Here is a 54,779-nt window from a genome sequence, read left to right on the forward strand (position 1 = left end):
TAGAGGGGGATCAGGCGGTGGGGTAGGGCCGCTTTGCACCCCGGGGGGGGTGGCCTCCCCCTCCCCCCCCCCCCCCCCCCCCGCACAAGGCCATGGCAGCAGACAGGCCTGCCGCTCAGGGCCAGCTTTGTAGTCATGTATACTAGCAGATCGCTAAACTTGGTAGAATGTAGCAGTGTGCTTGCATCATACCGTAGGAGAATGCCTTAATGAAAATATTGTCTGGAAAAGAAATTCAGAAGGCAGTGCATTCGTGCAAACCGTCTAGAGTGGCCGTTGCATTTATAGGCAGAGACTGGAACACATTTATTCCTGACGCGCAAAATCTTCAGACGGTGATAGTTTCGCCTACGCTAGGCAGTAATCCTGATGCCATTACAGATATTGCAAAGCAGCTGGGCTGGAATAAGATTTATTTTCTCAATGAGTTGCACGCCAAAATATATATTGGAGAAGAATCGGCTGTTGTTGGCAGCGCCAATCTCACACAAAATGGGCTCAGTGGTGAGGGCTTGGTTGAGTTGTGCGTTGAGTTAAGCTGTGAAAAAAATTTGCATGAACTCTGCAGATTTTTTGATGGGTTAAAAGCGCAAGCACAAGAGCAATACCCTACCGAAATTTCTAAGCTGGCACAGCTGAAAAAACTTAAAACAGCCTGGAATTCCGCGTTTGTCAACAACATCACCTCAGATAAACACAGCACTGTCTGCTCTTTTGCAGATTTTGAACTGCTTGGAGATGATGATTTTTATGTGGTTTGGTATCAGCCTGAACCCGCGACGTATTCTGAAGAGGTAGAGAGCATTAGGGCTGATATGAATAATGATATGCACTTTGCATCTGACGACAGGGTTGAGAAGGATCATTGGGCGCTTATCTGGCGGTACAGTGATAATAGTGGTGCGCCGAGAGCCATGAAACCTGAGTGGATGTATATTCATGAAATTTTTGAAAATGGCGTGATCGACGAGGAATACGAATACACAAAATGCGCCATTGAAAGGAAAATTAAAAAGCCAATCCCACCTTTTGAACTGACAAGTGACGTAAAAGCGGCTTTTAAAAAGGCTGTAGTTGATAAAGATATTGCAAAATATATGATTCAAAAGGGTGTATTTCGTCTGGAAACCGCAAAAAAAGGTCTGCCGCTGCTCATAAGCAGGATGAAAAAATATTTGGAGCAGGACAAAGATTCAGCCACAAGCTAGGTATAAGTAGAACTGCTACGTCCAGTTTTGCAGTATAAGGCAGATATGATCTGCTGTGTGGGTGGGCAGCGCAATCAGTCCACAGAGAGATTGCAAAAAAGAACAGACAGCTCTCCACCGATGTGGTAAGGCTGCATCTAAAAAAAGTACTAGTTTAGAAGATAGCTGGCAGATGCCCCTTGGCCCAGCCAAACAGCTCGCGCTGTTTGCCAATATTTCCCTGGTTTCATGGTCGTTGGTAAGAGCCAGGGAAATATTGTACGGGCGGCAGATTGTCACTCATTGTTTTGAAGCAAAATCACTTAATCAAAACATAGCCTTGTATATAGTTGAAATTTTTATCCTGCACTTCAAGCAACTCTCCATTATAAACTGTATAATACACGTCAGCCTTAATATACACCCCATCAACTTCTGCGCATTTAACACATTCAATAGATCCGTCACTACGGTATCCAGCCACTACAATCCACGACCCCAGTCCCCCCTTGGCTATAGCATGCATCCCGGTGGATATAGCAACACACGATCTCCCCAGCGCAATTGCTTTGCCTCCTACTCCAGTTGCTATCGCGAATCCATTTTCCCCAGCAACAAGGGCCTTACCCATTTGCCCAGTCGCAAGAACGGTTTGACAGGCTTCATCATACGCTGAAAATGCGGCTCCCTCCGGGCCAGTGGACACTGCAACTCCGCATTTGCTTCCAATTGAAGCTGTTCCGTTATAACCTGTAGATATTGCAATACTGTTAAAACTTGCAGCCTCAGCTTCTCCATTATCTCCTGTAGCCAGCACGACACCCCTTTCCCCACTAGTTGTTGCATGACTACAATCCCCAACAGAAACTGCTATAGAACAAAATCCATTTGTCCGCACTGAATAAAATTTATTACTTATCACAACACAACAACATCTTCCAGACTTTTTGACTATTTTTCTGAACAACATCACAGATGAATCATGTATAATTCGCTTTTTATTTTGATTTATTACTTGATAAGTTGACCACTCATACAGCAAACTATACACATTACAATCACCCATTTGAATGTATGGGATTCCAATCTCACAGCCCACTAAATCACTTCCATTTAATTCGCGAATCCATCTCCGCTTCCGCGGTGCATCCAACGATACCTTTCGTTTCATGCCCCCCCCCTGTCTCACAGCAACAGCCTAGAAAGTAACTACTTCTTGCTTTTGTACATCCGCGCGTCAGCAACCCTGATCAGATCATTTACACTTTCACCATCAACCCTTGCGAGTGCATGTCCTAAACTGGCACTTATCTTGATTTCTTTTCCATCTACAGTGATTGTTTTTGATGTTTCTTGCTGAAGCTTATGGCAAAAATTTTCTATGTCAGCATTTGAGCGCATTCCAGACACCAATACTATAAATTCGTCCCCGCCCCATCTTCCTGCATAATCGCTGAACCGGATTGAGTGTGACAAACCTTGCGCAAATACTTTCAGCACACAGTCACCCACAAGGTGCCCACAGTTGTCATTAATCGACTTCAACCCATTTATATCAATAAATATAACGCTCCAGAATGGGGCATCTACACCTTGAATGCACTGCCCTTCCTGAAGTTTGCGGTTTATGGCGTGCCGGTTCCAAAGCCCGGTCAGATCATCCGTATCTGCCTGCGTACGCGCCCAGCGACAATCAGCTATTGCTCGCTTGCAATTCCTTATTGCCATGAATAGAAAGACAACCAAGCACAATACAAACACCCCAATCAGCAGGATTCCCCATACAGGCACATCACAAGTGCAACTCATCAAGCCAAGTACTGGCTTTTGCAAATCAGAACTGTCTGAAATCATCATGCACTCCTTACATCACCAGATGCCGCATCACGCAGCTAAACCAAACAAATGCCTTGATATGAGTTGAATACAAGGCAGTCGTTTCAGATTCTGGAGAGTATTAGGAGCTAAATATCAAGGGTAGAGAAAATCGGGGATGGTAAAGTATGGAGCAACCTCACCTAAGTGGGGTCAAAGCATGGGGTCAAAGTGCGGGGGCATAGACAAAATCTCAGAAAAATTTTATCAACAATATCAGGTTGTTTTTGACTCGATGGTGTCGCGGTGCCTATTCTCCCCTTCGGCACCATCTTGAACTCCAAGAGAGTTCAAAGAAGCCCGCTAAGCTAACAGCTTGGCGGGTTTTCTGCTTTTTAAGGCTCCAGCGAAGTCCAGCTACGTCTTTTGACATACCCCAGTATTGGGGGTAGTTCTGGGGGTACGAAGCCTAAAGAGGTGGTTGGAAGCCATTTCAATACCCCCAGAGCGCAAAGCTTTGCTGGCCGCCTGTTTCTCAACATTTCCCGTCTTCCACCTCTCCGCAGACCGCACCGATACCCCCACGGGGGAAGCGCATACCCCCAAATTGCAGGTTCGATACCCCCACCGTGAGGAATACCCCCACAAAGCGGAGGCGATACCCCCATGCCCCTTTCTGACATCAGCGTTCGCAATGCCAAGCCACAACAAAAACCCGCCAAGCTGTTCGATGGCGGCGGCCTCTTCCTCTTTATCGCCCCAACTGGCGGCAAGATGTGGCGGCTAAAATACCGCTTCCAAGGAAAAGAAAAGCTCTTGGCCTTGGGGGTGTACCCAGACGTGGGTTTAAAAGAGGCCCGCAAAAGGCGGGACGAAGCCAGAGAACAGCTTGCCATGGGCAATGACCCCGGCGAAGTAAAAAAAGAAATCAGGGCCACTGCACGAGCGGTAGAAAGAGAACGGCAAAACACGTTTGAAGTTGCCGCGCGCGAATGGTTCGCCTCATACTCTCCAGCGCTTACCCCAAAGCATGCGGCCAAACTTCAGCGCTACCTTGACACAATCCTATTCCCTTACCTGGGCAATAAATCCGTAACTGATTTAGAGCCGTCCGACTTTCTGGGGGTTATCCGCCCCACTGAAAACAAAGGGCATATCACCACCGCACACAAGCTCATGCAACTTTGTGGGCAGGTAATGAAGTATGCCCACCCAACAGGAAGAATCCGTTACAACCCGGCAGCAGGCTTAAGCGCAGCATTACAGCCGCTGCGCCACGAAAACCTTGCAGCGGTTACTGACCCTGGGGACATTGGCCGACTGCTGAGGGATTTGGATGCTTATGCGGGCTTCCCTTCTATAACTGCCTTTTTGCGAATACTGCCCTACGTCTTCACGCGACCATCTGAATTACGCCGCGCTGAATGGAGCGAGTTCAATTTTACTGAGGCTCTTTGGCGTATTCCTGCAAGCAGAATGAAAATGCGCCGACAGCACACTGTCCCCTTATCGCTCCAGGTCATAGGCAAGCTTGAAGAGTTGCAGGCGTTTTCTGGATCAGGGCAATATCTTTTCCCCAGCGTTCGGGCCAGGACGGCAATTATTTCAGACGCTGGCCCTTTGGCTGCACTTCGGCGCTTGGGGTATGAATCTGGCGAAATGTGCCTTCATGGCTTCAGGGCCATGGCCAGTACCCGGCTTAATGAGCTGGGCTACCGCGCGGACGTGATAGAAGCGCAGTTGGCCCACAAGGAGCCTGATGCAGTGCGCTTGGCATACAACCGGGCGGAGTACACTGAAGAACGTCGGAAGCTTATGCAGGAATGGGCGGATTACTTGGACAGCTTAAAGGCCAGCCGCGCAGGAATGTAGAATGAACACAGAATTATTCAACCGTGCATTGGGCCTAGTAGAACCGTGGACGGTATCCGGCTATGACATAGATGAGAGCGAAGAAAAAATAACATTCTTTGTTGAACCTGAAGAAAACTCTTTATTGACTTGCCCACATTGTGAAAACAGCTATGCGACGCGAACCGACTATAAATTTTTTGATTTTGATTACTTAAATTTTTTTAAATATAAATGCAGCATATCAGTAAAGGTGCCACTAATTCTATGCGCTGCTCATGGTGAAGAACTCGCAGATTTTCACTTGAAGCCGAATGAACATACAATTTTTTACCCCATATCATCTGAATGCATTGGCTAAGATAGATGGCTGTTCACAAGACGGAACACACCGAGGAACGCCAAAAGCCAACACCGGAATGAGCGGAGTACTTGGACAATTTAAAGGCCAAGATTGAACGACCCCAAAGGGGATAAAAATGTCACAACTGACCGATAAAGATGAAATTAAAGCTGACCATTATTTTTTTTGGCTTTCAGAATATCGCACTAGAAAGTTTTATCTGACGAATACAATCGATGAATTTAAAAATATGGTTAAAAATTTTATCCATATTTTTTCAGTTCGCTACCATATCCCTTCAGACGTAATAGAAAAATATTCTTTTGAAGATATTGTTGGCGAAATCAATATGAGTCAATACAGCACAAATAAAGACGAAAATGGCAAAATAAAAATCAGTCGTCTTAATATGCACGATGAAGAAAACTCTAAAAACAATAAAGATATTGTACAAATAGAATATAAAAACGTATTAGCATTCATGGAACATATAAGTGATTTAACATTTAAAACCCCACCATGGAAAATTAACAAATCAGAATCCATTATTGATGATATATACAACAATCAAAACTTTCAGTTTCTACACGTCGGCACTGCATTTAATAAATTTAAAGCCAACATCCGCCCCAAAGCGAGTGGACAAAGAATTGAATGGAAAAAGCAAGAAGATGGATCAATTCTTCTTTCAGAATTAAATATAAATATTAATAACGACTTAGACCTTATTGTTAAAGAGTTTCAACTTTTGCTATCGTCAATTATTTTCACTCAATCAGATAAAAAAGACGGGCCAGCAGCAAACAATATCATAAAAATGTATAAAGATTACGCTGTTATGTTCATAAAAAAATCCACAGAAATCTCCTATACGCATAAGAGTGATACACCAAGAGCTATCGGAATATGGTTATGGGATTACGTCAATGACAATAAATGCTCCGTACTTTCTGCTATAAGAGAAATGCGTAACTGCTCGTTTTTAAAAACTATCGGCTATTACAACACCCCTGATAGAGTTTTTTCCAGAATGTATTCACAAACGAATGAATGCATAAAAAATGGTGAAGTATTACCTATGAGCCAGTGCTAACACGCTGATATTTTACTGCATAAATTTGGACAGTTTTTCCATTTCAATATCTGTCTGACAGTTTCAGCATATGCATTAAAGTCCTAGAATGCTCCGATAACGTCCATTACTCTCTAAGAAAATCTTATTTTTTCTACATGGAGAGTAACATGACAAATACCATTCTCCCTACCACTGGCTTCATGCGCCTGAGCCAAGTTCTCCAGTTTATCCCCATCAGCCAAAGCACTTGGTATTCTGGAATAAAGACGGGCCGATTTCCTCAGCCCGTCAAGCTTGGGCCAAGAACAACGGTATACCGCGCTGAAGACATTCGCAAACTGATTGACGAATTTGGTGTTCAAAGCCCCGCTCAATAGGCCGATGTCATGAACACTGACATTCGGCTTTCCGTCAATTTCTTCACCCACCCCAAGACGGTGAAATTAGAACGCCAGTTAGGGCTAGAGGGCGTTGTTTCGCTTCTTCGCCTATGGCTGTGGGCTGTGCAAAACAGGGCAAGCGGCGCGCTCACAGGCATGGACGATGAAGATATTGAAATCGTATCCGGCTGGCCTGGGGACTCTGGCGCATTTATCAGAGCCATTGTTGCATTAAGGCTTCTTGACCTCGCAGAGGCCACATACCACTTGCACGATTGGCAAGAGCACAATCCATGGCAGGCAGAAGCTGAAGACCGCGCGGACAAGGCACGCTTTTCACGCCTGCGGCAGGTATGCCCTGAAGCATTTGAACGCCTTAAAAATTCAGGCACTACCGCCATTTCAAAGGCTGAATACGTCAAATTAACTTCACGGCGAAGTGCTGGCGACCGCCAAGCGACCGCCGAAGAAATGCCGAGCGATACCCCGGCGACCGCTGGCGCATCGCTGACCTCGCGCCAGCTCCTTTCCTCTCCTTGCCTTTCCTCTCCCTACCATGCCGAAGAAGGAAGAGAGTCTTCACTACGTTCAGACTCTTTGTCAGGGCTAAGCGTCCCTGACGTGACGGCGGGGTCGCCATCTGAAGCCGCACAAGAAGGGACTCTTCGCAAAAAGCAGGCAAAGAAACAGCCCGCAGAGTTCCCCGAAACTTCAGATGCCTACCAACTCGCGGTTGTCATGCGGAACACGCTCAAGGCCAATGTACCAACGCTCAAAGAACCAGACCTGCAAAAGTGGGCACAATGCTTCGATGTTGCCATGAGAAACGATGATCGTATGAAGGACGCGAGCTTTGTCACACAGGTAATAGCATGGGCCTGTTCAGATTCCTTCTGGCGGGCAAACATTCAAAGCCCCGGCAAACTGCGCGAAAAATTCGACCAACTCACGGCAAAAATGGAAACAGAGGCTGCAAAAAGGCGAAATTCTCCACAGGCAACACCGTGGAAATCACCGGCACAGCGCAGGTTTGAAGCCAACCAGCAAGCGGGAAGAGAAGCAAAACGCCTACTCTTCGGCGAACAGGAAGTCAGGGAGTACCAGCAATGAGGGCTGAGGACTTTGACCGATTTGACGCGCTTATTCAGGGTGTAGCCGATTGCTACGGGCAAACGCTGACTGCACAGGGGATTGCCTTGCGGTTCAAGATGCTAACCCCGTTTGACTATGCCGCAGTTGAAAGAGCCGCGCTTGCGATCATGGCCACACGCAAGTTTACCACAATGCCCACGCCCGCAGACTTTATTGACCATTTGAACGGCGGGAATGTTGAAGATCAGGCCGAAGTCGAATCAGGCAAAGTATTGCAGGCCATTTCAACGCATGGCGGGTATGCCAGTGTGGTTTTCGACGATCCCACAACGCAGGCAGTTATCGTGCAGGCATATGGCGGATGGGTGCAGATGTGCGCCAAATGCGGCGTTGAAGAATCTGAAAAATGGTTTCGTACGAACTTTGCCAAAACATGGGCTGCATACAAAAGGCAAGACATCAAAGTGTTCGGCGTGCTTGGGGGAAGGTGTGAAATTCAAAATACCGCCAACGGCTTTGCTGAATACCAAGACAAGCCCAAGCTGGTGGGCAATCAGAAAAAGGCAATTGCTGTGCTTGAGTCTGTTGAAAAAAGCGGCCTTGAAAGTTCTTCCACTGGAATCGTTTCATTACTGGAAGCAGGGCTAAAAAACTCAATGCAAGGTATCAGCCAATGACAACCAATTTTACCCAGGGGTGGCTCACACTGGCAGAGGTGGCGGAGTTTCTTCGCGTCTCCCCCACTACGGTACGCCGTCTCATAACAACCGGCAGGCTACGGGCCAACAACACGTCATGCGCAACAAGGCCGCTCTGGCGCATCCATGAGCAATGGATAGCCGACTACGCTCAAAAAACCCCAGAACAAAAGGAAGAAAACAATGCCCCCATGCAGACCGCTGAAGATTGAAGAATGTGCCGCAATGTACAGCGCCTATACTGGCCGCCACAAATTGCGCAATCAGTGCTTGCACCTGCTCTGCCTTACAAGAGGCCTCCGCATCCATGAGGCTCTTTCCATCAGGGTTTCAGACGTGCTGCAAAACCGGCAGGTGGTTCAGGCGCTTCAGGTACAGCGCGGCAAGATGAAGCAGGCGGCGCAGGGCCGCACTATCCTGCTGCCAGCACAAACCCGCGAAGCAATCCGGCTTCAGCTGGATTGGCTGCTCAAGTACGGCCACCTTGGCCCAGATCAGTTTTTATTTCGCAGTCAACTGGGCGACCGGCCCATGCAAGTGGCAGAAGCATGGAAGATTTTCAATGACGCTGCGAACAAGGCAGGGCTTCGCCGGGACTTGGGAACGTTGGCCACACACAGTTGGCGCAAGACTTTTGCCACAGAAATTTTCTGCGCTGCCATTGACCGGGTTCAGGCTGGTGAGCGCATTGACCCCATGCGCGAGGTTGCCCGCGCCCTGGGCCATGCGGACATGAAGAACACTGAAAAGTATCTGCCTGTTGACCCTGAAGTCGCCTTCAAAAACATGCAGATGTTGGAAGCCAGGCACAGCTACGCGCTGCCCTGAACACCCCCACTTTTCCACAGGGCAAAACATTTCTTTTTGAAAAAGAAATGCACCGAGCAATTCAAAAATTCATGAGCATAACTGCAAGAAATAATTCAAAAACATATATGCAAAAAAAGAAATCGAGGTGAGCAGATACGCGCTGTTCGCATAGGAAGCACCCCTGTGAGCATATAGCGCCATGTAGCGATACAGAAGAAATGAAGCACCAAGTACATGCAGTCTTTTTCCTTTTTAAAACACCACTTTTCACCATGCTGTTGAAAAACGCCAAAACAACGCTGAAGGAGAACCCCATGAATCCCCAAACGACTATCGAAACTTCCTCCCTTGCCGATGGCGAAAACAAAGAATCCATCCTTGAGCACACGGCAATGGAGCCAGATACCGCCATGGCCGCTTACCATGAAGGCATGAAGAAAGGGGAAAAGCATGCGACAGAATTGTGGGACAGTGAGGACAAGCGATGAATATGAATTCGTTTCGCGTCCCCATGAAGCCGGGCGGCGGCATGCCCACCTATCAGCAACAACAGCAGTACCCCACGCCCGGAGTGGATACTTCCGCGCGCCTCTCTGACACCGCCGCGCAGATTTACCAACAAGGGGCAGCCCAACAGGCCCAAGGCATGGAAAAGTTAGGCCAGGGTTTGGAGCAAGCCTCCAAGGCCGGGTATGACCTGTACACTGATTATCAGACCACCCAAGCCAAGGACGCTTGGTTGCAGTACAAGCAAGGCGCACAAAAGCTGCAAGCCCAACTTGGCTCTTTGTCGGGCAAGGATGCCATAGATGATAAAAACGGCGTCATTGCGCAGATGAAAACATGGAGGGAGCAGACCAGGGCAGAAGTTGCGGGTAGGCTTGGCGGCATGGCCGCTGGCCTTTTTGACCGTGCAGCATCAGAAACTGACGCCACCTTGGATTCATGGGCAACAGGCAAGGTACATGCCGAGGGAATCAACTACGGCAATGCCACCAGCAAGGCACAGATTTCCCTTGCCCAAAATCAGGCTTTGGCCGATGCAGCCAACCCCGCAGCATTCGGCGCGCAGCTCGGTGTGATTAAGGCCGAACTTGAAAACATTGCACGGCGCAGCGGCTATGATGATGCATGGGTAGAGGCAGGCTTGCAGGATATACGACAAAAAACGCTTATCCAAGCCATATCTGACAGCATTTCTGGTGAACAGTTGGGAAAAGCAAACAGCATTATCAAAGACTATGCGCCGTTGCTTGGCGGGCATGTAGATGCATTGCGGGCCAAAGCTGCCGCCAAAGGCCGCGAACTGGAAGCCCGCTCCCGCGCGGATTCGGAAATGCGTTTCGTCGGCGCTTTTGCCAATGATCCGCTGAAGGGCATCGCCGAAATATCCACGCCTGAAGGAATGGCAAAATACGGCATGGATGCAAAAACCGCCATCAGTGTGCGCAGCATGCTGCAAACGCAGTGGAGCTTCAACAAAACCGTCGAGAAGCAAAAAAACGACAACTATGTCACCAGCACTGTAAACGGCATTTACTCCACGCTCATGGGCGACCCAGACAAGGGAATCGCTCCAGCCCCTGCCAAGGCATACCAGGATTTGCAGAACTCCAACCTCGACGCCATTACAAAAATTGAAATGGGCAAGAAGCTGGAAGAAGGAACCATCGGCAAAACACGCGACCCCGCCGCCGTGAATGATATGGCCCGGCAGATCGTCAACGGCTCCATAGATTCCGATGCCCCCATTGATATGATGCTTGCCCAGGGCAAGGCCAGCGTGGGCGATGTGACAATGCTCAAGGGCATGCGCAAGGATATGGACGGCCCGCTGAAGGATTACCTCAAACGCGCCGACAATCTCATTAAAAATGCATATGCCCGTTCACAGTTTGCCGCAGGCACACCAGAAGCAGCCATCAAGGAAGACCGGGCGCGCAGCCAGCTCAGCACTGTCATTACCGAGGCATACAAAAAAGGCGGGCCTGAATCCGTGGAAAAGCTGTTCAACAGCGATACGCCCATGTCCATCATGAATAGCAACGCCATAACCGTTGACGATGCCTTGAGCAACGTGAACAGAGTTATCAGTGCTGGTGGGGCTGGCAAAGAGAAAAAGCCCAAAGAGGGTATTGCAGACAACTTAAAGCGCAATCCTATCGGAGGGGCAGAATGAGCCAGCAACTTGAGCAGCCAAAGGGAAATCAAGACTTCTATCTTGAACTGCGCACTCGTGGATATTCTGACCAAGAAATTCAGGACTACATGCGCCCCCATTTAACAGATCGCGGCTTCTCTGACCAAGAAATAAACTCCTATTTCAAGGGCTATGATCCCGTTTCCATGCTGGATGCCATTCAATACGGCTTCCAGGGGTCAGTTACGGGCCTTGCCTCGCGCGAAAAGCTGCCGGACAGCCTTACCCCACAGCAGGTTTCCCAGATGTCCACCATGCAGCGCGTGGGCATGCAGGTGGGTACACTAGCAGGTGACATGCCTACCCTGGCCGCTGGCGCTGCTGCGGGCTTGCTTGGCGGCCCAGCTGCGCCCGTCAGCGTTCCGGCTTCGGCGATGGCGCTCACAGAGGGAACGCGCGCCTATTACATGGAGCAGATCAAGAACGGCGATGTGCGGTCTTCAGAGGAATTTTTGCGCCGGTCTGGCGCTGTTCTCGGCTCTGCGGCCAAAGGCGCAGTCATAGGTGGGCTTACGGGCGGCGCGGGCGTTGTTGCTGGCCGTGGGGCCGCAATGCTTGGTGCAACGACTGGCATGCAGACTGCGGCAAGCCTGACAGCAGAAACAGCTACCATGCCCACCACCGCCGCAGGAATAGAAGGACGGTTGCCAGAGCCTCACGAATTTGTTGACGCCGCTATTCTTGTGGGAGGTATACACGCTGCGGGAGGCCTCCGCCACGTCCCCGAAGTGGTTCCCAAGCTGCGGGACATTTATGCGAAAACGGGCAAGGACCCCATTGCCGTTGCCCAGGCGGCTGAAACTGACCCGACAGTCAGACAGGATATACTTTCCATCAACCGGGATATTCCGCAGGCCATAGCTGAAGAGATCGCCGCCAAGCGCCCGCAAGACATCAAGCCCGAATCTGAGACAGAAAGCAGCGCTCCAACCACTCCAACCGCTGCAAGCGATGAAGGCGCACTTCAGAGCGCAGGCAGTGGAACACACATCCCCATTGCTGAAGACAAGCCCGTTATGCCCGAAGGCGAATTGAGCAGGGCCGCTGCTGTGCCGCTTTCTGACGTGGTGCAATCGTTGGCTGACGCGCTTGAAGTGCCAATCCGCACGGGCAAAATGGGGCCATCTGGCAGGGACGCCGAGGGCATTTACAAGGTCACGCCCGAAGTGATCAGGACGCGCACCGCCAACGACGTGGCCACCGTTGTGCATGAGGCTGGCCACCACATCCAAAAGCAGCTTTTTGGTGATATTTCAGCCGCCCCGTTGCGGGCATTTCGTGATGAACTTGCCCCCATTGCCACCCAGCCACGCGCGGGACAGTCTGCATTGCCCGAAGGCTTCGCGGAGTTCGTGGCAAAATATGTGGTCAACCCCGATGAAGCCAAGGCCGTTGCTCCCCGCTTCTATGAGCACTTTGAAAAGACGCTTTCAGAGCGCGCCCCAGAATTCGGCACGGCGCTTTTAAACGCGCGTGAAGCGGTCAAACGCTGGGCAGACCAGCCAGCCGCCCAGGAAGTCCTTTCACATATCAGCATTGAAGGTCGTGAGAGTGAGGGGCTTATTTCGCGCCTCCTTTCTAAGGACACTTGGGATACTCTCTACACCAATTTTGTTGACCGTCTGTATCCTCTGAAAAAAGCCACAGATATTCTTGCTGAAGGCAAGGAACTGCCAGCGGACATGAACCCCTACACCCTGGCCCGCACGTTTGCGGGGGCCAAGGGCAAGGCCACGCACTTTATTGAGCGTTCCCCGTTCACTTATGGCACATGGGAGAACGTGGGCAAGCCCCTGGCAGAAACCCTGCGGGCCGTGGACAATCTGGACGAATTCAGGGCTTTCCTTGTTTCCAGGCGAGGCCTTGAGCTTGAAAGCCGGGGCATCAAGTCTGGCATTCGCCCTGAAGCCATGCGCGCAACCGCTGAGAGGCTGGGTGAAAAATACGAGCCTCTGGCCCGCGAACTGGATGAATACCAGAACCATGTTGTGAATTACCTGGTGGATTCTGGAATGCTCAGCGCGGAAACGGCGGCCGCCATGCGGGAAATGAATCAAAACTATGTCCCGTTCTTCCGCGTCATGGAAAATGCCGGCGGATTCCTCGGAAGCGGGAAGTCGCTCACTGGTCGCAACCCTATCCGACGCGTCAAGGGCAGCGGGCGCGATATTATTGACCCGCTGGAATCCATCATCAAGAACACCTACGCCATGATTGAAGCGGCGGAAAAGAACGGCATTGGCCGCGCCCTCACAGACCTTGCCAGCAAAACCGATGGCGCGGGCTGGCTGGTGGAAAAATTACCCACGCCGAAAGCAGCGGTGCAGGTCAGGGCTGAAGACGTGAGCAAGGCTTTCATTGATTCCCTTGGCCCAATCAGCCCCAGCATAAAGGATTCAATTAAAGCCTTGGCTGAATCTGCTGACATGGGCGAAATGCTCACGTTCTGGCAGAACGCCGCCACGCTGGACAAAAAAAGCCAGATCGCCGTTTTCCGCGATGGAAAGCGCGAAGTGTATCAGGTGGCCCCAGAGATTGCCGAAGTCATGAACGGCCTGAGTACTGAAACCATTCCTTTGCTGGTAAAACTAATCTCCATTCCGGCAAAGATGCTGCGAGCTGGCGCCACGCTTACGCCGGACTTTATGGTTCGTAACCTCATCCGTGATGCCGTTTCTACAGGCGTTCTTTCCCGCACAGGCTTCATCCCCGGCTTGGACACGGCCAAAGGGTTGAAACGCGCTGTGGCAAAGGACAAGTTCTATTGGGATTGGGTGAAGGCTGGCGGAGATCAGGCCAGCCTTGTGAGCATGGACAGAACAACACTTCAAACAACGCTCAAAGACATTACGGCCACCGGCTACACTGAGCGCGTTTGGAACGTGGTCAAGAATCCTTTGGAGCTGCTGCGCCTTGGCTCGGAACTTTCAGAAAAAATGACCCGCCTGGGCGAGTTCGGCAAGGCCACAGAGAAACACGGCAACGACAAGGCCGGATTGATGCAGGCCGCCTATGAATCGCGGGATATTATGGACTTTTCGCGCCGGGGCAAGTTGACGGCCTCGTTCAACCTCATAACCGCCTTTTTCAATGCCAGCATGCAAGGGCTGGACAGAACGGCTCGCGGGGCCGTGGAAAACCCCAGGCGCTTTCTTGTGCGCACGGCTCTGTTCATTGGCATTCCGTCCATACTCAACGCCATTAACAACTATGGAGACAAGAACGTTGCCGAGGTTCCGCGCGCCCAAAGGGATATGTTCTGGATTACACCTATCGGGCAAGGAGAGAACAAGGTTCTCTTGCGCATTCCCAAGCCTTTTGAACAAGGCGTCATGTTCGGCTCAACGCTAGAGCGGGCTACGGAATTCATTCTCGACGCGGCACATGACAAGTACGGCAGTATTGATAAGGCCAGACAGGAGGCCTTCAGGGGGCTTGGCAAGTCTATGTTCGATGTTTCTGCACCCAACCTTGTACCGACTGCCTTCGCCCCGGTGATTGAAGCCTTTGCAAACAGGTCGCTGCCCTTTGACCGGCCTATCATTCCCAAGAACAGAGAAGGCTTGCTGCCGGAATACCAGTACACCCCCAGCACTACGGAACTGACAAAGGCTCTTTCAAGCTTTGTCGGCGCGTTGCCGCCAGTGGGAGAAATGAACACATTCTCTCCTGCCCGCGCGGAAAACTATATTCGCGGCTGGACGGGCGGCATGGGCATGTATGCCCTTCAGTTGGTCGATGCCATGGCCCGCAAAGCTGGGGTTGTTAATGATCCCGTAAAGCCCGCCGCCACGCTGGCAGATATTCCCTTTGTACGGGCTTTCGTGATTCGCCATCCAAGTATGGGGGCAGAGAGTATTCAGCGGTTCTTTGACCACTATGAAGAATCCACCAGCTATCTGAAGACCATTAACGCCCTGGGCAGGGACTTCAAATACAATGACGTGGCCAACCTACTGCCCTATTCCGTCTATCAGGCAATGGACGCGCCGCATAAGGCTTTGTCTGAGATTACAAAGGCCATTGACCTCATAAACAAAATTCCGAGCATGACGCCTGACGAGAAGCGCCAGCAAATAGACAGCCTGTACCTTCACGCCATCGAGGTGGCCAAGTTTGGCAACATGGTGTTTGAAGCTTTGCAGCCGGATATTGAGCGGCTCAAGCAGCGGGCGGAAGGGAAATAATCAGTTGAGCAGGTTATCAACTATCTTGCCGTGATCGTCCAGGCGCTTCAGTTCCTCGCTGTGGTAGTTTGGATCAAACAGGCTGAAGTACTTGATTATGTCCTGACCTGAAAAACTTGCCTTCTCTAAAATGGGGCGCATGAATTCACGGATTTCAGAATCTGAAAAGCCTCGATCCCGCAGCTCACTATAAACCCCGCTCTTGTAGTCCATTTCCGTGGCGGCAAGTTTTGTTGCAGCATCGCTGACAACTAGGGCTGCAATCCGCGCGTCTGAAGCGTCCCCAAACGCATGGAGATCAGGGATTACAACGATCAGCAGCACGGCAAGGAGCAGACAAAATGAGAGCTTTCGCATTTTGCAAGCATACTGAGCCTGCCATGCGGAAGCAAGCAGATGCAAAGAGGGCTGGGAGTTACCCCAGCCCTCTTCGTGTATCCATTATATTCGTTTCAGTCATATGCTTTAAATATTATTCTTTTATTAAATCTTTAATCTCTATGCTCAATAGATCAAATTTGTCTACCTCATATTTTAAAATATGCGTTATATCTTTGAGTACCAATGCAATTGAGTGTATTTGAATTTCATCGCTCACCAATTTATCTGACTCGTTCTCTGAGAATGACTGAATAAGCTGTAGACGGAGTAACATATCATAAATTGAGTCTGAAAATTCGTCTAATTTTCTACATACCGTAGCTGCTTCTTCAGATTTAACAGACTTGTACTTTTCGATATTTTCATGCACTCTAGTTTCAACCATAATAGCACCTCTATTGTGCTTTGCGGTTAGGCCCAGCAGGATTTCGTAGCTCCTTGCTGGGCCGTCTCTTATTCCTCGCCATTGTCCAGAGCCTGTGCTGCATTGCCAGTTGCAAGCCATGCTTTGACCGCATCAGGATCAATTCTCCAACTCCGCCCAACTTTTCTTGCGGGCAATCCGTCCTGAAGAGCCAGAAAGATGGTTTTACGATCAATGCGCAAAGCCTCCGCGCACTCTTCGACGGTCATACCTATGTGCGGCCAGTTTATTTTTTCAACCATAGCTCCACCAAAAACTTAAAAGGAATTTAATTGGAACTTATTCGGAACTAATAATTCCGTCAAGTCCGGTCCATACAAACAAAATGTCAATTTTGAGTATAGTCTAAATGGACAGCAAGCTTCCGCACAAAAAGTGTCAAAATAGGGTTGTAAAAATAATTTATTGACATAATCAAATTTGATTCTTAGATTCTAATTAGACACTTTATAGGAGAAAACCCCATGAGCAAGCAAATTGGATATGTTCGCGTCAGCAGCGTTGACCAGAACACGGGCCGCCAGCTTGAAGGCATTGCCCTGGATAAAGTCTTCACCGACAAAGCCAGCGGCAAAAGCAGACAGCGCCCTCAGCTAGAGGCTTGCTTGGAATACCTCCGTGACGGTGACACGCTCCACGTTCACAGCATTGACCGCTTTGCCCGCAATCTTCAGGATTTGCTTACGCTCATTTCGGATTTGACTAGCCGCGCCGTGACGGTGCAGTTCCACAAAGAAGGCTTGATCTTTACGGGGGAAGACAGCCCGTTCCAGCGTCTTCAGTTGCAGATCATCGGCAGCGTGGCTGAATTTGAACGGGCCATGATTCGGGAGCGCCAGCGCGAAGGCATCGCCATGGCAAAGAAGGAAGGAAAATACAAAGGCCGTAAGGCAGCACTAGATGCAGCCCAAATAGCCGAAGTCCGCGAACAAATTAACGCTGGGGCCAAGATTGCACAAGTTGCGCGTAACTTAGGAATTTCACGGCAAACGCTTTACACGTCCCTTGAACGTATGCTTTGATCTCTATTAAGCTTATCTAGGAGCTGACGGGAAAGATGTGGAAGATTGAACCAACCACAATCGAATCTGCTGCAAGCTCCATGCACAGCCAAGAAAGATAGCGGAAGAGCACAAGGCCTCTCCGAAATTATTAGATATCTCGTCAATAAACGGCACGAATCTAAAGGGGCGTTTATGAAAGCATGGGGAACCCACGTTTATCGCATTGGAAACGAGGAAAACCTAGACGTCCAAACCCCCGAAGAGAGCAAAAAAATTGAGCTCCAGAAAAAACAGATTGAACCGTGGCTAGCAGCTGTTTTTCAGAGTGAGCACCTTGCCCTCTTGCTTGGCAGTGGTTTCACAAAGGCAGTTGCATACCAGGCCGGAACCACAGCAGCTGACATGGCTTGTGACTACAGCGACTTCCCCTTGGCTGACAAACTAAAAGACGCGGCACAAAGTGCAGCCAAGACAATGGGGCGCGGTGAAGCAAACATTGAAGATCAGATCCGGGCTGCCAACGCTTTGGCTCAAGGGTTAAAAATCTTGGGCGATAAAAGCCACGTTGCGGTCACGTCCGCCCTTGACTCTTTGTTCAAAAAATTTCTGAACGGCATTTCCACGACTGAAAGAAATATAAAGACAGCAATAGAAAAGGACGTGGCATCAGAGCCGGTCACAACCTCCCCCGGTGGCGATAGGGCCGTGGAGAATGATGACTCGGAAAAACTCGATTCGCTTGTTATGCTTGTGTCCTTTCTGCTTAGCTTCTCTAGCCGAACAGCGACGAGGGAACGGCTCCATATTTTCACCACGAATTACGACAGACTGATCGAATATGGTGCAGACCTTGCTGGCCTTCACTTGCTTGATCGTTTTGTCGGATGTCTTGAACCGATTTTTAGATCTTCACGGTTGGACATTGATATGCACTACAATCCACCAGGTATACGCGGTGAACCTCGCTACCTGGAGGGTGTTGTTCGGCTTACCAAGCTGCACGGATCATTGGATTGGGTTTACCGAAAAGGCTTTGTAAGAAAAGTTGGGATACCGTTTGGCCCGCAAGAGGGCCACCCCGCTATTGACGACCAGCCAAATAGTTCTGTGATGATATACCCGAACGCAGCCAAGGACCGAGAAACCTCTGAATACCCCTACGTCGAGTTATTCCGAGATTATGCCGCTGCAGTCTGCCGCCCAAACTCAGTTCTTGTTACTTATGGCTATGGTTTTGGTGATGAACATATCAACCGCACCATAGCTGATATGTTGACGATTCCCTCAACGCATCTCGTTATTATTTCCTTCGGTGATGAAGGGGGGAGGATTAGTTCATTCTGTAAACAGGTTGGAAGAAAGGCCCAAATATCGCTATTAATCGGTCCGCACTTTGGCGATATGCCAACCTTGGTTGAAAACTACCTTCCCAAACCGGCAATCGATCGCATCACAATACGGCAGACTGATTTGCTTCGGAACCGAGGGTGGGAAACCACCTCCCATAGGGGCGGGGAGGAAGAGTCATGACCTCACCGATTTCCAAGATTTCTTCATTGACAATTGGGACTGTGGAGAATGTTGCTCCAGACGAAATTGGGGTATTGCTTGATATTGATTCCCCCAGAAATACAGCCCTTAACACTGGCGTCCCGACTCCTTTTCCAAGAATAAACAGCTTCGTTCTTTTGCCTAATGAATCTGGGGCGGTAGTTGGGATTGTTGTATGGCTTGGTGTGGAAAGGTCGGCCTATCCCAAACGACAGGGGCTTAAAGATTTTGGCCTGATCGACCTGCCTTTCCCACTCCGTAAAATGTCCGTGTGCCCAATTGGAACACTTTTTTCGAAAAAAAAGACATGGTACCTTGAAAGAGGTGTTCAGAGCTTTCCATCAGTTGGCGATCCAGTAATTCTGCCAACAAGGGATCAAACCATTGCCATCGTTACAGGGCAAGGCACGGACAACCGAGTTCCACTTGGGACCTGTCCTATTGCGCACGATGCACCAATCGCAGTTGACCCTGACAAGCTATTTGGTCGCCATCTTGCGGTCTTAGGCAACACCGGAAGCGGCAAGTCTTGCACCTTAGCGTCCTTAGTGCGGTCTGCGGTTGAATCGGCTCAAAAGTCCATTAAGCACCCCGAAACCCCAGCAGGAGCCGAAGAACGCCCAAAAGGACATGTCAATCCCAACACACGTTTTATTATCTTTGATCCTAATGGCGAGTACGCAACATGCTTCCAGGATTTGGGATCTGGCTGCCGAGTATTTCAGATTCCGCCAATTACTAACACCAAAGCTGAAGGCTTCACGTTACCGGCTTGGATGTGGAATAGTTCAGAATGGGCAGCAGTTGCTCAAGCGGCCCCAAGAGTTCAAAAACCTATCCTGCAGACAGCGTTACGAGATCTAAGGTCTGGAAGTTGCGGTTCCCTGGATTTGAGGACCAAAATCTGGGGACGCTGTCGCATGGTGTTGGTGTTTTTATCGCAGTTCGAGGGGAAAGGAACTATCGGGTGGCCACATACGAATAACTGTGGCTCTCAGCTAAGCGCATTTCGCGACGATATTCAAAGCTATAAAGCACAACTCAAAGATGATGATCCTTTATTACAACCGCTGATAGGACTGGAGACACAGCTCAATCATACCATTACTGCGAACCAGAAAAAAGACAGAACCTTTCATGATTTTTCAGATGAATCTTTGTCAGCAATTGTTAATCTAATCAGCAAAGTGTTGGCGCAATATCAAACAAAGATGCATCAATTTTGTTCGAATGAAGATTCACCAGTTATTTTTGATATAAATAGCCTTGCAGACTACTTGGAGATCGTAGCAAACCAGCAAGGAAATAATACGAACCAATTCATTGCGACGATGATCATGAGGATCAAAGCGATGCTTGGTGATATCCGAATGAAGGATGTTATCACGCCTGACAAGATTCCAAATCTTTCGGATTGGCTTAATTGCAATGTCGGCGCAGATTGTGGTTCAAACGGTCCAGTTGCCGTGATAGATCTATCCCTCGTACCGTACGAGATTCTCCATCTCGTTGTAGCAGTATCATCGCGGCTGATACTGGAGTCTTTACAACGATACAGAAAACTTAACAGTCAGAACCTGCCGACCGTACTAGTCCTGGAAGAAGCCCACACATTTGTGGCAAAATGCACTCCGCATGGCGATGACATTCCAAGCCCCGCAGATATGTGCCGAGGGATTTTTGAACGAATTGCACGGGAGGGGCGCAAGTTCGGATTAGGACTAGTACTGTCATCACAGCGACCATCTGAACTATCTGAAACGGTGCTGTCTCAGTGCAATTCTTTCCTTCTGCACCGAATTACAAATGATCGAGATCAAGATTTAATTTCACGCTTGGTGCCAGATAGTGCACGCGGGCTGCTTCGTGAACTGCCGAGTCTGCCGACACGTCACTGTATTCTTCTCGGCATCGCTTCAAAAGTACCAGTACTTGTCGAGGTGAAAAGGATGGAAGACGGACAGCGTCCTGAATCCGACGACCCGGACTTCTGGAAGGTTTGGACCAACGAAGCACCTCGACCAATCGATTGGGCAAAAATCACAAAAGATTGGATCGGATCGAGCAATGATGCAGTGCCTCCGCAAGAGGCGAAATAGGCCACCAAGGACGACATCCCGTGACGGGGGGAGGATATATGCCTGATTTGGCACTAAACGTTACCACAGGCCAAGTGCTTGATGCGCGAGAGCTTGCGGCAACCCAAAATGGTATTGATGATGATTGGATTTGCCCAGATTCCAACTGTGCCGTGCGCATGGTTCCGGCTGCATGTCGAAACGCTAAATACAGGGTAAGCCCATATTTCCGTGCACTAGAGCCACATATGATTGGTTGCAAAGCAGATGGCTTACGCAGCATTGTCAAAGAAGGACGATTGCATCCAATTCAAACGAAAATGACCTTTCCAGAGGTATTGCCAACCGTACTGTATTTAGCAGCACAACGCCCTCAGCGGCCTACAGCAGAGCAACAAGCTGATGGAGGTTGCATCGACACCTATCGTGGTCAGGGGGCGGAAGCCTCCAATGCTAGCCGCCATCATGCGACAGCCTCCACACTTAGGAGAATTGCCGAAGCTTTTTGCGCCTATCCACTTGATCGTGATCTTCCATTACGTATCCCCGGGTGTGTTGGAACTACGTATCGTACTTGTTTTAAACGAGTTGGTAACACCCAAGGCTTTGTCGATGATCCGAAAAAAGTGCTATATGCACCCATCAGATTTGCTAAAAAGACGATATGCGAAGAGGTATTAACTGTTGAATTGAACCAAGTCGTGTGGCCTAGTGAGCACAGAGATGATGTAAAGATTATACCTGAAGCCAACTATAAAGTTGAATTTAATATGGGAGAATGGAGTGAAGGATGTAGAAAGAGATTTTTATGTGAGGTCGACAAATTTATCAATATTCAAAGAGAAAATTACAGAGTAAAGTCTGACTGGGCAGTATTTTTATTCTTTCTTGGGACTCAGGATGAAAATAATAAGAACGTTTTCAGAGTTAATGATCACAGGCTTATTTATCTCATTGAACTAAATGATAAAGACTTCCCACACAAAAAAGGGAAAAGATAAATTTTATTTACTGTTGAATCACTAAGGGTTTGCATAGCGATTTTGTGTGCCCTAACTTTATCGCCCCCACAGGAGATTATTTTGCATAATAACATTTGGGGGTATCTTTGGGGGTATTAACAATATTTATATTTTATTTATTTAATTAAAACAAAATATTATTTATAATTATACAGTCTCCCCTTCGCACCATAAGAAGATAAGGGATTACAACAGCTTGTTGTAATCCCTTTTTCGTTTACCCACGGCTTGAAACGCGCCTTTCCGGCCTTTTGACCCCCCAAATCAGACCTCCCTCCAACGAGGGTCACAAATGGGGTCACAAGCGAGTCGATTTATGGCACAGGCATCTTTCGTCCATCCTCTCCGTTCCGGCAAAGCTCCCAGCTTCCTTTACCTAAAGAATGGAATTTTCTACTATCGCTACAGGTTCCCTGGTTGGCTGATAGCCCACATGGGGCACACAGAAATTCGCGTCAGCCTGCGCGCTGGCCGTCGGCCACAAGCCCTGCTGCTACTCCAACAGGTACTGGATGGGGTTCTCAATGAACCCCCAAAAGCCTGGTGACGCCGAATGAAATTCGCAGGCGTTTGAATGGCTACCTCCGATTCATGCTGGACAATGACGCGGCATCTGTCACTCACTAAGAGATACGTAACGTTCGCGACACCCTACGCAAATTGCCGCCATCAAGAAAGAAAAGTCCAATTTCCGCGACAAAAGCATTGCAGAGCTTCTTGCAATGCCCCACGCTGAAACCATTTTCGTAAGACCGTAAACATAATTGTTCAAGCCATCTTAGGCATGTATGAATGGGCAATTCGTGAGCAGTTGCTGGTCATCAACCCTGCAAGAGGGTGGTACCGATATCCGACCTTGCTGGGCATAATTTTTCGTTAGGCAAGCTAACCTTGGCAAGCGCCAAAGGAACAGAACCGGGATCCCAACGGAAAGCTCTAATTGAAAGCGGTATAATACCATGCAATTGCTCTAGTCTCGTGAGTTTATCCGTTCATTGCACAATTGGGAGTGCCCGGTTTAGTGGCGGGCAGACTGATAAGAGCACACGGACAAAATTTCCACCCTGAAACCCAATTGGAGTTGGGGAAGCTGACGGGTTTGAGATTGCCTGCGACAACGGTGCGCGGGTGCGCGTCATTTTTTGCCCTGTATAGTCGATAACTCCTACCAGTTTTGACTAATTGGTTAATCTGGGCTGCAAGGTCCGATATCTACTTGGAGGCAAATCTACCAGATGGCGTTTTTTCTTCAAACCGCCACAGCCCGCTGTTACCTCTCAACTTTCCCTGTCTCAAGAGGCAACGTCGGGTCTGCGGCCCATTCGAACAATGACGCGTCGTAAACAGTTATGTTATCAGCACCCAGCAGGTGTAATGCAAAGGCAACGCTACAGGCGGCCAGCCCTCCTCCACAATATGAAATAGTAGGCCTTAACACGCTCAACCCCGCCTCCGAGAATATTTTCCTGAGGGCCACTGCGGGCAGAAAAGCCATGGTCTTTGAATCCACCAACGCTTTTGCGGGAACATTAATGCTGCCAGGAATATGCCCTGGTCTTGCATACCGTTGTAACGATCCGTCAAATATCTCCGGGGCCAACGCGTCGATAAGCAGGGCCCGGTTGGTTTGCAAGTTTTTCAGTACCGCCTGTTTGTCAACAAAAACTGTAGGAGCTGGTCGCAGGGGGAATTCGGCCTTGCACCAACCGGGCTGCTCCCGTGTGACCCGGCGGTGCTCCATGCTCCATTTCCGCCAACCACCGTTAAGAACCACAGCGTCGTTAAAGCCGTTGGCATGGAGCATCCACCACAGTCTGGCGGCACAAATGTTGTCCGTGTCATCGTAAAGAACGGCTGTTGTTCCACGGCCCAATCCCAATCCCCCCATCACCTGAGAAAACCGTTCTGGCGTTGGCATCATCAGGGGCAGGTCGCTATCCGGATCCGAGAGTTCCTCCAGCAAATCCACGTAGGCGCTTCCAGGAATATGCCCGTTCTGCCAGTTGCTTATTCCTGTTCCCGGTTCAGCGTGAAAGTATGCGCTGCAATCGAAAATTCTTAACGTCGGATTATCAATGTTCACTTCAAGCCAGTCTGTTTCGATAAGACTGCCCGATCTGGGATAGCCACCGACGTTTGAGCTGCCAACCGTTATTTGCGAGCACATTTTATGCATCGCTTGCCTCACATGTGGCTGATTGTTTATTACCCGGCCATTTCACTAGCCGAACTGATTAATTAAATGTATTTCACATCTATGAAATCGTTTCCAATGATAATTTTCTATTACAACAATCGGCCTGAATGAAGAGTATAAAATGGAACTGCGCGACTTGCGAACATTCGTCACCCTTGCGTCACTGCTCAATTTTAACCAAACGGGAAAGGTCCTGAATGCAGCGCAATCCACTGTATCCATGCGTATTAAGGCGCTTGAAGACGAACTTGATGTTCGCCTGTTTGAGCGGCTGGGGCGCAAGGTTGTTTTGACGGAATCTGGACTCAAGCTGTTACAGTACGCCAGAAAAATGCTCGAAATAGAGGAGGAAGCCAGGGCTTCTGTCAGTGACAATGCCGCATCGGGCAACGTGACCATAAAGGTTCCGGAATCTCTGGAATGTCACCGGATGCCCGGCGTTCTGCTTGCGTTTCGGCGCAAGATCCCAACAGGCAGAGTTCGCATTCTTCCTTGTATCGCGGGTAACGTGGCCGAAGATTTGCGCCGGGGGGTGACGGATTTGGCCTTTGTGTTTGCCTACGAGCCGTCCGCACGGGATATTAATGCGGCATTCTTGGGCACGGATGAGCTGGTGGCCGTGGCTGCACCGGAGCACCCCTTGGCGGGCATGAAGATGGTAGGACCGGCAGACATCCTGAAGCATAGCCTCCTGCTGGCGGCTTCGGATTGCAGCTATCGCCGGACATTTGAAATTTTTTTGTCGGAAACAGCCAACCTGCCCCAACCCTCAGTGGAATGTGACTGCGTCGCCGCAGCCATCAGTATGGTTCGAGCTGGCCTTGGCTTGACCATACTTCCAGAAATGGCTGTGCGTGACCACATCGCAGCGGGTGCGTTGCGGCGGCTGCCGTTGATTGGCGGACCTTTTGAAACTGGCGTATTTATGTTGTGGCACAAAGATAAATGGCTTTCCCCATGCTTGCGGGATTTTATGGCCGTGTGCCGCGACCACCTGATGCGGGAGTAGATCAAGTCCCTGTAGCAAAGCCGCAAAGACTGTTGAGGATGTACTCCATGCTCAAAAAACCATGCATCCACGGCCTTGCCGCTAAATTCTGGACCGTTATCAACATTGATACGTTGCGGTAGCCTTCCTTGAAGGCATAGTTTTTCAAGAACGCGCACAACTCGAACTCCAGGCAACGACATATCCACTTCGAGCGCCGGACTTGAACGATCCCACAGATCAGCAATTGTCAAAATCCGGATGCGTCGCCCACCCATAAAGGAGTCGCTTACAAAATCCATCGCCATCGTTCATCTGGGCCATCGGGGCCAGCCTGGACAATACGGGCATGGCTTGGACGCTTCACTCGCTTGCGGGTACGCAACGAAAGGTTTTCTTCCTGGTAAATCCTTTCTGCCCACTTGTGGTTCTGCACCAACCCTTCCCGGCGCAATAACTCATGCAGGCGCGGAGAACCGAAACGCCGCCGGTCATTTGCCAGTTTCAGCATCCGAGTCCGCAAAAGAAGATCACGGTCCTCAGATGGTGGCCGCCTAGCTGAAAAGCGATTAAACTGAATCACTCCGGCAAGCCCGCCGCTCTGAGTAGCCATGCACCGCCTGAATGTGATGCACGGCTTCCCTGTTGGCTGCGGGCTTCAAAAGTTTTTTGAGATCACGTCCTTCAGGACGACGATATCAAGTGCCTGTTAGCCTACAAGTCGTTTCAGACGGGCGTTCTCTTCCTCCAACTGGCGCAACCGCTTGGCGTCAGAGATGTTCATTCCACCGAACTTGCTGCGCCATTTGTAAATGGTCGCATCCGAAATGCCATTCTGACGGCACAGATCGACAACGCGAACGCCAGCCTCGGCTTGCCGCAATATCCCAATAATCTGCTCTTCGGTGAATCTGCTACGTTTCATTCTTGTGCTCCTATGTCAGGAACACCAACTTTTCAATGGCATACCTTTCGGGGGGAGGGTCAAACTGCGGACGGGTTGCCTGTTCTTCCGCTTCCTGTTCTCTATTGATGCGACTTGTTCTGTACCAGCCAGAACCACCTCTGCTTCAGCGCCTACCTGCAAATAGCTCGGCTGGGCAAGACAGTATTTCCCTCTGAAGAATTTTCTGGAACGCACAAAATTTCTTGCGTGAAGTCATGGATGATGCTTGCTGGTGAGCCTCTTGCCCAAGATGGCAGCGATCTGGGCACGTATGGGGCGCTCCATTGATCTTTATATCATGCCCGCTCGGCTGTATGCAAAAACGTGATTTTTTGATCTGGCTTCTTCAAGCTGAAATTCTCGTGTTGGATCTGCCTTTGAACACGCTTCCAACTGATGATGTCAATTGTCACCCCAATTAACGGCCGAGACAAATTGATAATTTTTGAGGGAGATGAAGTAAATTTATGTGAGAATTACAGCACATTACGTGTGGGGAAAGAATATGGCAGTGTACCGTGCACTGTAATTGGAGGATGAGCTAGTGCAGGCGTATTGATCGGGAAGGGTCTGCTCTTCGTAAACGTAGTTACAATTCAGCGCAAATCCAACATGAGGCGTATTTGAGGAGGAAGCACTGAGGGAAACGCAACGAATCGCTTCCTTGAATTTTGGAATGAACGGAGCAAAACGACAAAGGGGCGCAGTGCGCCCCTTTGTCAGTATTCGTCAAACCAGCAAAGCTCTTACGCTTCGGCGGTTTCTTCAGCCTTGGGCTTGCGGGTACGCTTGGGCTTGGCAGGCGCTTCTTCAACAATGGCTTCCGTAGCGGGAGCAGCTTCAAGAGCGCGAGAAAGCTCAATAATGGCCATGGGGGCGTTGTCGCCCTTACGGGGCATGGCCAGCTTAAGGATACGGGTGTAACCGCCGGGAACACCGGCGAAAACAGGGCCGATCTCGTCAAAAAGGCGCTTAACCAAAGCGTGATCGTTCAACACACGGTAAGCCTGACGGCGGGCGTGCAGGTCGTTGCGCTTGGCAAGGGTGATCAGGGGTTCCACCACCCGGCGCAGCTCCTTGGCCTTAATTTCCGTGGTGCGGATTTTGCCGTGGATCAGCAGGGCCTTAGCGAGATTTTGCAACAGGGCCTTACGGTGCGCAGGCGTACGCGAGAGTTTCCTGCCGGAATTGCTATGCCTCATTTTGCTGCTTCCTTTTCCATTCCTGATATTTCTTGTCGAAGGAATCGACCTTCATGCCGAAGTCAAGGCCCATGTCCAAAAGAACACCCTTGATTTCATCCAACGACTTGCGACCAAAATTCTTGGTCTTGAGCATCTCGCCTTCCGAACGCTGCACCAGCTCGCCCACCAGGGCAATGTTGGCGCCGCGCAGGCAGTTGGTGGCGCGCACCGACAATTCAAGATCGTCAATGCTTTTGTACAGATGCTCATTGATTTCGCCGCTCTCGCCGCTGCCGTGCCGCATGTCGCCAGACACGCGCTCATCAAAGTTGATGAACACTGAAATCTGGTCCTTGATGATCTTGGCACTGTAGGCAATGGCATCCTCGGGTGTGAGGGAGCCGTCGGTCCATACTTCCAGCAACAGGCGGTCGTAGTTGGTCATCTGACCAACGCGAGCCTGTTCCACGGTGTAGGCCACCTTGCGCACAGGGGAGAAACTGGAATCCAGCTTGATAACGCCGATTTCCTCGTTCAGTCCCTCGTGCATATCCGCAGGCACATAGCCCTTGCCCATGCGAGCCTCAAATTCCATCTCTAGCACGACATCCTCAGTGAGGGTGGCAATATGCTGATCAGGGTTGAGCACTTCAACATGCTGGTTGCCCGTAATGTTCCCGGCGGTCACCGGGCCTTTCTGGTCAACACGCAGGGTAATGCGCTGCGGTTCATCTGTGTCCATGCGCAGGCGAACCTGCTTGATATTCAGAATGACATCCGTGATGTCTTCAAGAACACCATGCACCGTGGTGAATTCATGCTGCACACCGATGATTTTCACCGACACGAAGGCCGCACCCTGGAGGGACGACAAAAGAACCCGGCGCATTGCATTGCCGATGGTGGTGCCGTAGCCCCGTTCCAGCGGTTCGCAAATGAATTTGCCGTGCGTGATGCTGGCGGTTTCTTCTTCGCGCATGATCTGATCGGGCTTTACAAGCTCTGACCAGTTGCGTGCATTTATAAGGCGTTCGCCCTGTTTTATAAGCATGCGAACCCCCGCTTATTTCGAGTAAAGTTCGACAATCAGCTGCTCGTTGACGGGGAACTGGATATCGTCACGCTGCGGCAGCGCCTTGACAGAGCCTTTGAAAGCTGCACCGTCGGCTTCAAGCCAGGCGGGGCAACCACGACGAGCAATGACTTCCTGAGCTTCTGCAAGCACGGGAATCTTGCGATTCTTTTCGGGCACTTCAATGCTGTCACCCACGCGAACCTGCAAGGAAGGAATGTTCACCTTGCGGCCGTTGAGGGTGAAAATGCCGTGCCGCACGAGCTGACGAGCCTGGTTGCGCGAGTTGGCAAAACCAAGGCGGTACACCACGTTGTCGAGGCGGCGTTCAAGAATAACGAGCAGGTTGGTACCAGTGACGCCCTTCTGCATTTCGGCCTTCTCGAAGTAGCCATGGAACTGGCGTTCGAGAATGCCGTAAGCGCGGCGGGTCTTCTGCTTCTCACGCAGCTGCACTGCGTATTCGCTGACCTTCTTGCGCGCGCGGCCATGCTGGCCGGGGGCATAAGGACGACGGTCGTATGCGCACTTGTCAGTGAAGCAACGGTCGCCCTTCAGAAAAAGCTTGCAGCCTTCGCGACGGCACATGCGGCACTTGGCTTCAGTATATTTAGCCATCTATCTTTACCTCTTACGGTTTAGGCGCGGTTTACGCTAGGCGCAAACTAGACGCGGCGGCGCTTGGGCGGCCGGCAGCCATTGTGCGGAATGGGCGTAACGTCGCGGATGAACGCCACCTTGAAGCCGATAGCCGAAATAGCGCGCATGGCGGCTTCACGACCGGAACCGGGGCCTTTCACATAGATGCCCACGGTACGCATGCCGTTGTCCTGAGCTTTGCGGGCAGCCGTTTCAGCGGCAACCTGCGCAGCAAAGGGGGTGGACTTACGCGAACCCTTAAAGCCGCTCTGGCCCGAGGAGGCCCAAGAGACAGCATTGCCGCGCGTATCCGTAAAAGTAATGATGGTGTTGTTGAACGAAGCCTGGATGTGGGCAATGCCCACCGGCACGTTCTTCTTTTCCTTTTTCTTGACCACTTTCTTGGGTCTGGCCATAACTAACCTCGAATTGGAAGCTTGTCAGATTCTTTTCCACCAGTGGCGGAAAAATCCGTTCGTCCTCACGGCAGCACTATTGCTGCATCCGCTTTACAAACTGCGACAAGCGCAGCCGCACCGCTACTTCTTCTTGCCTACGGCGCCGCGGCGGGGTCCCTTACGGGTGCGGGCATTAGTATGGGTGCGCTGACCATGCACGGGCAAACCGCGACGGTGACGCAGACCACGGAAACAACCAATGTCCATAAGGCGCTTAATGTTGCTGGAGATTTCGCGACGCAGGTCGCCTTCCACCTTGTAGTTCTGTTCGAGTTCCTTACGGATCTCGTTAACTTCGTCAGCGGAGAGGTCGTCGATGCTACGCTCCCAGTTAACGCCGGTGGTATCCAGAATTTTCATGGCCGTGGTACGGCCAATGCCATAAATGTAGGTGAGCGCAATGTCCACCCGTTTGCCGCGAGGCAAATCAACACCTGCTATTCTCGCCACAATTAGTCTCCTGCCCTAGCCCTGGCGCTGCTTGTGCCGGGGGTTTTCGCAGATAACTCGAAGCACTCCCTTGCGCCGGATAACCTTACACTTGGGGCATATTTTCTTGACGGAAGGTCTTACTTTCATACCTCATCTCCAATAAGAAACCATTGCATTGACCAAATAAAGATCCGGCTTGCGGCTTCGCCACGATAGAACAACAGGCCGCAGTCCTCAAAATTAAGGACGGGAACGGAAATCTTTATCCAGCTTTAACGCTGATGTCAACCTTCAATTGTGTGCCGGTTCAAACCACGGTCCGAAATGCTGAGAATCTGGGGGCCATTTGGGGTTATGGCAACACTGTGTTCAAAGTGAGCGGCCCACAAACCGTCGCGAGTCACGGCGGTCCACTGGTCGTCCAGAATGTCCACTTCGTAGGTGCCAACAGTTACCATGGGTTCGATGGCAATGACCATGCCGTTTTGCAAGGTCAACCCACGCATGCCAGGTCTGAAGTTCGGAACTTCGGGCTTTTCATGCATTTTCGCGCCCACGCCATGCCCAACAAAACGTCGCACAACGTTGAAACCGGCGGCCTCAACATAATCCTGAACAGCCGCGCCGATATCATAGACATCATTGCCAGCCCGGGCCTGTTCAATGCCAACGTACAGGCTTTCTTCCGTTATCCGCATGAGTTTGCGGGCTTCATCGCTGACCTTGCCAACCGGAAAGGTACGAGCGGCATCGCCCACAAAACCTTCATACACAACGCCCATGTCGATGCTGACGATATCGCCTTCCTTAAGCAGCCGCGCAGAAGGAAAACCATGCACCACCTGCTCGTTGACCGAGCAGCACAGAGCGAAAGGATAACCGCAGTAGCCCAGAAACGCTGGCTTTACCTTATAGTCGGAGCACATGTCGCGCGCCAACTCTTCAAGACGCATGGTAGGCAGGCCCGGCTCCACCACATCGCCCACGGCATCCAGTATGTTGGCCACCATGCGGTTTGCTTCCCGCAGGCAGGCCACTTCCCTTTCATTCTTGATGAATGCGCCGTGATACTTTTTCATTATACAATCACCATCCGCGCTTGCGAAAGCGGAAGGCAAGCCAGAGGCCTGCCCCGACTTTCTAGAGCCTGCCGCTCTTCCGCGCCTTGGCCATGAGGCCCTGATACTGGCTGGAAATCATGTGTGATTCCACCTGATTCATGAAGTCCATGGCCACGCCCACAAGGATCAGCAAGCTCGTGCCGCCAAAATAGAAAGGCACGTTGAAGTTGCTGATGAGCAGCATGGGCAGCAGGCAGACTATTGAAATATAGGTGGCCCCCGAAAGGGTCAGCCGCGAAAGCACCGTGTCCACGTATTCCTGGGTCTTTTCACCAGGACGAATCCCGGGGATGAACCCGCCGTTTTTCTTCAGATTTTCAGCCATATCCTTGGGATCAAAAATGATGGCCGTGTAAAAATAGCAGAAGAAAAACATCAAGGCCACATACAGGACGTTGTAAGCAACGCCGTGCGGCGAGAAGAAATCGGCTGCCTGCTTTACATAATGGTTGGTCGAAAACTGACCAATTGTAGCAGGGAACAGCAAAAGCGATGATGCGAAAATAGGCGGAATAACGCCCGCCGTGTTCAGACGCAAAGGCAGGTGCGAGTTCTGACCACCGTACATTTTACGTCCAACTTGACGCTTAGCGTAACTGATGGGAATTCTTCTCTGCGAGCGTTCAACGAACACGATGGCTACCGTAACCGCGGCCATCAGAACCACGATAACAATTGCCATGAAAATGCTCATGTCGCCAGCCTGTATAAGAGCCACAGACTGGATGATGCCGCGGGGTATGCCCACCACGATACCGCAGAAAATAATCAGCGAAATACCGTTGCCGATACCACGCTCAGTGATCTGCTCGCCAAGCCACATGACCAGCACGGAACCAGCCGTAAAGGTAGCCATGGTCACAAGACGGAAATGCCAGCCGGGTGCCAGAACCACGGGCGCGCCAGCGGGGCTGGTCATATTCTCCAGACCAACGGCAATGCCGAGGCCCTGCACCAGGGTGATAAGCACTGTGAGGTAACGGGTGTACTGCGTAATTTTACGCCGCCCCGCCTGCCCTTCTTCCTTGGCCATGCGCTTGATGTCGGGGCTGACCACCTGCAAAAGCTGGATGATAATGCTTGCCGAAATGTAAGGCATGACGCCCAGAGCGAACACCGAGACGTTGGACAGGCCGCCGCCGGAAAACATATCAAACAGGCTGAAAAGCGTGCCGGACATGCTTTGAAAAAACGACGCCAGCGCAGAAGCGTCAACACCCGGAATGGGCACGTGAACGCCAATGCGGTAGCAGCACAAAATCAGGAAGGTCCAGCCGATGCGTTTGGTCAGCGAAGCCTGGCCCGCCATATTGTTTGCCGATCCTACTGCCATGAAACACTCGTTGCGTTTGTGCGCCTGTGGCGCAGTATGTGCGCAACGTCATTGCCCGCCGCGAGGCGGGCAATGACGCCAGTGAAAGCCGTGAGGCCGCGCTTGCGCGCGGCCACCTGAATTATTCAGCGGCAGAAACCGCTTCCAGCTCAGTGACGTTACCACCGGCCTGGCGGATCTTTTCCGCAGCAGCCTGGCTGAACTTGTGAGCCTCCACCGACAGAGCGCCTGAGACTTCGCCGCGCGAAAGGATTTTCACGGGCGCGCCCATGCGGACAATACCGCGAGCGTACATGTCGTCAAGGGTGATGGTGGTTTTGCCCGGGAAGGCCGACACGAGAGCGTCAAGATTGACGATGTCGTAAGTGACCTTGAAGGGGGCGTTTTTAAAACCGTGCTTGGGCAAACGGCGTTGCAGGGGCATCTGGCCGCCTTCGAAGCCAGGGCGGACACCGCCACCGGCGCGAGCGTTCTGCCCTTTGTGGCCCTTGCCCGCAGTGCAGCCCAGACCGGAGCCAGAGCCACGGCCCACGCGACGGCGGGTCTTACGCTCTTCCGGAAAAGGAAACAGATTGTGCAGTTGCATGGTATATCCTTTGGCCGTTACTCAACAACGGCAACCATATGCGGAACTTTGGCGATAATGCCCCGGATAGCCGGGGTATCCTTGAACGTCTTGACCATCTCGCGGCGCTTGAGGCCAAGGGAGTCCAGCAGCTTGCGCTGCGCAGGCGTGGAGCCGATGCGCGAACGCACGAGTTTTACCTTGATTTCTGCCATGGTTACTTCCTCGGGGCTTCCAGCTTCTTGCCGCGCAGGGCCGAAACATCTTCGGCGCTGCGCAGGGAAACGAGGCCCTGCATGGTGGCACGAAGCACGTTGTGCGGATTGTTGGTACCAATGGCCTTAGCGAGGACGTCGCGGATGCCTACGGCTTCCATGACGGCGCGCACGGCACCGCCGGCAATGATGCCGGTACCTTCAGAGGCGGGCTTCAGCATGACGCGACCGGCGCCGAAACGACCGAGCACTTCATAAGGAAGGGTGCCTTCAACCAGAGCAACCTGAACGCGGTTCTTGCGAGCGCGTTCAGTGGCTTTGCGCAGCGCTTCAGGCACTTCCTGGGCCTTGCCCAGACCGAAGCCCACGCCGCCCTTGCCATCGCCCACGACAACGAGGGCGCTGAAGCTGAAACGGCGACCGCCCTTGACGACCTTGGCCACGCGGTTGAGGGAAACGATCTTTTCGATTTCGCCCAACTCGTTCTGCTGAGTTTCAGTATTTTCCTGACGCATATTAGAACTCCAAGCCGCCTTCGCGGGCGCCGTCGGCTACGGCCTTGACGCGACCGTGATAAATGTACCCGTTGCGATCGAATACCACCTGATTGATATTCTTCTCCTTGGCCATCCGGGCAATTTCCTTGCCCACCATCTCGGCGCCGCTCTTATTGCAGTGCATGCCGGCTTCGGTCTTGGAAAGCGTAAGGGTAGAGGCGGCAGCCAGGGTCACGCCGTCCAGATCGTTGATGATCTGGGCGTAGATGTGCAGGTTGGACCTGAACACAACCAGACGCGGGCGCTCGAAGGTGCCGTTGACTTTCTTGCGGATACGGATCTTGCGGCGCTGCCGGGATTCGTTCTTGCTGTATTTCATGACGCGCCCCCCTACTTCTTGCCGCCGGACTTACCAACCTTGCGGCGGATAGTCTCGGTAACGTACTTGATGCCCTTGCCCTTGTAGGGTTCAGGCTTACGAATGCGGCGAATCTTGGCGGCCATTTCGCCCACAAGTTCCTTGTCGATGCCGGAGAGGGTCAGAACCTGACCTTCAACCACGGCCTTGATGCCGTCGGGCAGTTCAACGAGCACAGGGTGGGAATAGCCCACAGAAAGCTCGATAATGTTGCCCTTGACCGCCACTCGGTAACCGACGCCGATAACTTCCAGGCCCTTGGAGAAGCCCTTGGTAACGCCTTCAATGCAGTTGGCAAGAAGGGTGCGGCGCAGGCCGTGCTGCGAACGGCTCTGGCGGGTATCTTCTATACGGCCAAGGGTCACGTGACCATCGGCCTGCTCGTAAGTGAGCAGAGAGCAGACAGGGGTGCTCAGCGAGCCCTTGGGCCCTTTAACTTCCACAACATCCGTTCCGATCTTGACTTCAACGCCATTGGGAACGGCAACGGGCAGTCTACCTATTCTCGACATGGTGCACCGCCTACCAGATTTCGCACAGAAGTTCGCCGCCCACCTTCTTCTCATGGGCGGTCATGCCGTCCAGCACGCCGCTGGACGTGGACAAAATGCAGATGCCGAGGCCGTTCTGCACCCTGGGGATGTTATGCGCGCCAACATAAACCCGGCGACCGGGCGTGCTCACACGCTTCAGCCCGCTGATGACGGGCTTTCCCTTCTGGTACTTAAGGGTAATAACAATGTTTTTTTCGGCCACGGCCACGTCTTCGACGTAACCTTCCTGCTTGAGGATGGCGGCTAAAGATTCCTTCATCTTCGAGCTCGGCACATTTACTTCCTTGTGCAGGGCCAAATGCGCGTTGCGGATGCGGGTGAGCATATCCGCAATGGGATCTGTCAACATCGAATGCTCCTGAGAGTTTGGGGGCGGGGTTGACGGCACTATGCCGCCACTTCCCGCTGGCGCGCAGGGCGCGCCTCCCGGGCGTTTGCACGCCCGGAAATTTTACCAGCTCGACTTGCGCACGCCGGGCAGTTCACCACGAAGGGCCATGTTGCGGAAGCAGATACGGCAGATGCCGAACTGGCGCAGGAAAGCCCTGGGGCGACCGCAAAGCGGGCAGCGATTGTAGGCGCGGGCGCTGAACTTAGGCTTGCGCTTGGCCTTTACTTCCAGAGAAGTACGGGACATGGCTTAACTCCTACTTGCGGAACGGCATGCCAAGCTGGTCGAGAAGGAACTTGCCTTCTTTGTCCGTGGCCGCCGTGGTGACGATGGTGATGTTCATGCCCTTGGGATTTTCAACACGGTCAGCTTCCAGTTCGGGGAAGATGGTGTGTTCTTTGATGCCCAGGGTGAAATTGCCGCGTCCATCGAAACCGCGGTCAGGGATACCACGGAAGTCACGCACTCGGGGCAAGGCAAAGTTCATAAGCTTGTCCAGAAAGTCCCACATGCGTTCCTTACGCAGGGTGACGCGCACACCGATAGGCATGCCTTCGCGCAGCTTAAATGCGGCGATGGACTTTTTAGCCCGGGTAACCACAGCCTTCTGGCCAGCAATCGCGGTAAGTTCCGCCATGGCTTCTTCCATCAGCTTGTTGTTCGAGCTAGCGGCGCCAAGGCCGATGTTCAGAGAGATCTTTTCGATACCGGGCAGTTGCATCGAAGAGGAGTAACTGAACTCCTTCTGCAGTACCGGAACCACCTTCTCTCTATATATCTTTTCAAGGCGTGTCATCGTATCACCTTATTCCATTACTTCGTTGCACTTTTTGCAGAAGCGCACTTTCTTTTCCTTGCCCTCGGACTCGATGGTCTTGTAACCCACTCGAGTGGCCTTGCCGCAGGCAGAGCAGACAACCATAAGGTTGGACACGTGGATAGGCATTTCCTTTTCCACGATACCGCCAGGCTGCTGGGCATAGGGGTTGGGGCGCATGTGGCGCTTGACCATGTTGGTCTTTTCCACAAGCACGCGATCCTTCTTGCGCAGGATCTTCAGCACCTTGCCGATTTTGCCCGCGTCCTTGCCGGCGATTACCATCACCTTGTCGTCCTTGCGGATGCGATACATTTTCATGACGGTCTCCTACAGCACTTCCGGGGCCAGCGAAATAATTTTCATAAAGTTCTGGGCGCGCAGCTCACGGGCCACGGGGCCAAAGATACGCGTACCCACCGGCTCACCCTGGTTGGAGAGCAGCACAGCGGCGTTGCCGTCGAACTTGATGTAGCTGCCGTCCATGCGACGCACTTCTTTAGCGGTACGCACGATAACAGCCTTCATAACATCGCCCTTCTTAACCTTGCTGTGGGGCATTGCTTCCTTAACGGAAACCACGATAATGTCGCCCACCGAGGCGTAGCGGCGGTGTGAACCGCCCAGCACCTTGATGCAGGCAACCTTTTTGGCGCCGGAATTATCGGCCACCTGAAGCGTCGATTCTACCTGGATCATGGTACTACCCTACACGGCTTTTTCAATGATGGAGACCAGATGCCAGCGCTTGTTGCGCGAAAGCGGACGGAACTCCACAATTTTAACCTTGTCGCCCATACCGCATTCGTTCATGGGATCATGAGCCGTGAACTTCTTGCGGCGCCTCACATACTTCTTAAGCAGAGGATGCTTGACCAGGGTCTCGACGCGCACGACAATGGTTTTGTCGTTCTTGTCGCTCACCACAATGCCGGTCAGCATTCTGCCCTTGCGATCTTCCAGAGCTTGCATGTTCAGGCCCTCTGTTCCTTTTCGTTCAATACGGTCTCGATGCGCGCCACCTGCTTGCGCATGACTTTCAGTTCGGAAGTCTTTTCAAGCTGCGCAGCGGCATGCTTGAAGCGGGCGTTCATCAGTTCCTGGCGCTGCTCGGTAAGAGCCGTGCGCAGCTGTTCCACGCTCATGGAGCGAAGATCCTGCGCGGCGGGCCGGGCGGCGGTTTCGGTCTTTTTCTTGGCAGCCATTTAGATGCCCTCCCTCACCACAATGATGGTCTTAACGGGCAGCTTGTGAGCGGCGCGGGTCAGCGCCTCACGCGCGAGGTCAAGGCTCACGCCCTTGATTTCATACAGCACGCGGCCGGGCTTGACCGGAGCGCACCAACCCACGGGTGCACCCTTACCGGAACCCTGACGGGTTTCCAGAGGCTTGGCCGTTACGGGGCGGTCGGGGAACACACGGATCCACACTTTGCCGCCACGCTTAATGTGACGCATCATGGCGATACGAGCAGCTTCAATCTGCTGGCTGGAAAGCTGGCCATGCTGCACGGTTTTAAGGCCGATATCACCAAACGCAATGGTGGCGCCGCGGGTGGCCAGGCCACGCAGGCGGCCTTTCTGCCACTTGCGGAATTTAACTCTTTTGGGCGCAAGCATTACTGATCAACCTCTTTGTCAAGGATTTCACCCTTATAGATCCACACCTTGACACCAATGATGCCGTAGGTGGTGTGCGCTTCGGCAAAACCGTAGTCAATGTCGGCACGCAGGGTCTGCAAGGGCACTCGGCCATCGCGATACCATTCGGTACGGGCGATTTCTGCACCGGCCAGACGCCCGGCGCAGGTTACCTTGATGCCTTCGCCGCCAAACTTGCGGGCCATGGACACGGTACGCTTCATGGCGCGCCGGAAGGCCACGCGGCGCTCGAGCTGCTGGGCGATGTTCTCGGCCACCAGCTGGGCGTCCACTTCGGGGCGACGGATTTCGTTCACTTCAAGAGAGAACTCGCGGCCGAACTTCTGACGAAGATCGTTGCGAAGCTTTTCGATTTCCACACCCTTGCGGCCGATAACAATACCGGGGCGAGCGGTGGAAAGGATAAGCCGTACCTTGCCGCCGGCACGTTCGATCTCGATCTTGGAAACCCCGGCATGAAACAGGAGCTTCTTCACGAACGCGCGGATTTTGCTGTCTTCATAGACAAAGGCAGGGTAGTCCTTCTTGCTGAACCAGCGGGACTGCCAATTCTTGTTATACCCAAGCCGGAACCCGAACGGATGTACTTTCTGACCCATAGCCTATTCCTGCCCTTCTGCGAGTATAACGGTGATGTGGCTGGTGCGCTTGTGAATCTTGGTCGCCCGGCCCTGAGCCCGGGGCATAAAGCGCTTCCAGGTGGGGCCTTCGTTCACCACGATTTCCTTCACCACCATGGCATCCACATCAACGCCGCCCAGCTGCGAGGCATTGGCCAACGCGCTCTTGAGCACGCCGAAAAGCACGCCAGCGGGCTTGTTGGGCGTGAAGCGCAGAAGGTTCATAGCCTCCTCCACTCCAAGACCCTGCACGTTCTTGGCCACAAGACGGGTCTTGCGCGGCGAAACGCGCTGGAATTTTGCAATAGCTTTAGATTCCATATGCCTACCCTACTTCTTGCCGGCCTTGGCCTTTTTGTCGGCGGCATGCCCATGGAAGGTACGAGTGGGCGAGAATTCACCCAGCTTGTGGCCAACCATGTTTTCGGTAACGAACACCGGCACGAACTTCTTGCCATTGTGCACCGCAAAGGTCAGTCCCACCATTTCGGGCAGGATGGTCGAGCGGCGCGACCAGGTCTTGACTACACGGCGGTCGCTGTTCGCCACGGTGCTGTCGACCTTTTTCATCAGATGGCCGTCAACAAACGGCCCTTTTTTCAACGATCTCGGCATGAGCTACTCCTACTTCTGGCCGCGGCGTTTGATGATCAGCCGGGAAGAGGCCTTCTTCTTGTCGCGGGTCTTGTAACCCTTGGCAGGCATACCCCAAGGCGACACAGGATGACGGCCACCAGAGCTTCTGCCTTCGCCACCGCCCAGGGGGTGGTCGATGGGGTTCATGGCAACGCCGCGAACCTTGGGACGACGACCCAGCCAGCGGTTGCGGCCAGCTTTGCCCAGAGAGATGGTTTCGTGATGCACGTTGCCCACCTGACCCACGGTAGCCACGCAGGTAGCAAGCACCTTGCGCACTTCGCCCGAAGGCAGACGCAGCAGGGCGTAGTTGCCTTCTTTGGCGACCAGCTGGGCGTAGGTACCGGCTGCGCGGCACATCTGGCCGCCCTTGCCGGGGTAAAGCTCAATGTTGTGCACAACGGTACCCACAGGAATGCGGGCCATCTGCAAAGCATTGCCGGGTTTGATGTCGGCCACGACGCCATTGCGCTCGTTGATGCCGGACATGATCTTGTCACCCTGCTTCAAGCCAACCGGAGCGAGGATGTAGCGCTTTTCGCCGTCCGAATAGTGCAGCAGCGCGATACGGGCGGTACGGTTGGGATCGTATTCAATGTGCGCAACAGTGGCTTCAATGCCGGTCTTATCGCGCTTGAAATCGATGATGCGGTACAGACGCTTGACGCCACCACCGCGACGGCGGCTGGTGACTCGACCCAGATTGTTGCGACCGGCCTTTTTGGTGAGGCCTTCAGTGAGCGACTTCTCAGGGCGCGTCCGGGTGATTTCCTCAAAGTCGGAAACCGTCTGGAAGCGACGCCCCGCGGAGGTCGGTTTCAGCTTGCGGACAGCCATGATTACACTCCCTCGAAGAACTCAATTTTATCGCCCTGGCGCAGCGTAACATACGCTTTCTTCCAGCCGGGCTTACGGCCAACAACGCGACCCTGGCGCTCCCTGTTCATGGGGGCGCGGCGCACTACGTTGACGGCTTCCACTTTAACATCAAAAGCCTTTTCCACGGCCTGCTTGATTTCAAGCTTGTTGGCCAGGGTGTGGACCATAAAGGCCACCTGCTGGGCTTCGTCCTTGATCAAGGTCGTCTTTTCGGTCAGCAGGGGCTTGAGCAGAACAGAAGTGGTTTCCATCTTACGCCCCCTTCTTTGCGAAACGAGCCTGAACAGGTTCGATAGCGCCTTCAAGCAGAACGAGCTGCTTGTGCTTGAGGATTTCAAGCACGCTCAGGCGATCGACAGTGGTCATGGTGAGGCCCGGAATATTGCGAGCGGAACGAACCAGCGCGCTGTCTTCTGCGGGCGCCACGATGAGAGCCTTGGAAAGGCCCAGCGTGTCGGCAACCTTGGCGAAATGCTTGGTCTTGGCTTCGGGCAGTTCAATACCCTTGACCACCATCAGGGTCGCGGCAGCCAGGCGGCTCGACAGGGCCATCTTCATGGCCAGGGCGCGCACCTTGCTGTTAACCTTGAAGCTGTAATCGCGGGGGCTGGGTCCGAAGATAACGGCACCACCGCGCCAAATGGGCGAACGGTTGGAGCCGGAACGGGCGCGGCCCGTACCCTTCTGCTTCCAGGGCTTAACGCCGCCGCCGGAAACCAGCGCACGGGTCTTTGCCATATGCGTGCCGGCGCGTTTGGCCGCCATCTGGGCGCGCGCCACGAGATTGAGGATTTCGGGCCTCACCTCGATTTCGAACACGTCGGAAGCCAGCGTGATTTCGCCGCTTTCCTGCTTGTTCTGGTCATATACTTTCACGGTAGCCATTGCTGCTTCCTCTACTGCTTGCGGATCAGCACCAGCCCGTTCTTGGGGCCGGGCACGGAACCTTTGACCAGAATGACGTTGTCCTCAGGACGCACATCAACGATGGTCAGGCCCATTTCCGTAACGGTTTCATTGCCCCAATGGCCCGCCATTTTCCGACCCTTAAAAACATGGCCAGGAAAGGTGTTGTTACCAATGGAACCATTGTTGCGGTGCACCTTTTCGCAGCCGTGGGTATCTTTGGAACCGGCGAAATTCCAGCGGCGCATGCGCCCCTGGTAGCCTTTACCCATGCTTGTGCCGGTCACCTTGACCGTATCGCCTGCGGCGAAAATTTCAACGGTCAGTTCCTGACCCAGCTCCTGTTCCGGCGCACCCGCAAGGCGGATTTCGCGCAGATGGCGGAAAAGACCCTTGCCAGCCTTGGCGAAGTGTCCCTGCATAGCCTTGGTGCTGTGCTTTTCCTTAGCGGGGGTCAGCGCGATCTGAACGGCGTTGTAGCCGTCAGTATCCGCAGTTTTGACCTGGGTGACGGGGCACGGACCGGCCTCAATCACCGTGACAGGCACGGCAGCGCCAGCGCCGTCAAATATGCGGGTCATACCAAGTTTGCGACCCAAAATTCCCATTTTCTCAGCCATGACTGCCTCTCGCTAGAGCTTGATTTCCACGTCCACACCGGCGGGCAACGAAAGCTTGCCCAGCGCGTCGACGGTCTGCTGCGTGGGTTCCAGGATATCCATGAGCCGCTTGTGAATGCGCATTTCAAACTGCTCACGGGACTTTTTGTCCACATGCACGGAACGCTGCACGGTGTACTTGTGAATGTTGGTGGGCAGGGGAATTGGTCCCGCCACACCGGCACCGGTATTGCGCGCCGTATCCACGATTTCCGCAACGGCTTTATCCAGAATGCGGTAATCGTAGGCTTTGAGCTTGATCCGAATGCGATCGCTGCTAACTGTCGTCATTGTGCCTACTCCGTTTGCAAAAACATCCCGCGCGGCCCTTTGGGCTACGAGCGCGGGCTCCTTCACAGCATACGCGGGCCATGAAGCATGGCCCGAAGGGCCGACCTCACCCTGGCAAGGAACGGAAAAACGGAGCAACGTAAGGGGTTGCGCTAATGCGCGCATCACGCCTGAAATTTCAGGAAGAATTCGGAAGATTGGACGCCTGAACGCGCCTGCATCATCCGCGTGATGCTCCCCAGCGTCGCCCAGGCTAAGCCACTCCATAGAAAGAGAGGCTAAGCGGTCCCGCAGGGTCACCAAATGGGGGCTATCCCCCTACCTTACAGCCCCGGGTCACGCGCGGCCTGGGGGCTGCGGTGGGATCCGTCTTTGGGCTGGAACGGCTCGACATTGTCCGGCATTCGGTAACGCCTGCACATGTCAAAACCCTCTGCGACCTTACTGTGGTCGCTTTGGGTGCATCAGGATGGGCTCAACCCACCCTTCCCTGCCGTCCAGGGAACGCCGATAAAAATCGCTTCTTATCGCGCGGAGATTTTTTCTATCCAAGTTCCCCTTGGACGTCAAGCCATTTTTGCATTATTTTTATCACGTCATCCAGGTTTTTTGCCGCGCCAATCTTACTTCTTGACGCTTGCCCCTGCAAAAAACTAAAAGAGCCGCACCCCTCCGGCAATTTGCCAAGATGACGCCCTTTCGTCGCACGCTCTTCACCATTTTGCGCTAATTTGTCATCTTAGCTGTCAATATATTCAGGAGATCCTATGTCCATGATTGATGCCGCAAACAGGGCAAAGCTTAATTCATACCAAGACACTGTCATTAATTACATTACGAAAGAGAATGGACACATTCTGGCAGTGAGCGATGACCAGGCCTTTTGCACGCAGTTGCGCCTTACCCTCGCCAAAGAGATGGGGCTTACAGCGCAAAGCATTTTTACCGCCATTACGGACCCACGCATGATGCTTCGCGAGCTTCGCGACATTCTGGCCCGACACCCTGCCCCTCTTATCTTTATGGAGCGCAGTATTGGCGGTCAGGATCTGAGCTTCCTGGTTGGCCAGATCAAACAAGCCTTTAACGCGCTTAAGATTATTGTTCTTACGAGCGATGTGCAGCGCGACCGCCTGATGCTGCTTCACGAGGTCGGGGCGGACAACTTTATCGCCAAGCCTGTTTCTGCCAATACGCTCATTGAAAAAATGGCTTTTACTCTCAGGCCGCAAAGCAAGCTTGGGCAGGTCATTGACGTGGCAAAGAAACTGTTGGCGCAAAAAAAATACGACATGGCGCTGACAGCCTGCCAGAAAGTTTTGCAGCTCAAGCCGGGCAGCGCTGCGGCATTTCTGCTCATGGGCGATATTTTCCGCGCCACCCAGCAATACGACAAAGCCCGCATTGCCTATGAATCTGCCGCCAAATCTGCTGATCTTTACCTCGCCCCACTCCAGCGGCTGGCAGAAATGTACGAGGAAATAGGCGATGTGCCTCAGCAGGTGCGCTACCTCGAAAAACTGGATTCAATCTCGCCCCTCAACGTAAATCGAAAAGTCAGCCTTGGCGAGGCCCACCTCGCAAACGGTGATGTGGAAAAGGCCGAAGCCTTCTTTGAAAAAGCTGTGGTGCAGATGAACCGGGAAGCTGCCGATGGCCTCAGCGCCCTTTCAAGCCGTATTGCCGGTATTTATGGCGAGCGCGACCCTGAAAAGGCAGAAAAATTTCTGCGCAGCAGCCTTGAGGCCAAGGGCAAACGACTTGGGCGGGAAGATCTGGCCCTGTTCAACCAGCTGGGAATCAGCCTGCGTAGGCAGGGACGCTGGCAGGACGCCATCACGGAATACAAGCGCGCCATCAAAATCGCTCCTGACGACCCAACGCTCTATTATAATGTAGGCATGGCCTTTGCCGAAGGCGCGGATTTTATCCAGGCCAAGGCAAATCTGGTAAAGGCCCTTGATCTGGAACCAGAAATGGTCAAGAGCAGCGCCTCCATCGCCTGCAATTTTGGAGCGGTCTTTCTTCAGTCGGGCGATCGTGACAGGTCGGTACAGTTCTTTCAGTTGGCCCTTGCTCTCAAGCCCGGCATGAAACTTGCCCTTCAAGGCCTCGAACGCGCAAGAAAATAATTTTGTGTGGCTGCCAGCTGGCGAGATATGGGCGCGCTTGCCCCACCCCACCTGTTCTCTGACCGATAATATTTTTGCCGCGTCACATTGCCAACCTCAATATTATGTCTTATTTTTAAGAGATGCCGTAAATTGTCCAATTGGGCAAAGCATGGCGAATGCAGCACATTCCGCAGCGCACCCAACATTGGTGTTTGCGCAGCGCAAGCGACCGACCATTGCGCTAGACAGATCAGATCGAAAATGTTTGTCTGCACGGCGCGGATTCTGAAAAATCCGGGCCATGGTTGCTTCTCCGTTACGGACGAGACAGTAGAGATACTTAGGTGGTAAGCGAGCATTTCAAAGTGAAAATGCTCTAGTAAGGAGACTTCATGTTTGGTTTTCTTTTCAAAAAAATCTTCGGCAGCACCAACGACCGCTACTTGCGCAAACTTCACCCCATGGTGCAGCGCATCAATGCGTTCGAGCCTGAAATGCAGCAGCTGGCCGATGCAGATTTTCCTGTACGCATAGCGCAATACCGTCAGGAAGTGCAGGACGGCACCAGAACGCTGGATGCACTGCTGCCCGAAGTTTTTGCCCTGGTGCGCGAGGCCTCAAGCCGCAGACTGGGCATGCGCCACTACGACGTGCAGCTCATCGGCGGCATGGTGCTGCACAAGGGCAAGATTGCCGAAATGAAGACCGGTGAAGGCAAAACCCTTGTGGCGACCCTGCCTGTAGTGCTCAACGCCCTGTCTGGCAAGGGCGTGCATGTGGTCACGGTCAACGACTACCTTGCCAAGCGCGACTCGGCCTGGATGGGCCAGCTGTATGAATTCCTCGGGCTGAGCACCGGCGTTATCGTACACGGCCTTGACGACGAAGAGCGCAAAGCCGAATACGCCAAGGATATCACCTACGGCACCAACAACGAATTCGGCTTCGACTACCTGCGCGACAACATGAAGTTCTACGCCAACCAGCTGGTGCAGCGCGGGCACAACTTTGCCATTGTGGACGAAGTGGACTCCATCCTCATCGACGAAGCCAGAACGCCGCTCATCATTTCCGGAGCTTCCGATGAATCGGTGGGCATGTACCGCACGGTGGACGACATTGTCCGCCAGCTCACCCCCGAACACTACACGGTTGACGAAAAAGCCCGCACCGCCATGCTCACCGATGAAGGCGTGGCCCGGTGCGAAGAGCTGCTCAAGCTGGACAACCTTTTTGACCCAGCCAACATCACGGCCCAGCACCATGTGATGCAGTCGCTCAAGGCGCATCAGATTTTCAAGCGCGATGTGGACTATATTGTTCAGGAAGACCAAGTAATTATTGTTGACGAATTCACTGGCCGCCTCATGGCTGGCCGTCGCTATTCAGATGGCCTGCATCAGGCGCTGGAAGCCAAGGAACACGTCACCATCGCCGCTGAAAACCAGACGCTTGCCTCAATCACCTTCCAGAACTACTTCCGCCTGTACGAAAAACTCTCGGGCATGACGGGTACTGCGGATACCGAAGCTGTGGAATTCCATCAGATCTACAGCCTTGAGGTCATCTCCATTCCGCCCAACAGGCCCATGGTTCGCAAGGATTATCCTGACCTTATCTACCGTTCGCGGCAGGAAAAGTTTGACGCCATTGTTGAAGCCATTGCCGAACTGCACAAAAAAGAGCAGCCCGTGCTCGTGGGCACAATTTCCATTGAAACGTCCGAAATGCTTTCCCAGAGGCTGAGCAAGCTCGGCATCCCGCACAGCGTGCTCAATGCCAAGCAGCATGAGAAAGAAGCCGAGATTGTGGCGCTGGCAGGGCAGAAAGGCCGCGTCACCATTGCCACCAACATGGCTGGCCGCGGCACGGACATTATGCTGGGCGAAGGCGTTGTGGATCTGGGCGGCCTGCACATTCTTGGCACAGAACGCCACGAAAGCCGACGCATCGACAACCAGCTGCGTGGCCGCTCGGGCCGTCAGGGCGACCCCGGCTCTTCGCGCTTCTACCTTTCGCTGGAAGACGACCTCATGCGCCTCTTTGGCTCTGACCGCATCAAGGGCCTCATGGAAAAGCTGGGCCTGCGCGATGGCGAAGCCATTGAGAACGCCATGGTTACCCGCGCGGTGGAAGGTGCCCAAAAACGTGTTGAAGCCCACCACTTTGAGATACGCAAAACCCTGCTTGACTATGACAACGTCATGAACCAGCAGCGCGAAGTTATCTACACCCTGCGCCGCGAGCTCATGGTCGAGGAAGACCTCGAGCCTGTTTTGCAGGAATTCATGAGCGATGTGCTGGACGACGTGTACAGCCCGCTGGCATCCCTGCCAGTGGACGGCCAGGACGAAGCCCGCGCCGCAGCCCTGGCGCGTCTGCGCGAGGTTTTCAACCTCGACAGGGTACTTGAAGAAGGAGCGCGCCTGCCCGAGCGCGAAGAAACCGAAGTTATGGCACAGGGCATTCTTGACAAGCTCAAGGCAGAAACCGGCCCCACCTATGCCGATATTCTTCGTTACTTCCTGCTGGAAGAGCTTGACCGCTGCTGGAAAGAACATTTGCGCAACATGGACGCCCTGCGCGACGGCATAGGCCTGCGCGGCTACGGACAGCGCGATCCAAAGCTTGAATACAAGCGCGAAGGCTTTGAAATGTTCCAGGGCATGCTGTTCCAGATTCGAGAGAGCGTGTTCCGCGCCCTTACGCGCATTCGCGTACAGATTGAGCCTATCGCCGCCGAGCAGGAACAGCAGGAAGTGGAAGTCCCGGTTGATGAGCCGCAACACACCCCCGTTTCGCGGGAATACCGCCATAAGGAAAGCAGCTCCCAGCTCTCCTACTCCAGCGGCGGCAGCATTTCGGAAGATCCCAAGAAGCCCGCCAAGGCCGCGCCGCGTATTGGGCGCAATGACCTTTGCCCCTGCGGCAGCGGCAAAAAGTACAAAAAGTGCTGCGGGCAGGATAAGTAACTGCTTATATTGCACCACCAAGCGATACCGAGAAACACAAAAGGCGGGGGACAACCCCGCCTTTTTATGTTCCATGCCCTGTGTTTATGCAGCAACTATGCTCACGCGCCGATCATGCCGCGCGGCAGGCAAAACGTCCTATGTCTGGGATGAAAAGAACTTTGTTCCTACGCTGCCGATGATAATAAGGGCGATAAAAAACAACTGGGGCAGCGAAACCTTGTCGCCGAAAAAGAGCGCCCCGCCCAGAACCACGCCCACAGTGCCAGCACCTGTCCAGAGGGCATAGGTCATACCCGCCGGGAGCCCGCGCATGGCTAGTGCCAGCAGGCCCATATTCACAAAGCTCAGTACAATGGGCACTGCTGCGGCCTGCCAGTTGCCCAGCGTAGAAGCCCACTTGAGGCTGAGCGCCCACAAAATTTCTGTCACCACAGCCAAACTCAATGCAAACCATGCCATACCCAATACTCCTTTGCGTGGGCTCGGATAAAAAGGCATGACCTGCGGAAACCCAAAAGAACAGAACAATGCATCCACGGAACGGCGTACAACTGCCATCTGCCCACAGATGTGTCAACCAGAAAACCCAGCTCCCGAAAATCAGAAATAATCCGAAAAATACGGTTTGTCCGGCGGGATCAGCGTCTCCAGCGTTTTAAGCAGATGATAGTCCATGTCGATGCGGTCATTGTTGTACAGATAGGTGGGGCGCTTGTAGCCCATCAGCATCGTTGTGAGCGTTTTGATATCCAGCGAAAGGCGATGGCCCGTGCTCCAGGTATTTACCTTTTCGCAAAAAGTGCGGCCGTCACGCCAACTTACATGGAAGATGCCGTTGTTCCACGGGGCCATGACATCACTCACTTCCAGTTCAAGGGTCAGCTTGGGGTCTTCAAACTGGAAGGAGTACAGCTCAATAAAGCGCTGCACATCCACAATACGGGCCATGGCGTAGGGCTGAATGCTCTCGTCAATTTCACTGTCTTCAAACTGGAAGGCAATGGGTTCGCCAGTGTAGTTGGCTCCTTCCACCTTGGTAATCATGGAAAAATGGGCGCTGATATAGTTCCAGATGCCGTACTTGGCCTCCTGGTTCAGGTAGACCATTTCCTTGATGCTGAAAACTTCGTTCTCAATGTAGTAGATAACATAGCCCAAGGGCTTGCCGTCGGCGCTGTAGTACACCGCCGCCATGACGTCGTCCGAATCCCAGCGCCAGTATTCTTCCCACTCCAGTTTACCGCGAATGAGCGCGCCGTGTTCCTGAAGCGCAAAATACTTGTAAACGCGGTGCAGGTCTTCGCACTCGATGTCCACGCGCTCTATCTGCCCGTCTACGGGGTGACGCTTGGGCAACTGGGTGTCCTTGATGGCAAAGGTCATCTTGTCCGAGACAATTTCCCAGCCGTGCTTGCGGTACAAAGGGATGGAATAGGGGCAGAGGTAGGAAACAATCTGCTGCTGCGAGCGCATGTATTCAAGGCTTTTGCCAATGAGCGAGTGGATCAGCCCACGGCCCGTGTATTCGGGATAGGTGGCCACACCTGTGATGCCGCCCATTTTGCAGATTTCGCCCTGGATATTCACTTCCATAGGGTAGATGACGATCTGCGAGGCAAGGTGCCCCTTATAGAACCAGCCCATGACGTGCGATGCCTCAAATATGGGCATTTTGGACTGCTTCATCTCCATGTCAGACCAGCCGATGCGGGCCATTTCAGATGTGCTGACCTGAAAGGCGTAGCGCAGCAGGGCCTCAAACTCCTCAAAATCGTCTTCGCCAAGCTGGCGTAGTTCAAAGGCTTCCGTGCCTACGTCCTTGCCTGAAGGGGCTTCTCTGTGTGGGGCGGCAGTGCCCTGCGCGGCTGACCCGCGCTCGGGTCGGGCAACAGGAACAAGCGGCGCGCCATCGTGTTCGTCAGGGGGCACCCCTGCACCACGAAAAGGATGCGGCTCCAGCCGTGGCCCCTCAAGAGGGGGAAGATGTTGCTGTTTATGAAGAATACGCATGCAATGCCTTCCAGATAAGTGTGAAAAACCGCTGTACATCGGGTGACCCGATTGCGCAAGCGGTTTGACCTGGCCGCCGCAAACGGGCGATGGAGGGGGAACGGTCAGATATGGAGGCCAGCGGAGTTGCGGCGGTCTTTCAAGTCTTCAAGCACTGCCGAGCTGACGCGCAAGCCCCCGTAGCCTTGCCCCAGCCGGATCGTGGGCTTGTTTGATCCGTGATAGTCCGATCCGCCGGAAACGCCAAGGTCAAAACGCTTGGCCAGAGCCAGGCAGGTGCGTACATCGGCTTCGGAATGCTCGCTGTGGTAGGCCTCGATGGCGCTGAGCCCGTATTCCTTGAGGCGGGCCACCATGGAATCCAGCCATCCTGAGGGGGCCTTCCAGAGCAGCGGATGCGCCAGGCATACCGTTGCCCCCATGGAGGCCAGCAACCGAACGCTTTCATCAGGTTCCAGCACGGTTTTGGGCAAATATGCCTTGCCCCGGCTGCCCAAAAATTCCTTGAAAACCTGCCGGGGATCCTTGGCGAATCCCTTACGCAGCATCACAGCCGCGATATGCGGTCGCCCCACGCTTTCGCCCTTGGCCGCCGCCAGCACTTCTTCCATGCTGATGTCGTAGCCGAGATCCTGCAACTTTTTTACTATGCCTACATTGCGCTCTGCCCGCATTTCGCGCAGCCAGCGCAGTTTTTCCAGCAAAGGCTGGGGATTTTCCGGTAGCCACAGGCCAAGAATGTGCAGTTCGCCCAGTTCCGTGCCTGTCGAAATTTCGCAGCCGCGCACAACCTCAATACCAAGCTCGCGCCCGGTCCGCTGCCCCTCGTCAAGGCCAGACAGGGTATCGTGGTCAGTAATGGCCACTGCTGCAAGGCCTGCGGCATGGGCATTGCCCACAAGCTGGGCGGGAGTGTCCGTACCGTCAGAAGCGGTGGAATGAGTGTGCAGGTCGATGAACTTCATACTATCTTTCATGGGATAATTGTTATACCGCAAAATGACAATATGGGGCAAGCCTTGAACTGGAAGACGCTTGGCGATAGAATACTCCCTCACGATCAACAGAAGGATACTTTATGCCTATGGAAACCCGCGAGTTACTGCAAATTCTGGCTTGTCCCAAATGCCTGGGCAACCTTGTGGCGCTGGAAGACAACGGTTCTGTCGCCGCATTTGCCTGCAAGGCCTGCGGCGTGGTCTATCCAGTGCGCGACAATATTCCCATCATGCTGGTTGAAGAAGCCATTCCCCTTGAAGAGTGGAACAAGGAACACCCTGCTGCCAAGGAATGCGCCTGATGCGTCTGCTTGTCGCCTCCGACCTGCACGGATCTGTTGAAAGCCTGCTTTTTTTGCTGGAAAAAGCGAGAGAGCTGACCCCTGACGCACTGGTGCTGCTGGGCGATCTGGTTTACCACGGCCCGCGCAATCCCCTGCCGCAGGGCTACGACACCCGCTCTGTGCTGCAAACCATGCCCGATCTTTCGGCCTTGCCCTGTCCGGTGATGGCAGTGCGCGGCAACTGCGATGCCGAGGTTGACCTGTGCCTGCTGCCCTTTGCAGTCACAGAATCCACATGGATTGAAGCAGACGGCCTGAGCATTTTTGCCAGCCACGGGCACCATCTGCCCGAGCGCCCGCCCTGCCCCGGCATCAAAGCTGGAACTGTGCTCTTGCGCGGGCATACCCATGTGCCGCGCGGCGAAACCATTGATGGCCTGCACTTCTGGAACCCCGGCTCCCTTTCCCTGCCCAAGAGCGGCTCGCCCCGCACCTACGGCCTTATAGAAAACGGCGTCTTTTGCGTGCTGGACATGCAGGGCGGCGAAATATTGCGCCACGCTCCCGCACAGCGCTAATCAGGCTTTACCATGTCCTACAATATTGCTCCGTGCCCGGCCCCTGCCGATACGTCCGCGCAGCTGCGCCCGCTGTTCCGCATGGCCTCAGGCCTTGAGCTGCTTCTGGCTTCGGCCTCGCCTCGCAGGCGGCAATTCTTGAACGAATGGGGAATCCCCTTCCGTCTGGCCCTCACCAATGCTGACGAACCGCGACCGGAACAGGGCGAATCCCCGGAGGCCTATACCCGGCGAGCTGCCACGGCCAAGGCGCTGGCGTCAGGCCATGCCTTTTGCCAGCTAGGCGCTGCCAGCCATGGATTGCAGCCTGTGATTCTGGCCGCAGATACCGTGGTGGCCGTGGATGGTGATATTCTTGGCAAGCCGGAAACCCCGGCCCACGCCTTGCGCATGCTGGAGCGGCTCAATGGTCGCGGACATGAAGTTATCAGCGCCGTGTGCCTGCTGCTGCCTGCCGATGCAGCTTTTGACACTGCGCAAGCAGCGGGGCCTGCCGACGCCACTACTGGCCCCAATGTGGACGAATGCTGTGTCGGCTCGTTTCGCATGCTGTCATTCAGCGACACCAGCCGTGTTTTCCTCCACCACTGGCCTCAGCCAGTGCTGCAAGCCTACCTGGACACCGATGAGCCGCACGACAAAGCGGGCGCATATGCCATTCAGGGGCAGGGAGCTGTGCTGGTTGAGCGCGTTGACGGCTCATGGAGCACGGTAGTGGGGCTGCCCGTTACCCAGCTTGCCCAGGTCATGCTGGACAGAGGCCTCATGCTGCCCTGCGCCTGACCAGCTATCCCCTTTCGCCATGACACAGCTGCCCTATGGGCTGCGTCATGGCTGCCTTTCCTTCCCCAATAGCCCCACAACCAGTCTCCTTGCCAAAAAAAATTCAGGAAGACATGCGCCCCTGCTTTCGCTGAATCCGCCCGTGCTGCCAAAAGTGTTTCAGCTGCGCTTGCCCTCGTTCATATTCCTTTTTTCCACTGGGCACCCGATTACTGCAAGCGTTCGGTGATGGTTTCTGTTTGCCTTGGCCAATCTGATTTGAATGGCGGAGCACTTTTTTGCCCTTTCTGGAATGGCGCTGAAAAAAGTCAAGAAAAATTAAAAAAAGTTTGCCGCCAATTGTGAATTATTTCTTCAATTGGTATGGCGTTCCAATCCGCATGGACTGGTATCCTAGGTTGCCTTTTATGCCATATTGTGAAAATATGCACAGGCATGACTGAAAGATCAATCAATTCCGGGCTCTTGACGCCTCTCTAAAATGTTTTTAGTGCTGTACCATGGAATTATTTCACCTCTAAAAATTCTATGCAACACACAGGAGGGAGGATTTAATCATGTCCCAGGAAAGGATCACAACGCTGTTAAATGAGAACCGCAGCTATCTTCCACCTGAGCACGGCAAAACTTCTGCATGGGTATGTGGGCCAGAAGAATATGACGCTCTCTGCAGCCGCGCACTGGAAGACCCCAACGACTTTTGGGGTGCGCGAGCATCGCAGTTGATCCATTGGTTCAAACGCTGGGACAAAGTGCTGGAAGCAGATGAGGTAAACCATAAATACAAGTGGTTTACAGGCGGCAAGCTTAATGCCTCCTTTAACTGTATCGACAGGCACCTCATCTCTGGGCGGCGCAACAAGGCCGCGCTTATCTGGCAGGGCGAGAAGGAAACTGACGTTCGCTGCTACACCTACCAGATGCTTTATACTGAAGTGTGCCGCGTTGCACATGCTTTGAGCTCGTTGCGCATTCGCAAGGGCGATCATGTGGCTTTGTACATGCCCATGATTCCGGAACTTTTTATCGCCATGCTGGCCTGCGCCCGCATTGGCGCCATCCACACAGCCATCTTTTCCGGCTATGCGGAGGGCGGCGTGCGCAGCCGTATTCAGGGTTGCAAAGCCCGCGTTGTCATCACGGCAGACGCGGCGGTGCGCGGGGGCAAGTTCAAGCCGCTCAAGGCCAATCTTGATCCCATCCTTGAAAAGTGCCCCTCGGTGGCGCACGTGGTTGTGGTCAAGCATGCTGGCATTGACGGCGTCAACATGCAGCGCAACCGCGATGTGTGGTGGCATGACCTGATTGATGACTTTACCCTTAACCCGGACTTCCCCTGCGAACCCATGGACGCCAACGACACGCTCTTTCTGCTGCACACAAGCGGCAGCACGGGCAAACCCACCGGCGTCATGCATTCCACGGGCGGCTACCTCACATACGCGGCGCACTCAACGCAGTGGTGCTTCGACATGCGCGATGACGATGTGTACTGGTGCACGGCAGATGCAGGCTGGATCACAGGCCACACCTATGGCGTGTACGGGCCGCTTTCGCTCGGGGCCACCACGCTCATGTTTGAGGGCGTGCCCACATGGCCCTACCCTGACCGCTACTGGCGTATTGTGGAGAACTTCCGGGTCAACATCTTCTATACCGCGCCCACGGTCATCCGCTCGCTTATGCGCATGAACGAGGCCTGGACAGAGCGCTACGACCTGCGCAGCCTGCGCATTCTCGGCAGCGTGGGCGAGCCCATCAACCCCGAAGCGTGGCAGTGGTACCACAAGAACATCGGCGGCGGCGAGCTGCCCATCGTGGACACATGGTGGCAGACCGAAACCGGCGGCGCCATGATCGCTCCCATGCCCTATGCCACCAAGCTCAAGCCTGGGTCGGCCTCAAAGCCTCTGCCCGGCATTGACGCGGCGGTTATAGGCACTGCCTCGCGTGACGGCGACGAGGCCGAAGCGGGCAGCAAGGCTGGGCATCTGGTCATCCGCCGCCCCTGGCCCGGCATGATGCAGGGCGTGTATAATGATGAAGAAAAGTACCAGTCCTACTTCTCACGCTTCGGCTGCTATTCATCAGGCGATGCGGCAGAAGTTGATCAGGACGGCTACTTCTGGATTCTGGGCCGCGTGGACGATTCCATCAACGTGTCTGGGCATCGGCTCTCCACGGCGGAAATCGAAGCCGTGCTGGCTGCGTGCCCCGAAGTGGGCGAAGCCGCAGTGGTGCCCATGCCTCACGCCCTCAAGGGCGAAGGCATCTACGCCTATGTTGTTACGCGGGATGAAGTGCCGTGGAGCGCGCAACTGCGCGTAAAACTGCGCGATGCCGTGCGCCGCGACATCGGCGCGCTTGCCAGCCCGGAATTCATCCAGTTTGTGGACGCCATGCCCAAGACCACCTCGGGCAAGATCATCCGCCGCATGCTGCGCAAGATCGCTGGCGACAGCTATGAAGACATCGGCGACACCACTTCGCTGGCAGAACCGGAAGTCATCGGCAAAATAATTGAAGGACACCGCAACCTTGTTGCAGGCAGGCACGAAACGGAAAGCGCCCCCGAAGGCGCTGCCGAAACCGCGCAGGTCTGATACTTCAGGTGCAGGGCTGCCCGGAGCGGCTTTGCACTCTAACCGGGGCGCACCCTCAACGTCCCGGCAAAACAGCACACCCCCGCAGATTGTGCCATCGCGGGGGTGTGCTGCTGTCTGCGGTACTGCAAAGCCAGACTGGAAAGGGATGCCGCCTACTTTGCTGCTTCTTATCGCCGGGGGTCGCCTCTCTGCGGGTCATGGGGGACAGTACCTGCCGCCTGCACCGATTCATCTTGCGCCGATTCATGCTGCGACGGTTCACCCGGCCTTGGTTCAGCGGGCACAGATTCAGCAGGCGATTGCGCACCATCCGTCCTATCTGTTCCAGCCACAGCGCTCCAGCGCCCAAGCGTATCACGCATCCACGCCCATACAGCCCGGCTTTCTTCAGGCATGCACATGGAGGCAAGGCACAAGGCAATCACCAAGAGGGCAAGAGCCGCCAGCACCAGAGCCAGAGCCTGTGCCGCAAGCGCAAAAGCTGCCACAGCCACAAAGATCGTCAGCAGCCACTTGCCTGCAAATGCGGCGTAGCGCGCACAGGCGGCGCGCACACGTTCAACGGAAGCTTTCATTAAACAGCCTTGCGCCGAACCCACACGTGACGGCTGGCCATCAAGGCCCAGGCAAGACCCGCCAGCAGATGCAGCGGCTTGGGCCCGGACAGACCTGAAGCCAGGCACACCCCTGCTACGCCCAGCATGGCCCGAACCTCCAGCTTGCGCTGCGAAATTCCCAGAATATTTCTTTTGTCGCCCCTGCTGCCCAAAGAGAACCCCGTGGTTGCAGATGCCCCTTTGTGGCTGCCTTTACTACGCCACTGCTCACACCGTTGGGCGCGTGCCGCGGCGCGC

The 54,779-nt window shown here is 53.4% G+C and carries 66 protein-coding genes (1 of these 66 running past the window's edge); 24 read left to right on the forward strand and 42 right to left on the reverse strand.

Features of this window, described 5'->3' with window-relative positions:
• Positions 1-209 precede the first annotated feature (209 nt).
• Positions 210-1,208, forward strand: coding sequence for a restriction endonuclease PLD domain-containing protein (locus QZ383_RS13480; RefSeq protein WP_291446206.1), 999 nt, complete (start codon positions 210-212; stop codon positions 1,206-1,208).
• A gap of 298 nt (positions 1,209-1,506) precedes the next feature.
• Here the strand turns inward: QZ383_RS13480 and QZ383_RS13485 are convergent, their stop codons facing one another.
• Both QZ383_RS13485 and QZ383_RS13490 read right to left on the reverse strand, forming a co-directional pair.
• Positions 1,507-2,358 carry a hypothetical protein gene (locus QZ383_RS13485; protein ID WP_291446208.1) on the reverse strand — a complete coding sequence of 284 codons (852 nt, stop codon included), beginning with the start codon at positions 2,356-2,358 and terminating at the stop codon, positions 1,507-1,509.
• A 38-nt stretch (positions 2,359-2,396) separates the two neighbouring features.
• Positions 2,397-3,044 (reverse strand): GGDEF domain-containing protein, encoded by a 648-nt coding sequence (locus QZ383_RS13490; protein WP_291446210.1) that lies wholly within the window; start codon positions 3,042-3,044, stop codon positions 2,397-2,399.
• A gap of 624 nt (positions 3,045-3,668) precedes the next feature.
• On the opposite strand from QZ383_RS13490, the gene QZ383_RS13495 reads away from it, so the two are divergent.
• The 11 genes from QZ383_RS13495 to QZ383_RS13545 all read left to right on the forward strand — a co-directional run bounded on the left by QZ383_RS13495 (position 3,669) and on the right by QZ383_RS13545 (position 15,638).
• Entirely contained in the window at positions 3,669-4,874 is a 1,206-nt protein-coding gene (locus QZ383_RS13495) for an integrase arm-type DNA-binding domain-containing protein (protein WP_291446212.1), read from the forward strand.
• Between the two features lies 1 nt (position 4,875).
• Positions 4,876-5,214 (forward strand): hypothetical protein, encoded by a 339-nt coding sequence (locus QZ383_RS13500; protein WP_291446214.1) that lies wholly within the window; start codon positions 4,876-4,878, stop codon positions 5,212-5,214.
• Positions 5,215-5,332: 118 nt separating this feature from the next.
• Positions 5,333-6,289, forward strand: coding sequence for a hypothetical protein (locus tag QZ383_RS13505; protein WP_291446215.1), 957 nt, complete (start codon positions 5,333-5,335; stop codon positions 6,287-6,289).
• Positions 6,290-6,438: 149 nt separating this feature from the next.
• A complete protein-coding gene (locus tag QZ383_RS13510) occupies positions 6,439-6,648 on the forward strand; it encodes an AlpA family phage regulatory protein (RefSeq protein WP_291446217.1) in 210 nt (69 codons plus the stop codon).
• Positions 6,649-6,657: 9 nt separating this feature from the next.
• The gene (locus QZ383_RS13515; protein ID WP_291446218.1) at positions 6,658-7,761 is read left to right on the forward strand and encodes a hypothetical protein; all 1,104 of its coding nucleotides are present in this window, start codon (positions 6,658-6,660) and stop codon (positions 7,759-7,761) included.
• A complete protein-coding gene (locus QZ383_RS13520; RefSeq protein ID WP_291446220.1) occupies positions 7,758-8,420 on the forward strand; it encodes a DUF6475 domain-containing protein in 663 nt (220 codons plus the stop codon). Before QZ383_RS13515 ends, QZ383_RS13520 begins: the two co-directional genes overlap by 4 nt.
• A complete protein-coding gene (locus QZ383_RS13525; RefSeq protein WP_291446222.1) occupies positions 8,417-8,653 on the forward strand; it encodes a helix-turn-helix domain-containing protein in 237 nt (78 codons plus the stop codon). The genes QZ383_RS13520 and QZ383_RS13525 overlap by 4 nt, the downstream gene beginning before the upstream one ends.
• On the forward strand, positions 8,625-9,269 hold the full coding sequence (locus QZ383_RS13530; RefSeq protein ID WP_291446224.1) for a tyrosine-type recombinase/integrase: 645 nt from the start codon (positions 8,625-8,627) through the stop codon (positions 9,267-9,269). Before QZ383_RS13525 ends, QZ383_RS13530 begins: the two co-directional genes overlap by 29 nt.
• Positions 9,270-9,565: 296 nt before the next feature.
• The gene (locus tag QZ383_RS13535) at positions 9,566-9,739 is read left to right on the forward strand and encodes a hypothetical protein (RefSeq protein ID WP_291446226.1); all 174 of its coding nucleotides are present in this window, start codon (positions 9,566-9,568) and stop codon (positions 9,737-9,739) included.
• The gene (locus QZ383_RS13540; protein ID WP_291446227.1) at positions 9,736-11,430 is read left to right on the forward strand and encodes a hypothetical protein; all 1,695 of its coding nucleotides are present in this window, start codon (positions 9,736-9,738) and stop codon (positions 11,428-11,430) included. Before QZ383_RS13535 ends, QZ383_RS13540 begins: the two co-directional genes overlap by 4 nt.
• Entirely contained in the window at positions 11,427-15,638 is a 4,212-nt protein-coding gene (locus tag QZ383_RS13545; RefSeq protein WP_291446229.1) for an LPD38 domain-containing protein, read from the forward strand. The genes QZ383_RS13540 and QZ383_RS13545 overlap by 4 nt, the downstream gene beginning before the upstream one ends.
• Here the strand turns inward: QZ383_RS13545 and QZ383_RS13550 are convergent, their stop codons facing one another.
• The 3 genes from QZ383_RS13550 to QZ383_RS13560 form a co-directional block, all read right to left on the reverse strand.
• A complete protein-coding gene (locus QZ383_RS13550; RefSeq protein ID WP_291446230.1) occupies positions 15,639-15,995 on the reverse strand; it encodes a hypothetical protein in 357 nt (118 codons plus the stop codon).
• Positions 15,996-16,110: 115 nt separating this feature from the next.
• On the reverse strand, positions 16,111-16,404 hold the full coding sequence (locus tag QZ383_RS13555) for a hypothetical protein (protein WP_291446231.1): 294 nt from the start codon (positions 16,402-16,404) through the stop codon (positions 16,111-16,113).
• A 68-nt stretch (positions 16,405-16,472) separates the two neighbouring features.
• Positions 16,473-16,685, reverse strand: coding sequence for a helix-turn-helix domain-containing protein (locus QZ383_RS13560; RefSeq protein ID WP_291446232.1), 213 nt, complete (start codon positions 16,683-16,685; stop codon positions 16,473-16,475).
• Positions 16,686-16,907: 222 nt separating this feature from the next.
• Between QZ383_RS13560 and QZ383_RS13565 the strand changes: the two genes are divergently transcribed.
• From QZ383_RS13565 to QZ383_RS14515, 5 genes are all read left to right on the forward strand, one after another.
• Positions 16,908-17,465, forward strand: coding sequence for a recombinase family protein (locus QZ383_RS13565; RefSeq protein WP_291446233.1), 558 nt, complete (start codon positions 16,908-16,910; stop codon positions 17,463-17,465).
• A 174-nt stretch (positions 17,466-17,639) separates the two neighbouring features.
• The gene (locus QZ383_RS13570; protein WP_291446234.1) at positions 17,640-18,977 is read left to right on the forward strand and encodes an SIR2 family protein; all 1,338 of its coding nucleotides are present in this window, start codon (positions 17,640-17,642) and stop codon (positions 18,975-18,977) included.
• Positions 18,974-21,097: a DUF87 domain-containing protein gene (locus tag QZ383_RS13575; protein WP_291446235.1), complete on the forward strand. Its 2,124-nt coding sequence runs from the start codon at positions 18,974-18,976 to the stop codon at positions 21,095-21,097. Before QZ383_RS13570 ends, QZ383_RS13575 begins: the two co-directional genes overlap by 4 nt.
• Positions 21,098-21,135: 38 nt before the next feature.
• Complete coding sequence (locus QZ383_RS13580) at positions 21,136-22,077, forward strand: hypothetical protein (RefSeq protein ID WP_291446236.1); 942 nt, start codon at positions 21,136-21,138, stop codon at positions 22,075-22,077.
• Positions 22,078-22,414: 337 nt separating this feature from the next.
• Complete coding sequence (locus QZ383_RS14515; RefSeq protein WP_365862065.1) at positions 22,415-22,645, forward strand: DUF6538 domain-containing protein; 231 nt, start codon at positions 22,415-22,417, stop codon at positions 22,643-22,645.
• Between the two features lie 723 nt (positions 22,646-23,368).
• Here QZ383_RS14515 and QZ383_RS13585 read toward each other — a convergent pair.
• Positions 23,369-24,274 (reverse strand): sulfurtransferase, encoded by a 906-nt coding sequence (locus QZ383_RS13585; RefSeq protein WP_291446237.1) that lies wholly within the window; start codon positions 24,272-24,274, stop codon positions 23,369-23,371.
• 142 nt (positions 24,275-24,416) lie between these two features.
• Here QZ383_RS13585 and QZ383_RS13590 point away from each other — a divergent pair, with 142 nt between their 5' ends.
• Positions 24,417-25,304, forward strand: coding sequence for a LysR family transcriptional regulator (locus QZ383_RS13590; protein ID WP_291446240.1), 888 nt, complete (start codon positions 24,417-24,419; stop codon positions 25,302-25,304).
• Between the two features lie 268 nt (positions 25,305-25,572).
• On the opposite strand, the gene QZ383_RS13595 is transcribed toward QZ383_RS13590, so the two are convergent.
• The 31 genes from QZ383_RS13595 to rpsJ form a co-directional block, all read right to left on the reverse strand.
• On the reverse strand, positions 25,573-25,896 hold the full coding sequence (locus tag QZ383_RS13595; protein WP_291446241.1) for an IS3 family transposase: 324 nt from the start codon (positions 25,894-25,896) through the stop codon (positions 25,573-25,575).
• Positions 25,897-25,992: 96 nt separating this feature from the next.
• Complete coding sequence (locus tag QZ383_RS13600) at positions 25,993-26,208, reverse strand: transposase (RefSeq protein WP_291446243.1); 216 nt, start codon at positions 26,206-26,208, stop codon at positions 25,993-25,995.
• 767 nt (positions 26,209-26,975) lie between these two features.
• On the reverse strand, positions 26,976-27,431 hold the full coding sequence (rplQ, locus tag QZ383_RS13605; RefSeq protein ID WP_291446245.1) for a 50S ribosomal protein L17: 456 nt from the start codon (positions 27,429-27,431) through the stop codon (positions 26,976-26,978).
• Positions 27,421-28,464, reverse strand: a complete 1,044-nt coding sequence (locus QZ383_RS13610; protein ID WP_291446247.1) for a DNA-directed RNA polymerase subunit alpha — start codon at positions 28,462-28,464, stop codon at positions 27,421-27,423. Before QZ383_RS13610 ends, rplQ begins: the two co-directional genes overlap by 11 nt.
• Positions 28,465-28,476: 12 nt before the next feature.
• Positions 28,477-29,103: a 30S ribosomal protein S4 gene (gene rpsD, locus QZ383_RS13615; protein WP_022658171.1), complete on the reverse strand. Its 627-nt coding sequence runs from the start codon at positions 29,101-29,103 to the stop codon at positions 28,477-28,479.
• A 47-nt stretch (positions 29,104-29,150) separates the two neighbouring features.
• Entirely contained in the window at positions 29,151-29,540 is a 390-nt protein-coding gene (gene rpsK, locus QZ383_RS13620) for a 30S ribosomal protein S11 (protein WP_136399285.1), read from the reverse strand.
• Positions 29,541-29,663: 123 nt separating this feature from the next.
• Positions 29,664-30,032 (reverse strand): 30S ribosomal protein S13, encoded by a 369-nt coding sequence (gene rpsM, locus QZ383_RS13625; protein WP_022658169.1) that lies wholly within the window; start codon positions 30,030-30,032, stop codon positions 29,664-29,666.
• A gap of 15 nt (positions 30,033-30,047) precedes the next feature.
• Entirely contained in the window at positions 30,048-30,161 is a 114-nt protein-coding gene (gene rpmJ / locus QZ383_RS13630; RefSeq protein ID WP_005027799.1) for a 50S ribosomal protein L36, read from the reverse strand.
• Positions 30,162-30,298: 137 nt separating this feature from the next.
• Positions 30,299-31,093, reverse strand: a complete 795-nt coding sequence (gene map / locus QZ383_RS13635; protein WP_192113618.1) for a type I methionyl aminopeptidase — start codon at positions 31,091-31,093, stop codon at positions 30,299-30,301.
• A gap of 61 nt (positions 31,094-31,154) precedes the next feature.
• A complete protein-coding gene (gene secY / locus QZ383_RS13640; RefSeq protein ID WP_192113619.1) occupies positions 31,155-32,468 on the reverse strand; it encodes a preprotein translocase subunit SecY in 1,314 nt (437 codons plus the stop codon).
• Positions 32,469-32,589: 121 nt separating this feature from the next.
• A complete protein-coding gene (rplO, locus tag QZ383_RS13645) occupies positions 32,590-33,054 on the reverse strand; it encodes a 50S ribosomal protein L15 (RefSeq protein ID WP_022658165.1) in 465 nt (154 codons plus the stop codon).
• Positions 33,055-33,071: 17 nt separating this feature from the next.
• Entirely contained in the window at positions 33,072-33,248 is a 177-nt protein-coding gene (rpmD, locus tag QZ383_RS13650) for a 50S ribosomal protein L30 (protein WP_022658164.1), read from the reverse strand.
• A gap of 2 nt (positions 33,249-33,250) precedes the next feature.
• The gene (gene rpsE, locus QZ383_RS13655; protein ID WP_022658163.1) at positions 33,251-33,763 is read right to left on the reverse strand and encodes a 30S ribosomal protein S5; all 513 of its coding nucleotides are present in this window, start codon (positions 33,761-33,763) and stop codon (positions 33,251-33,253) included.
• A gap of 1 nt (position 33,764) precedes the next feature.
• Positions 33,765-34,124 carry a 50S ribosomal protein L18 gene (gene rplR / locus QZ383_RS13660; RefSeq protein WP_192113620.1) on the reverse strand — a complete coding sequence of 120 codons (360 nt, stop codon included), beginning with the start codon at positions 34,122-34,124 and terminating at the stop codon, positions 33,765-33,767.
• 11 nt (positions 34,125-34,135) lie between these two features.
• Positions 34,136-34,675 carry a 50S ribosomal protein L6 gene (gene rplF / locus QZ383_RS13665; protein WP_022658161.1) on the reverse strand — a complete coding sequence of 180 codons (540 nt, stop codon included), beginning with the start codon at positions 34,673-34,675 and terminating at the stop codon, positions 34,136-34,138.
• A gap of 10 nt (positions 34,676-34,685) precedes the next feature.
• Positions 34,686-35,066 (reverse strand): 30S ribosomal protein S8, encoded by a 381-nt coding sequence (rpsH, locus tag QZ383_RS13670; RefSeq protein ID WP_022658160.1) that lies wholly within the window; start codon positions 35,064-35,066, stop codon positions 34,686-34,688.
• Positions 35,067-35,168: 102 nt separating this feature from the next.
• Positions 35,169-35,354, reverse strand: a complete 186-nt coding sequence (locus QZ383_RS13675) for a type Z 30S ribosomal protein S14 (protein ID WP_012624307.1) — start codon at positions 35,352-35,354, stop codon at positions 35,169-35,171.
• Between the two features lie 10 nt (positions 35,355-35,364).
• Positions 35,365-35,904 carry a 50S ribosomal protein L5 gene (rplE, locus tag QZ383_RS13680; RefSeq protein WP_022658159.1) on the reverse strand — a complete coding sequence of 180 codons (540 nt, stop codon included), beginning with the start codon at positions 35,902-35,904 and terminating at the stop codon, positions 35,365-35,367.
• A gap of 9 nt (positions 35,905-35,913) precedes the next feature.
• Positions 35,914-36,246, reverse strand: a complete 333-nt coding sequence (gene rplX, locus QZ383_RS13685) for a 50S ribosomal protein L24 (RefSeq protein ID WP_022658158.1) — start codon at positions 36,244-36,246, stop codon at positions 35,914-35,916.
• Positions 36,247-36,255: 9 nt separating this feature from the next.
• A complete protein-coding gene (gene rplN / locus QZ383_RS13690; RefSeq protein WP_022658157.1) occupies positions 36,256-36,624 on the reverse strand; it encodes a 50S ribosomal protein L14 in 369 nt (122 codons plus the stop codon).
• Positions 36,625-36,633: 9 nt separating this feature from the next.
• Positions 36,634-36,897 (reverse strand): 30S ribosomal protein S17, encoded by a 264-nt coding sequence (gene rpsQ / locus QZ383_RS13695; RefSeq protein WP_022658156.1) that lies wholly within the window; start codon positions 36,895-36,897, stop codon positions 36,634-36,636.
• A gap of 2 nt (positions 36,898-36,899) precedes the next feature.
• Positions 36,900-37,130: a 50S ribosomal protein L29 gene (gene rpmC / locus QZ383_RS13700; RefSeq protein ID WP_192113621.1), complete on the reverse strand. Its 231-nt coding sequence runs from the start codon at positions 37,128-37,130 to the stop codon at positions 36,900-36,902.
• Complete coding sequence (gene rplP / locus QZ383_RS13705; protein WP_022658154.1) at positions 37,131-37,544, reverse strand: 50S ribosomal protein L16; 414 nt, start codon at positions 37,542-37,544, stop codon at positions 37,131-37,133.
• On the reverse strand, positions 37,544-38,185 hold the full coding sequence (rpsC, locus tag QZ383_RS13710) for a 30S ribosomal protein S3 (RefSeq protein WP_022658153.1): 642 nt from the start codon (positions 38,183-38,185) through the stop codon (positions 37,544-37,546). The genes rplP and rpsC overlap by 1 nt, the downstream gene beginning before the upstream one ends.
• A gap of 3 nt (positions 38,186-38,188) precedes the next feature.
• Complete coding sequence (gene rplV / locus QZ383_RS13715; RefSeq protein WP_022658152.1) at positions 38,189-38,527, reverse strand: 50S ribosomal protein L22; 339 nt, start codon at positions 38,525-38,527, stop codon at positions 38,189-38,191.
• Between the two features lie 9 nt (positions 38,528-38,536).
• Positions 38,537-38,821, reverse strand: coding sequence for a 30S ribosomal protein S19 (gene rpsS, locus QZ383_RS13720; protein ID WP_022658151.1), 285 nt, complete (start codon positions 38,819-38,821; stop codon positions 38,537-38,539).
• Between the two features lie 9 nt (positions 38,822-38,830).
• Positions 38,831-39,679, reverse strand: a complete 849-nt coding sequence (gene rplB / locus QZ383_RS13725; RefSeq protein WP_240824104.1) for a 50S ribosomal protein L2 — start codon at positions 39,677-39,679, stop codon at positions 38,831-38,833.
• A gap of 2 nt (positions 39,680-39,681) precedes the next feature.
• Positions 39,682-39,972 (reverse strand): 50S ribosomal protein L23, encoded by a 291-nt coding sequence (gene rplW, locus QZ383_RS13730; RefSeq protein ID WP_192113624.1) that lies wholly within the window; start codon positions 39,970-39,972, stop codon positions 39,682-39,684.
• Between the two features lies 1 nt (position 39,973).
• Positions 39,974-40,606, reverse strand: a complete 633-nt coding sequence (rplD, locus tag QZ383_RS13735) for a 50S ribosomal protein L4 (RefSeq protein ID WP_291446257.1) — start codon at positions 40,604-40,606, stop codon at positions 39,974-39,976.
• Positions 40,607-40,617: 11 nt separating this feature from the next.
• Positions 40,618-41,247, reverse strand: a complete 630-nt coding sequence (rplC, locus tag QZ383_RS13740) for a 50S ribosomal protein L3 (RefSeq protein ID WP_240824100.1) — start codon at positions 41,245-41,247, stop codon at positions 40,618-40,620.
• 12 nt (positions 41,248-41,259) lie between these two features.
• Complete coding sequence (gene rpsJ, locus QZ383_RS13745; protein WP_022658146.1) at positions 41,260-41,577, reverse strand: 30S ribosomal protein S10; 318 nt, start codon at positions 41,575-41,577, stop codon at positions 41,260-41,262.
• A gap of 767 nt (positions 41,578-42,344) precedes the next feature.
• On the opposite strand from rpsJ, the gene QZ383_RS13750 reads away from it, so the two are divergent.
• Positions 42,345-43,709, forward strand: a complete 1,365-nt coding sequence (locus QZ383_RS13750; protein ID WP_291446259.1) for a tetratricopeptide repeat protein — start codon at positions 42,345-42,347, stop codon at positions 43,707-43,709.
• Between the two features lie 374 nt (positions 43,710-44,083).
• Positions 44,084-46,663: a preprotein translocase subunit SecA gene (gene secA / locus QZ383_RS13755; RefSeq protein WP_291446261.1), complete on the forward strand. Its 2,580-nt coding sequence runs from the start codon at positions 44,084-44,086 to the stop codon at positions 46,661-46,663.
• 138 nt (positions 46,664-46,801) lie between these two features.
• On the opposite strand, the gene QZ383_RS13760 is transcribed toward secA, so the two are convergent.
• From QZ383_RS13760 to QZ383_RS13770, 3 genes are all read right to left on the reverse strand, one after another.
• Complete coding sequence (locus QZ383_RS13760) at positions 46,802-47,125, reverse strand: multidrug efflux SMR transporter (protein WP_291446263.1); 324 nt, start codon at positions 47,123-47,125, stop codon at positions 46,802-46,804.
• A 141-nt stretch (positions 47,126-47,266) separates the two neighbouring features.
• The gene (locus QZ383_RS13765) at positions 47,267-48,676 is read right to left on the reverse strand and encodes a GNAT family N-acetyltransferase (RefSeq protein WP_291446265.1); all 1,410 of its coding nucleotides are present in this window, start codon (positions 48,674-48,676) and stop codon (positions 47,267-47,269) included.
• 104 nt (positions 48,677-48,780) lie between these two features.
• Positions 48,781-49,653, reverse strand: coding sequence for a PHP domain-containing protein (locus tag QZ383_RS13770; protein WP_291446267.1), 873 nt, complete (start codon positions 49,651-49,653; stop codon positions 48,781-48,783).
• A gap of 101 nt (positions 49,654-49,754) precedes the next feature.
• Between QZ383_RS13770 and QZ383_RS13775 the strand changes: the two genes are divergently transcribed.
• The 4 genes from QZ383_RS13775 to acs all read left to right on the forward strand — a co-directional run bounded on the left by QZ383_RS13775 (position 49,755) and on the right by acs (position 53,922).
• Complete coding sequence (locus QZ383_RS13775) at positions 49,755-49,976, forward strand: Trm112 family protein (protein WP_291446269.1); 222 nt, start codon at positions 49,755-49,757, stop codon at positions 49,974-49,976.
• The gene (gene yfcE / locus QZ383_RS13780; RefSeq protein WP_291446270.1) at positions 49,976-50,536 is read left to right on the forward strand and encodes a phosphodiesterase; all 561 of its coding nucleotides are present in this window, start codon (positions 49,976-49,978) and stop codon (positions 50,534-50,536) included. The genes QZ383_RS13775 and yfcE overlap by 1 nt, the downstream gene beginning before the upstream one ends.
• Before the next feature lie 81 nt (positions 50,537-50,617).
• Entirely contained in the window at positions 50,618-51,319 is a 702-nt protein-coding gene (locus QZ383_RS13785) for a Maf family protein (RefSeq protein ID WP_291446403.1), read from the forward strand.
• A 557-nt stretch (positions 51,320-51,876) separates the two neighbouring features.
• Positions 51,877-53,922 (forward strand): acetate--CoA ligase, encoded by a 2,046-nt coding sequence (acs, locus tag QZ383_RS13790; protein ID WP_291446271.1) that lies wholly within the window; start codon positions 51,877-51,879, stop codon positions 53,920-53,922.
• Between the two features lie 170 nt (positions 53,923-54,092).
• Here acs and QZ383_RS13795 read toward each other — a convergent pair whose 3' ends face one another.
• Both QZ383_RS13795 and QZ383_RS13800 read right to left on the reverse strand, forming a co-directional pair.
• Positions 54,093-54,500 carry a hypothetical protein gene (locus QZ383_RS13795; RefSeq protein ID WP_291446273.1) on the reverse strand — a complete coding sequence of 136 codons (408 nt, stop codon included), beginning with the start codon at positions 54,498-54,500 and terminating at the stop codon, positions 54,093-54,095.
• Positions 54,500-54,779, reverse strand: the 3' portion of a protein-coding gene (locus QZ383_RS13800; RefSeq protein ID WP_291446275.1) for a hypothetical protein. Its footprint extends 254 nt past the window's final position; only the last 280 of its 534 coding nucleotides appear in the window; its start codon lies off the right edge, out of view — the gene reads right to left on this strand; its stop codon occupies positions 54,500-54,502. The genes QZ383_RS13795 and QZ383_RS13800 overlap by 1 nt, the downstream gene beginning before the upstream one ends.

It is taken from the genome of Desulfovibrio sp. (assembly GCF_019422935.1).
In the GTDB taxonomy this organism is placed as follows: domain Bacteria; phylum Desulfobacterota; class Desulfovibrionia; order Desulfovibrionales; family Desulfovibrionaceae; genus Desulfovibrio.

Excerpts from the sequence above, each read along its gene's own strand:
- rplD (WP_291446257.1), bottom strand. The coding sequence starts at position 40,606 with ATGGCTACCGTGAAAGTATATGACCAGAACAAGCAGGAAAGCGGCGAA.
- QZ383_RS13480 (WP_291446206.1), top strand. The coding sequence starts at position 210 with ATGAAAATATTGTCTGGAAAAGAAATTCAGAAGGCAGTGCATTCGTGC.
- QZ383_RS13555 (WP_291446231.1), bottom strand. The coding sequence starts at position 16,404 with ATGGTTGAAACTAGAGTGCATGAAAATATCGAAAAGTACAAGTCTGTT.
- rpsQ (WP_022658156.1), bottom strand. The coding sequence starts at position 36,897 with ATGCAAGCTCTGGAAGATCGCAAGGGCAGAATGCTGACCGGCATTGTG.
- yfcE (WP_291446270.1), top strand. The coding sequence starts at position 49,976 with ATGCGTCTGCTTGTCGCCTCCGACCTGCACGGATCTGTTGAAAGCCTG.
- rplF (WP_022658161.1), bottom strand. The coding sequence starts at position 34,675 with ATGTCGAGAATAGGTAGACTGCCCGTTGCCGTTCCCAATGGCGTTGAA.
- QZ383_RS13505 (WP_291446215.1), top strand. The coding sequence starts at position 5,333 with ATGTCACAACTGACCGATAAAGATGAAATTAAAGCTGACCATTATTTT.
- rplE (WP_022658159.1), bottom strand. The coding sequence starts at position 35,904 with ATGACACGCCTTGAAAAGATATATAGAGAGAAGGTGGTTCCGGTACTG.
- rpmC (WP_192113621.1), bottom strand. The coding sequence starts at position 37,130 with ATGGCTGCCAAGAAAAAGACCGAAACCGCCGCCCGGCCCGCCGCGCAG.
- QZ383_RS13575 (WP_291446235.1), top strand. The coding sequence starts at position 18,974 with ATGACCTCACCGATTTCCAAGATTTCTTCATTGACAATTGGGACTGTG.
- QZ383_RS13490 (WP_291446210.1), bottom strand. The coding sequence starts at position 3,044 with ATGATGATTTCAGACAGTTCTGATTTGCAAAAGCCAGTACTTGGCTTG.
- rplV (WP_022658152.1), bottom strand. The coding sequence starts at position 38,527 with ATGGAATCTAAAGCTATTGCAAAATTCCAGCGCGTTTCGCCGCGCAAG.
- rplR (WP_192113620.1), bottom strand. The coding sequence starts at position 34,124 with ATGAAATACAGCAAGAACGAATCCCGGCAGCGCCGCAAGATCCGTATC.
- QZ383_RS13520 (WP_291446220.1), top strand. The coding sequence starts at position 7,758 with ATGAGGGCTGAGGACTTTGACCGATTTGACGCGCTTATTCAGGGTGTA.
- rpmJ (WP_005027799.1), bottom strand. The coding sequence starts at position 30,161 with ATGAAAGTAAGACCTTCCGTCAAGAAAATATGCCCCAAGTGTAAGGTT.
- rpsK (WP_136399285.1), bottom strand. The coding sequence starts at position 29,540 with ATGGCCAGACCCAAGAAAGTGGTCAAGAAAAAGGAAAAGAAGAACGTG.
- rplP (WP_022658154.1), bottom strand. The coding sequence starts at position 37,544 with ATGCTTGCGCCCAAAAGAGTTAAATTCCGCAAGTGGCAGAAAGGCCGC.
- QZ383_RS13510 (WP_291446217.1), top strand. The coding sequence starts at position 6,439 with ATGACAAATACCATTCTCCCTACCACTGGCTTCATGCGCCTGAGCCAA.
- QZ383_RS13585 (WP_291446237.1), bottom strand. The coding sequence starts at position 24,274 with ATGCATAAAATGTGCTCGCAAATAACGGTTGGCAGCTCAAACGTCGGT.
- map (WP_192113618.1), bottom strand. The coding sequence starts at position 31,093 with ATGAAAAAGTATCACGGCGCATTCATCAAGAATGAAAGGGAAGTGGCC.
- QZ383_RS13545 (WP_291446229.1), top strand. The coding sequence starts at position 11,427 with ATGAGCCAGCAACTTGAGCAGCCAAAGGGAAATCAAGACTTCTATCTT.
- rplQ (WP_291446245.1), bottom strand. The coding sequence starts at position 27,431 with ATGAGGCATAGCAATTCCGGCAGGAAACTCTCGCGTACGCCTGCGCAC.
- rpsJ (WP_022658146.1), bottom strand. The coding sequence starts at position 41,577 with ATGACGACAGTTAGCAGCGATCGCATTCGGATCAAGCTCAAAGCCTAC.
- QZ383_RS13775 (WP_291446269.1), top strand. The coding sequence starts at position 49,755 with ATGCCTATGGAAACCCGCGAGTTACTGCAAATTCTGGCTTGTCCCAAA.
- QZ383_RS13495 (WP_291446212.1), top strand. The coding sequence starts at position 3,669 with ATGCCCCTTTCTGACATCAGCGTTCGCAATGCCAAGCCACAACAAAAA.
- secA (WP_291446261.1), top strand. The coding sequence starts at position 44,084 with ATGTTTGGTTTTCTTTTCAAAAAAATCTTCGGCAGCACCAACGACCGC.
- secY (WP_192113619.1), bottom strand. The coding sequence starts at position 32,468 with ATGGCAGTAGGATCGGCAAACAATATGGCGGGCCAGGCTTCGCTGACC.
- QZ383_RS13565 (WP_291446233.1), top strand. The coding sequence starts at position 16,908 with ATGAGCAAGCAAATTGGATATGTTCGCGTCAGCAGCGTTGACCAGAAC.
- QZ383_RS13535 (WP_291446226.1), top strand. The coding sequence starts at position 9,566 with ATGAATCCCCAAACGACTATCGAAACTTCCTCCCTTGCCGATGGCGAA.
- QZ383_RS13550 (WP_291446230.1), bottom strand. The coding sequence starts at position 15,995 with ATGCGAAAGCTCTCATTTTGTCTGCTCCTTGCCGTGCTGCTGATCGTT.
- QZ383_RS13785 (WP_291446403.1), top strand. The coding sequence starts at position 50,618 with ATGGCCTCAGGCCTTGAGCTGCTTCTGGCTTCGGCCTCGCCTCGCAGG.
- QZ383_RS13770 (WP_291446267.1), bottom strand. The coding sequence starts at position 49,653 with ATGAAAGATAGTATGAAGTTCATCGACCTGCACACTCATTCCACCGCT.
- rpsC (WP_022658153.1), bottom strand. The coding sequence starts at position 38,185 with ATGGGTCAGAAAGTACATCCGTTCGGGTTCCGGCTTGGGTATAACAAG.
- QZ383_RS13795 (WP_291446273.1), bottom strand. The coding sequence starts at position 54,500 with ATGAAAGCTTCCGTTGAACGTGTGCGCGCCGCCTGTGCGCGCTACGCC.
- QZ383_RS13765 (WP_291446265.1), bottom strand. The coding sequence starts at position 48,676 with ATGCGTATTCTTCATAAACAGCAACATCTTCCCCCTCTTGAGGGGCCA.
- rplN (WP_022658157.1), bottom strand. The coding sequence starts at position 36,624 with ATGATCCAGGTAGAATCGACGCTTCAGGTGGCCGATAATTCCGGCGCC.
- QZ383_RS13540 (WP_291446227.1), top strand. The coding sequence starts at position 9,736 with ATGAATATGAATTCGTTTCGCGTCCCCATGAAGCCGGGCGGCGGCATG.
- QZ383_RS13515 (WP_291446218.1), top strand. The coding sequence starts at position 6,658 with ATGAACACTGACATTCGGCTTTCCGTCAATTTCTTCACCCACCCCAAG.
- QZ383_RS13570 (WP_291446234.1), top strand. The coding sequence starts at position 17,640 with ATGAAAGCATGGGGAACCCACGTTTATCGCATTGGAAACGAGGAAAAC.
- rpsS (WP_022658151.1), bottom strand. The coding sequence starts at position 38,821 with ATGCCGAGATCGTTGAAAAAAGGGCCGTTTGTTGACGGCCATCTGATG.
- QZ383_RS13760 (WP_291446263.1), bottom strand. The coding sequence starts at position 47,125 with ATGGCATGGTTTGCATTGAGTTTGGCTGTGGTGACAGAAATTTTGTGG.
- rplC (WP_240824100.1), bottom strand. The coding sequence starts at position 41,247 with ATGGCTGAGAAAATGGGAATTTTGGGTCGCAAACTTGGTATGACCCGC.
- rpsE (WP_022658163.1), bottom strand. The coding sequence starts at position 33,763 with ATGCGTCAGGAAAATACTGAAACTCAGCAGAACGAGTTGGGCGAAATC.
- QZ383_RS13750 (WP_291446259.1), top strand. The coding sequence starts at position 42,345 with ATGTCCATGATTGATGCCGCAAACAGGGCAAAGCTTAATTCATACCAA.
- QZ383_RS13560 (WP_291446232.1), bottom strand. The coding sequence starts at position 16,685 with ATGGTTGAAAAAATAAACTGGCCGCACATAGGTATGACCGTCGAAGAG.
- rplB (WP_240824104.1), bottom strand. The coding sequence starts at position 39,679 with ATGGCTGTCCGCAAGCTGAAACCGACCTCCGCGGGGCGTCGCTTCCAG.
- QZ383_RS13580 (WP_291446236.1), top strand. The coding sequence starts at position 21,136 with ATGCCTGATTTGGCACTAAACGTTACCACAGGCCAAGTGCTTGATGCG.
- rplO (WP_022658165.1), bottom strand. The coding sequence starts at position 33,054 with ATGCAACTGCACAATCTGTTTCCTTTTCCGGAAGAGCGTAAGACCCGC.
- QZ383_RS13530 (WP_291446224.1), top strand. The coding sequence starts at position 8,625 with ATGCCCCCATGCAGACCGCTGAAGATTGAAGAATGTGCCGCAATGTAC.
- QZ383_RS13595 (WP_291446241.1), bottom strand. The coding sequence starts at position 25,896 with ATGGCTACTCAGAGCGGCGGGCTTGCCGGAGTGATTCAGTTTAATCGC.
- rplW (WP_192113624.1), bottom strand. The coding sequence starts at position 39,972 with ATGGAAACCACTTCTGTTCTGCTCAAGCCCCTGCTGACCGAAAAGACG.
- QZ383_RS13675 (WP_012624307.1), bottom strand. The coding sequence starts at position 35,354 with ATGTCCCGTACTTCTCTGGAAGTAAAGGCCAAGCGCAAGCCTAAGTTC.
- QZ383_RS13485 (WP_291446208.1), bottom strand. The coding sequence starts at position 2,358 with ATGAAACGAAAGGTATCGTTGGATGCACCGCGGAAGCGGAGATGGATT.
- QZ383_RS13500 (WP_291446214.1), top strand. The coding sequence starts at position 4,876 with ATGAACACAGAATTATTCAACCGTGCATTGGGCCTAGTAGAACCGTGG.
- rpsD (WP_022658171.1), bottom strand. The coding sequence starts at position 29,103 with ATGGCTAAATATACTGAAGCCAAGTGCCGCATGTGCCGTCGCGAAGGC.
- rplX (WP_022658158.1), bottom strand. The coding sequence starts at position 36,246 with ATGAAAATGTATCGCATCCGCAAGGACGACAAGGTGATGGTAATCGCC.
- QZ383_RS13590 (WP_291446240.1), top strand. The coding sequence starts at position 24,417 with ATGGAACTGCGCGACTTGCGAACATTCGTCACCCTTGCGTCACTGCTC.
- rpmD (WP_022658164.1), bottom strand. The coding sequence starts at position 33,248 with ATGGCAGAAATCAAGGTAAAACTCGTGCGTTCGCGCATCGGCTCCACG.
- acs (WP_291446271.1), top strand. The coding sequence starts at position 51,877 with ATGTCCCAGGAAAGGATCACAACGCTGTTAAATGAGAACCGCAGCTAT.
- QZ383_RS13525 (WP_291446222.1), top strand. The coding sequence starts at position 8,417 with ATGACAACCAATTTTACCCAGGGGTGGCTCACACTGGCAGAGGTGGCG.
- QZ383_RS14515 (WP_365862065.1), top strand. The coding sequence starts at position 22,415 with ATGGCACAGGCATCTTTCGTCCATCCTCTCCGTTCCGGCAAAGCTCCC.
- QZ383_RS13600 (WP_291446243.1), bottom strand. The coding sequence starts at position 26,208 with ATGAAACGTAGCAGATTCACCGAAGAGCAGATTATTGGGATATTGCGG.
- rpsH (WP_022658160.1), bottom strand. The coding sequence starts at position 35,066 with ATGTTGACAGATCCCATTGCGGATATGCTCACCCGCATCCGCAACGCG.
- QZ383_RS13610 (WP_291446247.1), bottom strand. The coding sequence starts at position 28,464 with ATGCTTATAAAACAGGGCGAACGCCTTATAAATGCACGCAACTGGTCA.